The organism is Deltaproteobacteria bacterium HGW-Deltaproteobacteria-18, from assembly GCA_002841885.1.
GTDB lineage: Bacteria > Desulfobacterota > Desulfovibrionia > Desulfovibrionales > Desulfomicrobiaceae > Desulfomicrobium.
Genome location: PHBE01000007.1, coordinates 229,514 through 286,325, shown reverse-complemented (window position 1 = coordinate 286,325; position 56,812 = coordinate 229,514). Strand labels below are relative to the sequence as shown.

Genomic DNA, 56,812 nt, shown 5'->3' with positions numbered 1-56,812 from the left:
CCTAATAAGTATTCCTGCGTATTGTGACATATGGAAAACAACGAAAAAAAGAAGACAACTCACTCATGGCCGGCATGATTCGCATAGCGCTGCTACTCCTTTTCACCATGACCTCCGCTGCCCATGCGCTGACGCTGGCTGTCGAGGATGCCAGGGAGCCCTATGCCAATCCGGACGGAACCGGCATGTCCAACGATATCGTCCGGGCGGCCTTCAAATCAGTAGGCATCGAGGTGACCTTCGAGGTTGTTCCTTACGCCCGCCTGCTGCAGGAAGTTAAAACCGGAAAATATATCGGCGGATTCAACGTAGCCAGGGAGCCATCGCGCGAGGACGCGTTTCTCTGGGGCAAGGAAATGCTCTTCCTGGCCAGGGCACATTATTACCATTGCCGCCCAGGCTTGCTTGAAGCGTCAAGCGCGGAAGAACTCCATAACGGCGAGAAGGTGGGAGTTATACGTGGGTACGAATACGGAGAGTTTTTCCACCAGAATGACAGGATCTCCAAGGTCTGGGGAAAACGACATGACCAAATCATACGGATGCTGCAAGCCGGGCGCGTGGACACGGTCATTCTCTTCGAAAAGACCGCCAATTTGTTTCTCCATGAAATGAAACTGCAAAACGAAGTCTTTGCCGCCTTCCCCAGTGAGCCCAGCAGGGTTTACGTGGCTTTTTCCAAACAACATCCAAAGGCAAGGCATTATCAGGAAAAACTCGACGAAGGACTCGCACGCATCAAGGCAAACGGAGAGTATGAGGCGATTCTGGAAAAGTACTGATCACCCCCGGCGCGGCCATTTACGCGCGGCCTATCCCCAAAGGCACTGCCGTTGCCGCCCCTCCACGACCGCCATGTCCGCCACCAGCCAGAACAGTTCCGCCCCTTGAGTGAATACGGATTTTCCGGGAGCATGCCGGAAGAATCCCCGCCGCTGAAGGCCAGGGGAGCGCAGTCAAAAGCGTCTCCGAATCTTTTTTCGGGTCTGAAGCTGGACGCAAAAAAACCCGGAGCCGATCCACTTTCGTGAAAATCTGTTCCGGGCCGATGCAGGCCCCGGATTTGCGATCGGGGGGCCTGCCTGTTCGGGGATCGGCTAAAAAAGCGATATCAGCATTTTGGTGCCCACCAAAAAGAGAATCAGCGCGAACACTCTCTTCAATTTGTCCACAGGCAGGCTGTGGGCCAGACGCACGCCCAAAGGAGCGGTGATGACGCTCATGACCGCAATGGAGACCAAGGCTACCAGGGAGACGTAGCCCAGGGAATAGGGCGGCAAGGAGTCCACGCCCCAGCCGTTCAGGATGTAGCCCACTGTTCCAGCCACGGCGATGGGAAACCCGATGGCGGCGGAAGTGCCTATGGCCTTGTGGATGGGAATATTGTGCCAGACCATGAACGGCACGGAGAGTGTGCCTCCGCCAATGCCGACCAGGCTCGAAACCACCCCGATGACATTGCCCGCCCCGAACATCCCGGCCGCTCCCGGCATAACGCGCGACGGCTTGGGTTTCTTGCCGGAAAGCATCTGGTAACAGACGTAGTAAAGAAAAATGACGAAAAATATCTTGAGCGCACCGGTGCTCATCTGCGCAGCCACCCAGGCTCCGAGGAGCGTGCCGACCAGGATGCCCGCCACGATGCGCCTGACCACGCCCCACTCCACCGCCCCCCGGCGATGATGGGCCATGAAGCTCGAAACCGAGGTGAACATGATGCTGGCCATGGAGGTGCCCAGCGCCAGATGCATGATCAGTTCCTGAGGCAGATTCTGCAACTCCATGCAAAATACCAGCATGGGCACGATGACAAGTCCGCCCCCGATGCCCAGCAATCCGGCCAAAACCCCGGCCACCGCGCCCACGGCCAGATACAAAGCGATCACTTCAAACATGAGACTCTCCTGATGGAGGCCGCGCAGGACATGCCGCGAACGACCCTATGAAAATTGGTAGGACCAATATTTGAACCAGTCTGACGCGCTTGTCAACGGCACGCGGCACAAAAGAGTGGATTCAGGCTTGCAATTCAGGGGGCGTCGGGGGAATCATCGCTCATCAACCGCGCATCAACCGCGCAAACAGGGATCATCATGGGACACATCGCCAGCAAGGACATCTTCCGCAAACTCGGACACCGCCTCGACCAGGCCCCGGTGCGCACACCGTGGACAGAGGTTTTCGGCCAATTGGTCGAAGAGCTGTATTCCCGCCCCGAGGCCGAACTGGTCGCACGCATGCCCTACCGCCCCTCCACCCTGGCGCGCATCTCGGCCATGCTGGGCGAACCCGAAGACGCCCTGCGGCCCATGATCGAGGGACTCTGCGCCAAAGGTCTGGTCATCGATATCTGGGACGGTACGCGCTACCAGTACATGGTCAGCCCCATTGTCATCGGCTTCTTCGAATTCACCATGATGCGCACCGGCCCGGATCTGCCGCGCGCACGCTGGGCGGAACTTTTTCAGGCCTACATGTTTGGGGACAAGGAGTTCCTGCACGCCAATTTCGGGGACGGACAGGCCACCTCGGTCATGCGTGCACTGCCGTACGAGGAGGCGCTGGGTGAACATGTGGAGATCCTGGACTACGAGAAGGCCTCCGCGCTCATCGAGGAACACACGGAATTTTCACTGGGACTGTGTTCCTGCCGACATGAGAAGCACCATCTCGGACACGCGCCATGTCGCACGCCCATGGATACATGCACCTCAATGGGTACCGGCGCGCAATTCCTGATCCGCAACGGCTTCGCCAAACCCATCGACAGAATGCAGATGCGCGACATCCTGGCCCGCTCGCGCGACCAGGGCCTGACCCTGTCCGCCGACAACGTGCGCCGCGACGCCGGCTTCATCTGCCACTGCTGCGGCTGCTGCTGCAATCTGCTTCAGGGAGTTCGGGAGACCGGGTATACGGGCATCCTGGTCACGGCCAGCGTGGTAGCCGTGGTGGACGAAGCCCTGTGCACCGGCTGCGGCCTGTGCGCCAAGGCCTGTCCCGTAAACGCCGTGGGCGTGGAGAAGGTTTCCGGGCAGGACGGCCACAAGCCAAAGAAGCTGGCGAGCATGAAGGAGCATTGCCTGGGCTGCGGGGTATGCGCCCTGAAATGCCCCACAGGAGCGATCACGCTCCAGACCCGCCCGCAAAAAGTGTATCATCCCGAGGACAGCTTCGAGCGGGTCATGCTCCAGGCCCTGGAGCGAAACACCTTCCAGACCTTCATCTTCGACAACCCGGAGAGCCGCACCCAGGAGTTCATGCGCGCGCTCGTGGGAGGCTTCCTGAAGCTCCCGCCCGTGAAACGGGCCCTTCTGGGCGAAAAGCTGCGTTCACGGTTCCTGTCAGCCCTGCGCCGGATGGCGGGCTAGTATTAACCGAGTGTTGGAAAACATCCGGAATTTCCGAATTTCAGCCAAGATCCCAAATTGATGTCAGGAGCGGATCGGCTCTCCGAACTCACCCAGTCCTTATCTCAAAAGGGAATGAATGCGCCCTGCACCCAACGTGGACATTCTCATGGACCCTCGGCCTGGCTTACTTCAGGGGGCCAAAAAGCCCCCTTCGACTATTCCTCCGGTTCCGAACTGTAGGTACGGATGGAGGCGATCTCTTCCCATCCATAATATGTATTGACTGACAGTCCTTCATCCTTCTCGGTCACGCGCAGAAAATCGGAACCCAGGAAAAGAACGGCCTTTTCATAGACCCGCCCTTCATTGATCTGAATCTTGAGTCCCTTTCTGAGCTTGCGCGAGAGTGTCCCGTGCAGGGGCATGGATGCGTATTCCACGACTTTTTCCAGACAGCTTACGTTCACGATTCCTCCGTAGCGGTTTAGTTCATGCGGACTACCACTTGCCCGCGCCCATGGAACACATGGGAGACAACGCAGGCAGCGGCAGAAAAAAACGGGTCGCCGTAATTCCTTCGGCCTTGACCTTGATGAGCGGGGAATCCGCGAATGTGAAACTGACCTGCCCTGGGCTGAAATCCAGAGTTATGGAGCCCGCTTCCATGCGCTCGCCGTCGCAGGGGTGTCGGCGCAGGGGCGGGGTGAGGGTCCGCCTGCGCCCGTTCTCCATCTCGACCTCAAAAGCGTGAGCCGCCGTCGTCAGGCCAAGCAAGCCTCCATTTTCGCGGAAGCGCAGCGAGTTCTTATCCCCGCAGATGCCCACCGCATCCTGGTCAAAGGCCAGAAGCACGCCCACAGGCGTCGGCACGGCTACGGGCTCTGCCGGTTCCACGGAGCGCAAAACGCCGCTGTCAAAAAATGAGACACCGATCCGTACGCAGATGCTGCCGAGCGGAGTGGGCACATCAAGCACCGTGCCCGGCCATAGGGTCAGGCCGCGCAGATTGCCCTGGGGACCAAAATAGACACTCACCGGCTTGACCTCGACGCACCCGATGGGCGTGTCGAGGATCAGGGGCGTGGCCATGGCGGCCTCGTCCTCCTGGGTCCAGTAACCGCTCAGGGTTCCGTTCAACGGAAAAACGCGCTTGACGGCTCCGGTATCATAAAAAGTGACCTGTTCGGCGGGCAGTGTGCCAAGAGGAGTCGGGACCATGACCTGCTCTTCCAGCGGAAGATTGCGGATCATGCCATTTGGATGGAAGGAAATGGCCGGCAACTGGCGCTTGCGCAGGGTGCGGGCAGTGAACTGAGGGACAAGGAAACCGACAGGGGTGGACAGGGGACAGGCCTGGGCGGCGATGCAGGACTGCACGGTGCCGCCCGGAAAAAATTCTATATCGGGAAGGGTTTCAAGAACTCCGAATGGTGTCGTGATGACGGGCATGGCAGCCTCCTGTTAGGGAGGCTGAAGCAGCTCTCGTGCCAGTTGCAACTATCTGGTTTTTATGATCGATGTGAAAAAGAAGGTAACATTTTCGTAGGCTGTTACCCCACAAAAACGTGGGCAGCGTCTTTTGCTTCGGCGTCAAGCAGACTCCGTGCATGGCTGGCCGCGCCGCGCAGGCCCGTGTCTTGGGCAGTGATCAGGCGGACGGGAATCTGGGCCAGTAGATGCCCATAGGCCGGGCAATCGCAAAATTCACGCAAAAATTCATCGTGAGCGGCCAAAAAGGGATTCTTGGCCGCAATCCCGCCGCACAGATCAAGACCGCCCCAGGCCAGCACATGAAGCACATAGGCACGGCAGGCACGGCCTAAAAAGCGCGCGAACCACTCTGAAGTCTCGCTTTCAGGGTCGATTTCCCGCGCCACCTCCGCAGCGGGCAGGTCGCGTCCCGTCAGAAACAAGTGCATGGCGCTCAGGCCCCGGCCCGAGACCACGATATCGCCGAATGCATGGGAATGGCCGGTGCGGGCCTGCAGAAAACGCAGAAAATCGAACTCGCGTTCGGTCACGAAGGCCAGCGGAGCATGCCCGCCCTCCGAAGGCAGGGCCAGAAAACCAGGGCACCTCCCGGCCAGCGGAGCCAGGGCGCAAAGACCAAGTCCCGTCCCCGGACCCACCGCTGCCACCACTGCGGGACGAGGGACTCCCTTCTGTATCAGGATGGAGGACTCGGCCGCCTTGCGGGTCCGGCAGCCAAGGGCCTGAGCCACGAAATCGTTGATGAGGACGGTCCGTTCAATCGGCAATCCGGCCGCAGGCTCGCGCAGATCGATATCCCAGGAAGCGTTGGTCAGGCTGCAGCTCACCCCGTCCCGCACGGGTCCGGCCACTGCCAGGACGACCTGGTCCGCGTCCATGGGATCAAGGCTCAAGCCCTCGTCCCGCACCCGACGCAGCAACTGCGCAAAGGAAGAGACTGAGGCGGTCAGAACGCCAAAAGACTCCAGAAGCTCCGGATCCCGACCCGGCAAATGGTCGAAAAGACCGAAACGGCTGTTGGTCCCGCCGATGTCGGCGGCCAGAATATACGCCATGCGCTTCTCCCCCAAAAAAACGTGGTCCGCGTAGCGATCGCTCCGACCATCGGGAGTCAAAGCCTCTCCGGCCCGGAAGACCAACGGACTGGCTAACTCACCGCGCCAGCTCCGGCTTCGCGGATGCGTTCGACCACATAGGCCACGAGATCCTCGTCGGCTTCGTCGACATTGAAGCAACGGGCATCCTCGCCCATGAGACCAGCGGGAACCCAGTCCCCCTGCTCCTGTTCGTCGGTGACCAGATCGTCGTAAAAACAGACCGAAAGCCAGCGCTGTTCAGGATCGTCGTCGATGACATCGATCAGCGCGAAGAGATCCCGCCCCTGCTGGGCCGGATGCGCACCGCGCAAGGAATAGGTGATTCCCGGACGGGCCTTGAAATCAAGGATCACGCCATCCACGGCCTCAAGAGTCTGTCTGAAAACCAGAAATGCGTCCTTGGCGTCGCAAGAATCCCACGTTGCAACAAACGCCTCAAGTTCTTCCGTCACGTTCTCCATTCCTTCTCCCTAATCTTGTGAATGTTCTTGAATTTCCCTCGCCTGGGAAGTGAAGGAAATGCCCTGCCCCGACTGGGCGCCAATCATGACCGACTCCACCACCGGAATATTGATCGCGTCCGGGGCCTCCCAGCGCACCAGAAAATTGGCACCCGAACCGCCCTTTACGTCCTTTTCGGCCACCACGTATCGGATGGAGGCCAGCGGCTTCATTTCCACGGGTGCGTCCAGGTAGTGCCTGACCAGATGTCCGTCGGTGTCGTAATAGTCCACAGCCGTCAATTTCAGGATGCCGCGCGGATCGGTATTGCGGATGGACAGGGTCACGGCCAGATTGAACGGCCGTTCCTTGTCTCCGATGTAGATGTGCGAATATACGGGCACATAAAGCAGTTGACCCGACGACAGGGCCGGCCCGCCGCAAAGTCCGGGCAGAGGGATCAGAAGCAGGCACAGAACGATCCAGCGCATGAGTGTCTCCTTGGCAGGGCAAAGTCGCCCAAAAAAGAGCTACGACTCGATCTCGCCCATCTTGGGGAGAAGATCCTTGGGGGCCTCGGACTCGTAGCGAAAAGTGTGGCTGAACGGCGTCATGACGTCCAGGGCCTGCTCCAGACTCGCACCCTCTTGCATCAGCTTCTCGATCTTGGCGCGTTCCTTCCACATGTCACCCAGCGGATCGTGGTCCTTGTTCTTCACTGGCTCCACGATCTTTTCCCAGTCATAGGGATCGGCCTTTTCCTTGGTCACGATCTCCCAAAATTCGCCAGGCTTGCGGGCCTTTGACGGACGCGAGGCCGTGGCCTCGTCCAGGATCTCGGAGAAGCGCGGCAGATCCTCATCCCATAGGGCGATGACGGCCTCGGGCTTTTTGAGCACCTCTCCTTCCTTGCAGCGATAGACCAGATATGAGCGGGACATATTTTCCTCGTTGGCAAATGGTTGAACTTACGATTGTTTCAAAACACTTCTTGCAGGTTGCGCAGTAAAAATGGTGGCGATGCAATAGCTGAAATTCAATAGCATCACGATGCACGTAAAAATCCGTTTTTTCAAGACAACGCTAAGCAGTCCGGGCTGCGGGGCCAATCGTGCCTACAGGCCCATGCGGACCAGGGCCATGGACACCGCAGGACGGCTGTAATCCATGCGCGTGACCCGGCCGCCGCTCAGGATTCCGATAAGGCCCTGGGAATAGCCGATACGCTCGTTCTCGGTCAGCCCGACCCGGCGCACGGCCGGGTCCAGTTCCAGGCCCTCGACCACCACCAGGCGAGTCACCTCCGGGGGCAGTTCGAAGGCGGGACCCAGCCCCAGATACATTTCGCGGCCGTCGTAAATGGCGCAGGCCGTCAAATTCATGTAGCCGGTGTTGGACCCGGGCACTTCGATGAGTCCGGATTCCAGGGCCACGGACAGAGCGCAGTCGGCAAAGGCATTTCTGGCGCGATTCTTTGCTCCGCGCAGGGTCTCTTCAAGCCCGAGGGGTTGGTCCGGCACCTCGGAGGGTGCGGGCACGGGCTCGAACCGGGCCTGGGGAAAAGGCACGCACATGACATCGCGGATGGCACCCAGCTTGACCGGATTGAGCGAACCGACCCGAATGACCAGCGGCGCATCGCCGTACCGGCAATCCCCGATGTTCCGGGTCAAAACGTGATGACCTGCCATCCGGCTTCCATATGTGAGCGCATGGACGGATGGCCGCTCATGTCGCCGATGAGGGCGATACCCGAGGCCTCGACCTCGGCGGCAACGCCGAGCTTGACGGAACAGGCCTTGCATGCGCCATCAAGCAATCCGGACTCGCGGACCTTGGCGAACAGCTTGGCCAGAGGATGATCGGGCTTGACCAAGGCCGGGGCCAGCGCAACGGAAGCCCCTTCCATGACAATGCGGACTTCGTGACCGGCGGCGTGCATGTCGAGGGCGTTCAGGAGCACATGGATAAAGCACATGGGATCGCCGTTGAATACGAACAGCACTGTTTTCATAAGCAAGCTCCTTAAAATTTGCGGATCAGGACCACGCCGGTGAAAAGCAGGATTGCGCCCAGGATTCGCCACAGGGAGATGGGCTGGGCCGGAATTCCGAGCCACCCGAAATGATCCATGACGAGCGAGATGCCCATCTGCCCGGCGATGAGCAGCGCCATGACGCTCATGGCTCCCAGACGCGGCACCGCGACGATGGTCATGGTCACGAAGAAGGCCCCCATGGGCCCGGCCAGCCAGGCCCACCACGGCAGGCTCATCATGATTTTTCCGTCGGGCCAGGGCAGGCGCAGAGCCAGGCACAGCAGGCCCAAAACCAGCGTGCCGGTCAGAAAGGAAAAAAACGAGGCCAGGTACGGACTGCTCATCAGGTGCGCGGTCACGGCGTTAACGGCCGGCTGGACCGGCATGAGACACCCGGCCAGCGCTGTCAAGACGAGAATCAGTCCATCCATTGTTCCTCCGTGAAAAGCACCAGGATTCGGCGATTGCCGCCCAATGAGGGCTTTGATACGGTATGCGTCCGCACTGATCAAGGAGTGCGGTCAAAACCGCCATGGCCGATCCTTCAGGAACGGCCGGGGAGAAAAAAACATGCTCGAAATCCTGCGCAAGCGCCGCAGCATCCGCCATTACACTCCGCAAGCCATCGAGCCCGAAGTCATGGATCAGTTGAAGGAGGCCGTGCTGCGCTCGCCGTCATCCCGGGGGCTCAACCCCTGGGAGTTCATTTTCGTCACGGACAAGTCCCTCCTTGAGACCCTGTCCACAGCCAAACCGCACGGCGCGCATTTTCTGCGCGAGGCGGCCCTGGGCGTGGCCGTGCTCGGCAACGAAGACAAGGCCGACACCTGGATCGAAGACTGCGCCATCGCCTCCATCATTCTGCAATTGGCCTGTGAGAGCCTGGGCCTTTGCAGCTGCTGGGTGCAGATCCGCCTGCGACCCCACGACCAGGAAAGGTCGGCCGAGGACCGCGTGCGCGAGATTCTGCACATTCCACCCCATTTGCGGGTTGAATCCATCATCAGCATCGGGTATCCGGCCAAATCCCTCGCGGGCCACGCCCGCGAAACCCTCAAGGATCACACGATCAGGACCAACACCTACTCATGACCATAACCGCCGGTCCCATCCGTCACGACCGCTACCGTTTCTGCCCCGCCTGCGGATCGCCCCTGGAACTGCAACGCCTGCGCCCGGGCGAGCCCGCCCGCCTCGTCTGTTCGAAATGCGCGGGCGTGGTCTATCTCGACCCCAAGGTCGTGACCTGCGTCATCCTCGAGATTGGCGACAAAATCCTGCTCCTGCGCCGCAAACGCCCGGACGACAGCCACAAATGGCTCCTGCCCGGAGGCTACGTGGATGAAGGCGAGCCCGTCGAACTGGCCGCCATCCGCGAAATCCGCGAAGAGGTGAATCTCGACATCACCCTGGACGGTCTGGTCGGCGTCTTCTCCTACGCCGGGTGGCCGCCGGTCATCATCGTCTACAGTGCCCACCTGGATACGGCAGAGCCCAGCGCGGGCGAGGAGACCGAATACCTGAGTCTCTTCGAGCGCGACCAGATACCCTGGGACGACCTGGCCTTTCCGAGCACCCGCGACGCTCTTCTGGCCCATATCAACGGACAGGCCTGCAAGCCCATGCCCCTGACCGTAAGCGTTCAACACTCTTAACCCCAAAGACGCCTCGCAGCATTCAAGGATCACCATGGACACGCCATCCGCACCCTCAAATTTTTTGCGCGCCATCATCGAAGAAGATCTCAGGACCGGCAAGAACGACGGCCGGGTCTGTACCCGCTTCCCACCCGAACCGAACGGGTTCCTGCACATCGGTCACGCCAAGTCCATCTGCCTGAACTTCGGTCTGGCGCGCGACTACGGCGGACGCTGCCATCTGCGCTTCGACGACACCAACCCAGGCAAGGAAGATCCGGTCTACGTGAACTCCATCAAGGAGGACGTGCGCTGGCTCGGCTTTGACTGGGGCGAGCACCTCTACCACGCCTCGGACTACTTCGAGCGCCTCCACGATTTCGCGGTGGAGTTGATCCGCAAAGGCAAGGCCTACGTCTGCTCGCTCTCGGCCGAAGACACGCGCCTCTATCGCGGCACCCTGACCGAGCCCGGCAGGAACAGCCCGTACCGCGACCGCTCCGTGGAGGAAAACCTGGATCTCTTCTCCCGCATGCGCGCCGGTGAATTCCCCGAAGGAGCGCACATCCTGCGGGCCAGGATCGACATGGCCTCGCCGAACATGAACATGCGCGACCCGGCCCTGTACCGCATCCTGCACCAGGAGCACCAGAATACGGGAAATGCGTGGTGCATCTACCCCATGTACGACTTCGCCCACGGCCTGTCAGACTCGCTGGAGCGCATCACCCACTCCATCTGCACCCTCGAATTCGCGGACCACAAGCCCCTCTACGACTGGCTGCTGGACCAGCTCGACGTCCCCAGCCGGCCCGTGCAGTACGAATTCAACCGCCTGAACATCAATTACACCGTGACCAGCAAGCGCAAGCTCAAGAACCTGGTCGACAACGGCGTCGTTGCAGGCTGGGACGACCCGCGCATGCCCACCATCTCAGGACTGCGCCGCCGAGGCTTTCCGCCCGCGGCCATCCGCGACTTCTGCGAACGCATCGGGGTGAGTCGCTCGGACAGCTGCGTGGACATGGGCGTGCTCGAAAACTCCGTACGCGAGGATCTTGACACGGCCGCCCCCCGGGCCATGGCCGTGCTGCGTCCGATCAAGCTGATCATCGAGAACTACCCTGAAGACAAGGAGGAGTTCTTCGAACTGGCCAACCACCCCAAAAACCCGGAGATGGGCAGCCGGAAGGTGGGCTTTTCACGCGAAATCTTCATCGAGGCCGATGATTTCATGGAAAACCCTCCCGGCAAGTTTTTTCGCATCTCTCCCGGCCGCGAGGTGCGCCTGCGCGGCGCCTATCTGGTGACGTGCCAGGATGTGCTCAAGAAATCCGACGGAACCATCAAGGCCGTGATCTGCACCTACGACCCAGGCAGCCGGGGCGGGGACGCCCCGGACGGACGCAAGGTCAAGGGTACCCTGCACTGGGTCGGCGCCCGGCACTGCGCACAGGCCGAGGTGCGCCTCTACGACCGTCTCTTCACGGTGGAATCGCCGGGCAGGGATGCCGACTTCCTGACCCAGATCAACGCGGCCTCCCTGGAAATTCTGACCGACTGCAAAGTGGAAAAATCACTGCTCCAGGCTGCGCCCGAGGCGCGCTTCCAGTTTGAACGACAGGGCTTTTTCTGCGCGGACCGCCATGATCACGGTCCGGACCGCCCGGTTTTCAACAGGACCGTCACCTTGCGTGATTCCTGGTCCAAGATGGCAAAATAGGCTGGCCATGGACAGGCCGGACGGCTTCGGCCCGGAAGGAACCGAACTGCCGTCCGGCGCTTGCAAGGAGGTTTGGGCGCAGCCATGATTCTCTATTCCCGGCCCGAATTTTCGCCGCCCGCGCCCTGTCCCTATCTGCCGGACAGGACGCTGGTCTATTCCTTCTTCTTCGCCGACAGCCTGAATGGCGCCGAACTGTCCTGGTTCCTGTCCCGGGGCTGGCGCAAGTTCGGCCATTATTTCTTTCGTCCCGCCTGCCCCGATTGCCGGGCCTGCACCCCCCTGCGCGTGCCCGTAAGGCGATTCAAGCCCAGCCGCGGACAAAAGCGCGTGCTGCGCCGCTGCAGCCGGATCAGCGTCAGCTTCGGCCCGGTTCGCTACGAAAAAGAACTTTTTGACCTGTATCATACACATTCCAGGATCCGTTTCGGACAGGAGAGCACCTTCGACGAATTCATCGCCAATCTGCATTCCGCACCCTGTCCGAATCTGCTGGCCCGCTACGAGCATGACGGACGCCTGCTCGGAGCGGGATACCTGGACCTTGGCAGCGATGGCTTGAGTTCCGTCTATTTCGTCTTCGATCCTGCTGTCTCGCACCTCAGCCCCGGCATTTTCAGCGTTCTGCGCGAGATCGAGGAGACGAAACAACGGGGGCTTGCCCACTACTACCTGGGTTATGTTGTGCCGGGATGCGAACGCATGGCCTACAAGGCCGGGTTCAATCCGCACCAGCTCTTTTGCTGGGAGGACGGACTCTGGCACGAGGACGGTGAAGATCCTAAATCGCCGAGTCCGGGCATTCTTCATCCATTTTCGGGGTGGACAGGTCCGGATTAGGGATTAAGATTTCATCGTAATTTTGCGAAACAAGGAGCCTACATGGAAAACAGAACCGTTTATTTCGACAACAACGCCACCACCCCCCTGCATCCGGGTGTGAAAGAAGCCCTCATCGAGGGCCTTGAAATATTTGGGAACCCTTCCAGCATGCACGGTTTCGGCCGCGAAGCGAGGGAAAAAGTCGAGGAGGCGCGCGAAAAAGTCGCGTCTTTCATCGGGGCGGAAGCTGACGAAATCCTTTTTGTCGGCAGCGGTTCCGAAGCCAACAATACCGTGCTGTCCCTGCTGCATTGCGACAGTACTCGCTGCTCGTGCTCGCTCAGCGAACGCAGCGGCCTCGTGACCACGGTCATCGAGCACCCCTGCGTGCTGAACACTGCCCGCGACCTCGGGCGCAAGAACCACGACGTGACCTACCTGTCCGTGGACAAATACGGTCGCATTGATCTTGAGGAACTGCGCCGGGCCGTGACGGACAAGGTAGCAATGGTGTCCATCATGATGGCCAACAACGAGATCGGCACCATCCAGGACATCAAGGCCGCAGCCCGCATCGCCCATGAAGGCGGGGCCCTTTTCCACACCGACGCGGTGCAGGCAGTGGGCAAGATCCCCGTCGACGTGCGTGACCTCGATGTCGATTTTCTGACCATCTCCGCCCACAAGCTCTACGGCCCCAAGGGCATCGGAGCCCTGTACGTCAAGAAGGGCGCGCCCTACTGTCCGCTCATCCTGGGCGGACATCAGGAAGGCGGCCGCCGCGCGGGGACGGAAAACTCCCTGGGCATCATCGGCATGGGCAAGGCCATGGAACTGCGCGCCGTCGAGATGGAAGAAGAGGAAAAACGCCTGCTTGAGCTCAAGAACATCCTGAAGGCCGGCATCGCCGAAGCCATCCCGGACGCGCTCTTCATGGGCCACCCCGAGCACAGTCTTCCGGGCACGCTCAGCGTCTCCTTTGCCGGAGCCGAGGGCGAGGCCATCCTTCTTTACCTGGATCTGGCCGGCATTGCCGTGTCCACTGGTTCGGCCTGTGCGTCGGGCTCCCTGGACCCGTCCCATGTCATCATGGCCACGGGCGTGCCCGTTGAGAACGCCCACGGCTCCGTGCGCATCAGCCTGGGCCGCGAGAACACCCTGGAAGACGTAGAGTACATGCTCCACCACCTCCCCATTATCATCGACCGCATCCGGACCATGTCCACTGCGTACAGGAGAAAATAACATGGCAAAATGGACCTACTCGGACAAGGTGAAGGACCACTTCATGAACCCCCGCAACATCCTGCGCGAGGACAACGAGGCGGACTTTCACGGCATTGGACAGACGGGCAATATTAAATGCGGCGACGAGATGATCGTCTACATCAAGGTCGACCCCGCAAACCTGACCATCACCGACTGCAAGTGGCGGACGTACGGCTGCGCCAGCGCCATCGCGAGCACATCCATCCTCTCCGAGATGGTCATCGGGATGACCCTGGAGCAGGCCTACGACATCACCGCCAAGGATATCCTGCAGGAACTGGGCGGACTGCCCGACAACAAGGTGCACTGCTCAGTGCTCGGCGACAAGGCGCTCAGGGCCGCCATCGACGACTATTATCGCAAGAACGGCATGGAAGACCGCGTCAGGACGCAGAGCGCAAAGATAGTCTGCGAATGCATGCAGGTCACTGACGAAGACATCGAGCACGCTGTGCTTGAAGGCGTAAGGAGTTTTTCGGAACTGCAGGACATGACCAAGATCGGCACCGGCTGCGGGGAATGTCACGAAAACGCCCAGGCGGTCATGTCGGGCTACATTCAAAAACACTTCGGCCTCTAAAGGGCGGGAGGGACCCATGAAGATTCTGGCTTTCGGCGCAACCGGATTCGTGGGGGCGCATCTTGTGCCCCATCTCGTCGGACGCGGCCACGAAGTTACCGTGGCCGCCCGTTCCGGCAAGGCCAGATTCTCTTCTCCGGTGCGCGTCGCGCGGGCCGATCCGGTCACGCCGGGGCCCTGGCAGGATCTGATCGGCGAGCACGATGCAGTGGTGAACCTGACCGGAAGCCCGGTCATGACCCGCTGGAACAAGGCCGGCAAGGAAGGCATCCTGCAATCCAGGGTCATGAGCACGCGGCACATTGTGGACGCCCTGGCCCGCACCACGGGCAAGACCCTGCTCTGCGCCAACGCCATAGGCTTTTACGGCGATACCGGGGACAGCGTCTGCACCGAGGACACACCGCGAGGCAACGGCTTCCTGGCCGAGGTCTGCAAAGCCTGGCAGGCAGAGGCGCTGCATGCCCAGGAATTCGGACACAGGGTGGTCATCCCGCGCATCGCGGTCGTTCTTGGCCATGGCGGCGCGCTGGCCAAGATGATCACGCCCTTCTCGCTGGGCCTTGGCGGCAGGATAGGCCACGGGCGGCAGTGGTTCTCGTGGATTCACATAGACGACCTGACGCGGGTCATGAGCTTCCTGCTGGAAACCCCTGAAGCCTCGGGGTCATTCAACGCCTGCTCCCCGGAACCCGTGACCAACGCGGGCTTCACGCAGAGCCTGGCAAAGGGCCTCGGCCGCCCGGCCATACTGCCCGTGCCAGCCTTCGCGCTGCGTCTGGCCCTGGGCGAGGCGGCCGGGATGCTCCTGACCGGTCAGCGCTGCCATCCCGAGGCGCTCCAGCGCCTGGGATTCGGCTTCGCCTTTCCGAACCTCGACGCGGCCCTGGCCCACGTTCTCCCTGAGTTCAAGACCACCCGCTCCGCCTGAATTATTGCAACTCGCCACGCTTCTTGTTTTTTAGGCCACCCTGGCTTAACGAACAGGAAGCTTTTTTCATTTCAGTGCCCTTTTCAAGACCGCAACCTCATGGAGACGCAATGGGCAACGCGCCACGCCTCGACACTTCCGTCCCCACCCTTGGCCCATGCAAGGTCGACAATCCCTTGCCCTACTGCCACCATATAGACGATAAATCCAAGATGCCCCTCTATCTCTCCGGCGAGATCCTTGATGGCGCGACGTCCAATACAGTCTGCGAATTCGAGGAAGCGGGGCCCAGACAGAAAATCTATTTCGACCCGCCCAAGACCAAATGCGCCATCGTGACCTGCGGCGGCTTGTGCCCAGGCATCAACGACGTGATCAGGGCCATCGTCATGAGCGCCCACCACAACTATCACATCTCCGGAATCTACGGAATCCGCTACGGCCTGCAGGGCTTCATCCCCAAATACAAGCACGACATCATGGAGCTGACCCCGGACAGCGTCTGCGACATCCACGAATTCGGAGGCACCATCCTGTCCTCCTCGCGCGGGCCCCAGGCTCCGGAGGAGATCGTGGACGCGCTGGAGCGCATGAACATCTCGGCCCTGTTCATGATCGGCGGCGACGGCAGCATGAAAGCGGCCAGCTCCGTGACCCAGGAGGTGCTGCGGCGGGGGCTCAAGATCTCCATCATCGGCATCCCCAAAACCATCGACAACGACATCAACTTCGTGACCCGCTCCTTTGGCTTCGATACGGCTGTGGAAAAAGCCACCGAGGCCATCCGCTGCGCCCATATCGAGGCCCTGGGTGCGCCCGGCGGAATCGGCATGGTCAAGCTCATGGGCCGGGAGTCGGGCTTCATCGCCGCCCAGGCCAGCCTGGCTTTAAAAGAGGTCAATTTCGTGCTGGTCCCCGAAGCGCCTTTTGAACTGCATGGTCCGGACGGCTTTCTGGTTCAGCTCAAAACCCGCCTGGAGCAGCGGCAGCACGCGGTCATCGTCGTGGCCGAAGGGGCTGGTCAGGACCTGTGCCGGATCAACAACCAGGTCGATCTCTCTGGCAACCCCATCCTGGGCGACATCTGCGATGTGCTGCGCTCTGAGATCAAGAAATTCTTTGACGCCACGGATTTTCCCTACACACTCAAATACATCGACCCCAGCTACATCATCCGTTCCATCCCGGCCAACTCCAACGACCGCATCTACTGCGGCTTCCTCGGCCAGCATGCCGTGCACGCGGCCATGGCCGGCAAGACCGGGATGGTCGTGTCCAAGCTGCAGGAGCGCTACCTGTACCTGCCCCTGGATCTGGTCACCGCCAAACGGCGCAAGCTCAACATCTACTCCAACTACTGGAGATCTGTCATGGAATCCACCGGACAACCCCAATCCATGTTTAACTGCGCTACAAAGGCATAGACGCTCATGAAACGTATTCTCGCCATCGCTTTCATTCTGGCTCTGGCCGGCGGCTACTGGTTCATGCAGAACCGCGACCGTTTTTTCCCGAAACCGGTAGCCACGGAGGTGGCGCCGCAACGCTGGCAGGTCGGCACGGGTCAGCCGGCCCCCGTGCTTCCGGTGCAGGAAACGGTCAACGCGACCGTCGTCGCGCCTGAAGGCAACGCCACGGCCCAGGGCAACGCCACCGCCCCCGTCCTCCCGGCCGACGAAATAGTACGTCATGAGTTCATTGAGGACTTAAGCCACTACATGGTCGACTGCTATCTGCCGGGCGGAACCAAGAAGAATCCCGGATCCGAGCCAAGGTTCGTCCTCAACGTCAAGTCCGTGAACATACGCTACGGTGTCGATTTCAACGGATTGAACGTGGATCCGGCCGACACTCTCGGAGCGCGCAAGGTCATCTTCTCGCATGTGCTCAAGGAGCCCGTGCTCGATTTCCTGCACGCGGCGTACACGCCGCTCTTTCTGGACAGCCTGGAGCGTGCCCTGCAGTCGACCACCTACACCCTGCCCTCCGGACAGATGGCCGTCGTGAGCGAGGCCCAGCGAAAGGAGATGCTGAATCTGCTTGCCGCGCGGCTGAAGACCATCGGCAAGACGGTAAGCACCCTGGCCAGAACGGATTCGATCCGGCTTTTGGTCACGAAATATCTTGAGGACATGGAGAGTGTCAGCCAGGCGCATCTGGCATTCTGGAACATGCAGGGGCAGGAGGCGTCCATCTCGGCCAAGAACGAGGCCAGCGCCCGCATCAAGACCACCATCCAGACCCGCGAGATCTCGCGTCAGAGGCTCCTGCAAGCCATCGTCAGCGCTTCGAACCCGCAGGGCATGGACGCCTCGGAGCTGATCTATCTGGCACAATGGGTTCATCGGCGAAGCCTGGAAGACCCGAATGGGATGGGCAGCATAGCCAAGGCCGGAGAGCTTCTGGTCAGGACGGCGGAGGCTGTTCAGGAGCGCGCCCTTGAGCCTCAGCCGGAAGTGGAACAGGTGGTGACGGGCAACGAGACCCAAAACCAGGGGCAGTAATCAGGACAAAAAACTCTTGTCGAGGCGGCAGGACTGGATCACGTCCCCACCCGCCTCGTGCAGAACAAACTCTATCTCGCCCCGGCGGCCCATCCGGGGCGAACATTTTTCGTTGTTCCACAAGGTCATCCAGCCCGGCCCCCATTCCGAATAGGGAAAAGAAAGGGTTCCGATGCGGTACAGCTCGGCAACGCTCCAGCCCGCTGCCTCAAGCTCTTCCCGGTGCTGCCTGAACCAGGCCAGGGATCGTGCATGAGCGCGCGCCAAATCCTTGGAAATCTTCTCATTCTTCAACAATTCCCCGCTCGCCTCAAGCTCCTGATCAAATGCGGACATGCTTCTTCCTGTTTGTGTTCATCAGTGACACACAGGATGCGTATACTGCACCCCGATCCCGAAACGGGCTTGTTCCATACATCCCAAATCCTTGGTCCAGCGAACCCTGCCGTGGGATGTCCTGTGCGCGGCCAGTCCAGAAGTTTCCGGATTGATGTTCAGAAGCTGGACATAAATCTCAGTGCCGGTCCTGAGCGGCTTGCTGGCCTCCATGCAAAGCCCCCCCTCGCTCACGTCCACGAGTCGCGCATCGCTGTATTCTTCGCTGCCCAGCTGGCTATAGCGAACCCTGACCTCTTTTCGCATGCGAGTAAATTCTCGTCTGTCTGCCTTGTTTGTCATTGCCCCTCCGTTCATCCCGATGAATCAACTTAACTGTTAACTCATCCACGAAAAAAGAAAAGAGCCCCGGTCAGTCAAGTTCGTCCGGCACAAGCAGCAAAAACCCCTGCTCCCTGAGAGCCCCTGCCAGAGCGCCGTCACCCTCTATACGTCGGCCGGAGAACGTGCCATCGTAGATGATTCCCCGCCCGCAGCTCGGCGAGCGCGGCTGCAGCACTGCCGCCCGGGCCCCGGTCAGCCGGGCCACGAGTTCGACCTGCCGGACCCCGCGTTCAAAGGCCTCGGTCAAGTCAGCACCGTCCCGGGTCACGGCCCGGCCTTCGAGCAGTTCCACTGCCGAACGCGGCGTGGGCAAGCCGCCCAGTTGTTCCGGACAGACAGGGACCAGGACATGGTCTTTTGACAGGGCCATGACTCTCTCGTCCGTGTCGCAGCGCCCGTCATAGCGGCAATAAATCCCAAGCAGACAGGCACTGACCAAAATTGGCCCATGGTCCTTCAAATCGGCTCTTGTCATCGTTTTCTCCATCCTGTAGCCCTTTGAACGCGACAATACGCATCAAAATAACGTGAAATTCCGGAGGCTTCATACTCATGCTCCAGTCCACCATCGACCAGATCCGCACCCTTGACCGCGCGTACTTCCAAAAGGCCCAGACGCACCTGGATTCCCAGACAAAACCCAAAGGCAGCCTCGGCGTCCTGGAACAGGTCGCCTGCCGGCTGGTGGCCATAGCCGGCGGAGAAGCGCCCAAGGTCGACCCGGCCCGCATTTACACATGCGCCGGGGATCACGGGGTGGCGCTCCAGGGCGTGAGCCTCTTCCCACAGGAAGTGACGCGGCAGATGGTTGCCAATTTTGTCATGAACGGCGCGGCCATCAACGTCCTTACCCGCACAGCGGGAGTGGACCTCAAAGTCGTGGACGCCGGCTGCTTGGGCGACAGGTTTCCCGATCATCCGGCCCTTGTCCAGTGCAAGGTCGCGCCCGGCACCAAGGATCTGAGCACAGAGGCAGCCATGACCCGCGAAGACTGCCTGAAAGCCCTTGAAAACGGGATCGAACTGGCCAAGGCGGCGCACAGGGACGGAATCGTGACTCTGGGCACCGGGGAGATGGGCATCGCCAACACGACCCCGGCCACGGCCCTCTTCTGCGCCTATCTGGGCCTTGCCCCGGCCGACATTACCGGCCCTGGCACGGGACTTGGAGCCGAAGGGGTGCGCCACAAGATCACGGTCATCGAAAAAGCCCTGGCCCTGCATGCCCCCACCATCGACAAGGCCGATCCCATCGATATCCTGGCCTGCCTCGGCGGATTCGAAATAGCGACCCTGGCCGGCATGATCCTGGGCGGAGCGAGCCTTGGCAAGCCTCTGGTCATCGACGGCTTCATCTCTTCCAGCGCCTATGTCGCAGCCCGGGCCATCTGCCCGCTGGTGGCCGAATACGCATTCTTTTCCCACGCCTCGGCGGAACCCGGGTTCGCCGCCGTCATGAGGGGTCTGGATGCAAGCCCGCTCCTGCACCTGAACATGCGCCTTGGCGAAGGCACCGGCGCGGCCATGGCCATCTTCATCCTGCGCAGCGCGGCCAATCTCTACAACGACATGGCCACGTTCTCAGCGGCGGGCGTACACAGCGGAGAATAGCACCGTCCCGCAGTGGCTCAGGCCGAAATGTCAAAAGGGCGGACGGAATAACCGCCTGCCCTTTTGCATTGCATCCGAATCAGGATCAGCCTCAGACCGCTGCGCCGCTCCGGTAGACCTCGTCCAGAATATCCTTGCCGCCATCGGCCAGCACGGCCTTGGCCACGTTTGCGCCAAGCTCCACTGCCGCGTGGGACTGAGCCGTGGCCTGCCGGCGGATGACCCGCTCACCGCAGAGGTCGGCCACCAGGCCCGTGAGGGTGATCTCCGAGCCGCTTAGGGTCGCATAGCCGGCGATGGGCACCTGGCAGCCTCCGTCCAGGCCGAACAGAAAGGACCGCTCCGCCTCCACGCAGACCTTGGAAGGCGCATGGTCCAGAAAGGCCAGGAGCTCGTCCAGTTCCGGACGGTCGGCGCAGTATTCGATGCCAAGCGCACCCTGGGCCACTGCCGGATAAAACATGGGCGGTGCCAGCTCCTGCATGTGCGGGGCTGAGAGTTCAAGACGGTTCATGCCCGCCGTGGCCACGATGATGGCATCGAATTCGCCGGCCATGAGCTTGCCCACCCGCGTGTCAAGATTGCCGCGCAGGGAGAGAATGCACAGGTCCCGGCGCAGGCCCATGAGCTGGGTCTGACGACGCAGGCTGCTGGTCCCGACCCTGGCGCCGGCCGGAAGCGACGCGATGTCCGGGTAGTTGACGCTCAGAAAAGAGTCCGTAGGAACCTCGCGCTGCGGGATGATGCCGAGCTTGAGGCCCTCGGGCAGCTGGGCGGGCACGTCCTTCATGGAATGCACTGCAATGTCGGCCTCGCCGGCCAGGAGGGCTTCCTCGATTTCCTTCACGAAAAGGCCCTTGCCGCCGATCTTGGCCAGGGGCACATCCAGAATCTTGTCGCCCTTGGTCTTGATTATGTTGAGTTCGACGGTCATGCCCGGATACTGGGCGCGAAGCAGGCCGGAAATGTGATGCGCCTGCCACAAGGCCAGCTTGCTGCCCCGGGTAGCGATACGAATGGTGTTCATCAAGAGTGGATCCTTAGATTTTAGCCGCAGCTGGAACAATTGCCGCCGGAACAGGTACCGCAACCGCTCTTGCCTCTGGTGGTGATGGCGTTGGCAGAGGGAGAGCCCATGACGATGGGGCCTCCGGTCCGGAACACGCCACGCGAAATGAGCTTGGTCGTATCCGCGGCGCCGCAGGCCGGACAGACGGGTTGCTCCCCGCCGAGAACGATTTCCTCGAATTCCTTGTGGCAGGAATTGCAGACATATTCGAAGATGGGCATGCTTCCTCCTTATGGTTGTTCAGAGCCCAGAAAAGGCTCGAGCTCGGCAACCGCTTCAAACAGATAATAGTCCACCAGGCCGCACAAAAGATGGCCGATGGCCCCATGAATTTCCTGAACCAGCGGCGTCCGCGTGTCCGGCACGATGAGGGCGTGATGGCAGTGGGCGAGCATGGCTCCGCCCCCGCCTCCGCCAAGGCCCACCGTGACCAGCCCGTTCTCCAGGCCAACGCGCAGCGCCTCATTGACATTGGCGCTGCGGCCCGAAGTGGAGATGCCGATCAGCACATCCCCGGGACGCCCCAGGGCCTGGACCTGCTTGCTGAAAATCTGGTCAAACGAATAGTCGTTGCCGATGGCGGTCAGGGCCGAAGTATCCGTGGTCAGCGCGATGGCCGGCAACGGAGGCCGCTCCATCATGAAGCGGTTGACCAGTTCGGCCGCGAAATGCTGCGCATCGGCGGCGCTGCCGCCATTTCCGCAGAAAAGAATCTTTCCGCCGGCCGTAAGGCTCAGCGCCATGGCCCGCGCCACTTCGGCCACCTGCGCGGCGTTGTTGGCGAAAAAGGTCTTGCGCAGCTCGGCGCCTTCATGCGCATGGTCCGTAATGATCTTGTGCACCCGCTCCGTCATGGAAACCTCCCGTGCTCGTTGAACAGGCCCATGGTTTCTAAGTCCCCCCCTGCCCTTTGGCAAGGTTTTCTTCCTCGCATCAGGCCCATTAAATTCTACAAATCTGTCAACATATCGCGCAGGAGTTCTCTTTATTTTGACAATTTCGACATCGCATCATCGCTAAAGTATCCATCACCCTTTTTTCAAAAATACCAATCTTTCCGGATTGTCAAACCCTGGCGCCCTCCCATGGACGGTTTTCAAGCCCCGTGCAGTTCAGGCATAATGATTGCACAATCAATTCAGGCCTAAAGGTCCTGAATCACGGAGTTCTTTAGCGGAGCCCCCAATTTTGTCAAAAAGCGTGCACGCTCCTAAAATAACTTTCTTTTTTTGGTTTTTTCCATTAGAAAAACCATCACTTTGTAACACTTACTTCATGGAGGTTGTTTGTGAAGAAATCCGCCCGTGTTTTACTTGCCCTGGCATGCGTGCTCCTCTTTGCCGCGGCCGCTGGAGCCGAGACCCTCAAAATTGGCTTCAACATCCCGCTGACCGGCGACATCCCGAAAGTGGGTGAAGAATCAAAGTTTGCCGCCGAAATGCTCAAGGAAGACATCAACGCCGCAGGCGGCCTTGATGTCGGTGGCACGAAGTACCAGCTCGAATTCATTTACGAAGACAACGAATCCAAGGCTGAATCCGCCGTCTCCGCCGCCCTCAAGCTCATCGAGCGCGACAGCGTGCTGGCCATCGTCGGCCCCAACTCCAGCAAGCAGGCTGTCCCAGCCGGCCAGGTCTGCGACGACAACCAGACCCCGATGATCTCGCCCTGGTCCACCAACCCCGACACCACCAAGGACCGCCCCTGGGTTTTCCGCGCCGCCTTCCTTGACCCCTTCCAGGGTCCCGTGGCCGTGGACTTCGCCATGGAGCAGTTCGGCGCCAAGAAGGCCGCAGTCCTCTACGCCCTCGACAACGACTATTCCAAGGGCCTGGCCGAAATTTTCCGTGACGACTTCAACGCCAAGAACGGCGCTGGCGCAGTCGTGGGCTTCGAATCCTACTCCTCCAAGGATCAGGACTTCAGCGCCCAGCTGACCACCATCCTGGCCGCCAAGCCCGATTTCATCTTCCTGCCCAACAACTACAACGAAGTCGCGCTGATCATCAAACAGGCCCACGACCTCGGCTGGAAGAACCCCTTCATGGGCGCCGACGCCTGGGGCAACTCCGAGCTGATGGCGCTGTGCGGCGACAACTGCAAGGGCCAGTACTTCTCGACCCACTACGCGGCCGCTGGCGCCACCGGCGAGACCAAGGTCTTCATCGACCGCTACAAGGAAAAATACGGCTATGAGCCCGCCGACGTAGCCGCGCTGACCTGGGATGCCACCAACCTGGTCCTCAAGGCCATCCAGAACACCGGCGGACTGACCGGCAAGACCCGCGCCGACCGCAAGGCCGTTCGCGACGCCATGGCTGCCATCCCCGAGTTCCCGGGCATCACCGGCAACATGAAGTTCGACGCTGAAGGCGACCCCATCAAATGCGCGGTGGTCGTCAAGATCAGCGATCAGGGCGAATTCGTGTTCACCAAATCCGTCTGCCCGTAACAGATTGATCAAAGTGCGCGGGGTTTGAACTCCGCGCGCTTTTTTTGTTTCAAAGCCTTACCGGGCCTTTCATTGTCAACAGAAGTCACCGGGACACTGGACTCATAGGGGAAAACTCGTGCTCGCAAGTATTATCCAGAACCTCTTCAACGCGTTTCAGTGGGGCAGCTTCTACTCCCTGATCGCGCTTGGCTATACGCTGGTGTACGGCGTGTTGCGTTTGATCAATTTCGCGCACGGCGACATTTTCATGGTTGGCGCGTACATCGCGTTCTTCATCGCCACGGCCATCCTGGGCATGGCGGTCTCGCTCCCGGGCTGGATGGTTTTGGCCATGGTCATTCCCTTGACCATGATCCTCACCGCCCTCGTGGGCGTATCGCTGGAGCGCATCGCCTATCGGCCGCTGCGCCGCAAGGGCGCGCACCGCCTGTATGTCGTCATCACCGCACTCATGTGCGGCCTGGTCCTTGAAAACGGCAACCTCGCGCTGCTTGGCGCCAGTCGCAAGAGCTTTCCCGAACTCGTGGACAAGGTCGTCTACACCGTCGGCGACCTGAGCATGACAAACCTGAAAATAGGGGTCGTGTTCTCCGCAATCCTGGTCTTTATCTTTCTGCAGTTCATCGTCACCAAGACCAAGATCGGCATGGCCATGCGCGCCATCTCCTACGACAAGTTCGCGGTACCGCTCATGGGCATCCCCATCGATACGGTCATCGTCTTCACCTTCATTCTCGGTTCCTCTTTCGCCGGATTGGCGGGTCTGCTTTTCGCCCTCTCCTATCCCATCCTGGACCCCTACATGGGTGCAATGATCGGCTGGAAAGCCTTCATCGCAGCCGTGGTCGGAGGGATCGGCGACATTCGCGGGGCTTTCCTGGGCGGTTTTCTCCTCGGTTTCGTGGAAATTCTCGTCGTCGCGGTTTTCCCGTCAACCTACAGGGACCTGATCGCCTTCGCCATCCTGATGACCATCCTGTGCATCAAACCCACAGGCATGTTCGGCGTGGCAGGCACGACCAAGATCTGAAGACGGATACAAAATCGGATCGATCGTTCTCTTCTTTTTCACTTGGTACTCGAGGAATTCAATGCGAAAACTAACCGTCCCCACGCTCCTGCTGGCGATAACCGGTGTGATAGTGTTCATGTCCCATCAGGAATACATCGACCTGTACATTCAGTCCGTCATCATGTTCATGGGCGTGAACATCATCCTGTCCAGCAGTTTCAACATCGTGAACGGCTACATGGGCGAGTTCGCCTGCGGGCATGCCGGATTCATGGCCGTGGGCGCCTACGTGACCTCCGTCATCAACGTGATGCTCTTCACCGACGACAAGGTCTTCGGCGCAGCGCTGCTGCCTCCGGAAATGGCCGTCTATCTCTTTCCCTTCACCCTGCTGATCGGCGGAGCCGCAGCGGCGGTGACCGGCGTACTGGTGGCCATTCCCTCGTTCAAGACCCGCGACGACTATCTGGCGATCATCACCATCGCGGCCAACTTCATCATCATCAGCACCATCATCAACATCGACAAGATCGGCGGCGCCCGCGGGTTCATGGGCATGAAGAAGGTGCTCTTCGCCATGAGCGACAGCTACGACATCCCCTGGATCCTGCTGTGGGTCATGGTCTTCACCTTCGGCACGGTTTTCATCATCCGCCGTTACGTGACCTCGACCTACGGCAAGGGCATCATCGCCATCAAGCAGGACGAGGTGGCCGCGGAAATGATGAGCGTCAACACCAACAGGATGAAACTGGTGGCCTTCATGCTCTCCAGCGGCCTGGCCGGCATCGCGGGCGGCCTCTTCGCGCACATCCTGGGCTACATCAACCCGAACTCCTTCGGGATCCTGAAATCAACGGAATGCCTCGTCATGGTTTATCTCGGCGGCATGGGATCGCTCAGCGGTTCGGTCATCTCCGCGATCCTCTTCACCCTGCTCCTGGAATCGCTGCGATTCATCATTCCCTGGATGGATACCGCCATGCATTACGTGCACCTGCTCCCCGACGGTTATGAACTGAGCCAGGTCTGGAAATGGGTCATCATTCCCCTCATCCTCATCCTGCTCATGCAATTCAGGCCCGAAGGCATCATGGGTAACAGGGAACTGTCCGACATATTCCCGAAACTCAAGAAATTCTACTCGTTCAAGTAACGCGCTCGCAACAGCGAAAAGCGATCGTATTCATCATCCGGAGCTTCTATGTCCCTTTTGCAGATTCAAAACATGACAAAAACCTTCGGCGGCCTGTGCGCAGTGTCGGACTTCTCCATTTCCATCGAAGGAAACGAGCTCATGGCCCTCATCGGTCCCAACGGCGCGGGCAAGACCACGGTATTCAACCTGGTGTCCGGGTTCTATACGCCGACGGAAGGGTCTCTGGTCTTCAAGGGCAAGTCCCTGGCCGGTCTCAAGCCGCATCAGGTCACGGCCATGGGAATAGCGCGGACCTTCCAGAACATCCGCCTCTGGCACGACATGACCGTGCTCGAGAACATCCAGATCTCACAGCATTACAACCTCGGTTACAATCTCGTGGACGCCTTCCTGCGCACCCGCCGCTACATGGGCAACGAGAAGCGCATCGCCGACCGGGGCTATGAAATCCTGGAAGCCCTCGATCTCCGGCAATTCGCCGAAGAAATGCCCAAGAACCTCCCCTACGGCCTGCAGAGACGCGTCGAAATTGCGCGCGCCCTGTCCATCAACCCTGCGCTGCTGCTGCTCGACGAACCCGCGGCCGGGCTCAACTCATCCGACGTCAACGACCTGATCAAGCTCATTGGCTGGATCCACAAGGAGTTCAAGATTGCCATCTGGATGATCGAGCATCAGATGGACGTGGTCATGTCGCTGTGCTCCTGGATCAAGGTTGTCGATTTCGGCGTGACCATCGCGGAAGGAACTCCGGAGCAGATCCAGAACAATCCGGATGTCATCAAAGCTTATCTTGGAGACGAGAATATATAATGCTGCTCGAAGTCAAAAACCTCTATGTGAAGTACGGCAATATCGAAGCCCTGCACGGCATCTCCTTCAACGTGGCCAAGGGCGAGATCGTGACCCTGATCGGTGCCAACGGCGCTGGAAAAACGACCACCCTCCACACCATCACCCGCGTCCCGCCGCCGGAGGGACCGAAGATCACCCAGGGCGACATCCTCTACGAGGGCAAGAGCATCATCGGCACTGAAGCGCACAAGGTCGTTCAGGACCTCAAAATCGCGCTGTCCCCCGAGGGCAGGCACATCTTCGGCAACCTGACCGTTGAGGAAAATCTGCAACTGGCCACCTATGCGCGCAAGGACAACGATCAGATCCAGGTGGATTTCAAGAGAGTCTACGACCTCTTCCCCAGACTCTTCGAACGCCGCAAGCAGCGCAGCGAATCCCTGTCCGGCGGCGAACAGCAGATGCTCTCCGTGGGCCGTTCGCTCATGACAGGAGCCAACTTCATCATGCTCGACGAACCCTCCATGGGCCTTGCGCCGCTCCTCATGTACGACATGTTCAGGGCCTTGAAGGAACTCAATTCCCAGGGCATGACGCTCCTTCTGATCGAGCAGAACGCGCGCATCGCCCTACAGTTCGCGCACCGGGGCTATGTGCTCGATACCGGGGCCATCGTCGCCTCCGGCAATGCCCGGGAACTCATGAACAACCCCGACGTGAAAAAAGCGTATCTCGGAGGCTGAAGGCCTCGGCGCCTCCCGTGTTCCAACAAGCCCGGGCGTCATGCTTGGGCTTCATTTTTTTGGGCGGATTTTAAGCATGAATCACCAGAACATCATCCTCATCGGCATGGCAGCCACAGGCAAATCCACCCTTGGCAGACGTCTGGCCAAGCGCCTCGACTGGGCCTTCGTGGACACGGATCTGCTCATGGAAGCCTGGTGGGGCGCTCCCCTGCAGACAATCAGTGATTACCTTGGGCTTGAGGCCTTCGTGCAGGCCGAAGCACAGCAGATTCAGCGAATGCACCTGAGGCATTGCGTCATCGCCACGGGCGGCAGCGTGGTCTATTCCGAGGCCGCCATGGCACATCTGCAAGGCCAGGGGCATATCGTCTACATCGAGTCGTCCTTTGAGAGCATCTCCCGCAGGCTGACCAACCCGACCTCAAGAGGACTGGCCATCGGGCCCGGCCAGACCCTCAAAGACCTTTACGACGAACGCGCCCCCCTGTATGCACGCTTCGCCCAGCTAACGGTGAACACCGACGGAGCGACCCCCAGTCAAACCTGCTCCGCCATCACCCGGGAGCTTTCCCGAACCACACAGGATGAGTCGTGATCAAGAAAATACTTCCCGCCCAAGCTTTCCGGAAACTGGCTGCCCTCTACGCGGACATGCAGACGAGCTACTCCGCCCACGCGCAAACTCTAGGCCTGAGCTGCGACGGCTGCCCAGACAACTGTTGCACCAGCTTCTTCCAGCACCACACCCGCATCGAATGGGCCTACCTGTTGCAGGGCCTCCGCGAGTTGCCGGCCGACCGCCGGGCTGCCTACGAGGAGCGGGCGCGCGTCTATGTGCACGAAGCCACGGCCGCCCTGTCCCGGGGCGAACGGCCGTCGATCATGTGTCCGCTGAACGACGACGGACGCTGCGGTGTCTACGCCCACCGGCTGATGATCTGCAGGCTGCACGGCGTGCCCAACAGGCTGCGCTACCCCGACGGCCGCGCCATCGACTTCCCGGGATGTTTCCGCAGCCAGGAGCTTTGCGAAAACACGGACTCCTTTCCGGTTCTGGACCGCACGGCGCTGTACACGAGGCTCATGGAGCTCGAAGTGCAGTTCGTCGGGCCCAGGCAAATCCGCGCCCTGCCCCGGGTTGATCTGACCCTGGCCGAGATGATAGTGCAGGGCAGTCCCAAATTGTGATGGTCATGAAGAAATACAAGGAGACGAGCATGCGTCCACGGCTTTTGCTGCCGCTTGTGATTGCGGTTTTACTCATTGCGGGTTGCGCGCATTTGAGCGTCGTGCATCTGGACAAGAAACCCTGGACCCTGGGTCAGCAGGAGACCCTTGTCATGCGTTACTGGGAATTTTCCTACACGAGCCGCCTGGAGGACAACAGGCTGATCGTATCCGGCACGGCCACTCCCGTGGCTGGCGCGATCCCGGAATGGGCGACCTGGATTCAGGACCTCTGGATGCAGATCTACCTCAGCGACGACCAGAGCCGCGTCTTGGCCAAGGACCTGCGTCTCTACCTGCCCACCGGCCTTGACCACGAAAAGGGCGTACCCTTCGAATTCCACCTCACTCCCGAATCACTGGGCTCCTCCGGCCCGCTGTACATCTCTTTTGGCTACCGCATGGAGCTGACGGCGGAAAAAAACACGCTGGGTGCAGCCGGGACCTCACAGGTTTTCTTTGCCAGCCAGGGAGCGCTCTTCCAGTAAGCCTTCGTCGAGGTTCGACCAATACAAAAAGCCCCCGCAGGCATCACAACCTGCGGGGGCTTCTTTTTTTCATCCCCAAAAAAACCTCAAGCGATTCTTTGCGCCATTCACTCAACCGAACCCATGCAGGGATTCCCGCGGGCCGTGAAGCTAATGGCGACAACGGGTCACTTGCAGTGAATATCTTTACGCCCAAAACGCATCAGTTCATGGCGCCGTGCTCACCCTGCATCTGCAACTTGAGGGACTGAAGCAATTGCTGCGCCTTCTCGGTTGTCTTCCATTCACCGTAGGCGTGCATCCAGTAGTCGAATCCGAATATCTTCTGCATGAGTTGCTCTTCGTGCAGATCAACCCATGTATCGAACAGATACATCTCGACGGAAAAGTCCTTGCTGTCCAGAACCTTGAGAACGGTGTTGGCAGGATATTTCTTGCCTTCGAAGTTGACTTGGAGAAACTCGACCACGGATTGCTGAGACAGTTCAGGAGACAGGGGACGGCCTAGTACGCTCTCCGCCAACTCCCAGTACTCGGGGAATTTGGCCTGCATTTGCGTTTTCTGCTCTTCAGTCAATTTAATAAAAAGGGCGCCATCCTGCTCTTCGATAAAATAATAACGAAGCCAAAATTCAAAATGAAAAACCTGGGCCATGTCGTTCAGCGCATTATGCGGAATTGTCATTTTCTACTCCCTGTAACGTGATTATCGATTAATTTTCCTGAATGAAAAAATATCGTGTACTTATTTTTGATGTATCACCGTAAACATTTATAGCGTGTTGACAAATTTACAGAAGAAAACTAACACTGCCAATTACAAATACGCGATAGTTGGAGGTTACACATGGAAGATTATGTAAAACAAGCGCTCGAAATCGTCAAAGCACAAGCCAGTGTGCGCAACATGAACGAGGAAGAGCTGACGTCCATGATTCGTTCGTTGACCGAAGGAATCAAGAACGTCGCCGAAGGAAACCAGCCCGAACCCGAAGCAACCCTGTCCCTTGATGATGCCAAAAAAGCCATCCGCGAAAAAAGCATCATCTGCATGGAATGCTCGAAGTCGTTCAAGGTGCTGACCAAACGCCATCTGGCCACCCACGGTCTCACTCCCGAAGAATACCGGGAAAAGTGGGGCTACAAGAAAGGAACGTCCCTGGTGGCCAAATCCCTGGCTCGTGACCGCCGCAAGAAGATGCAGGACATGAAGCTCTGGGAAAAACGGGTCAAGAAGTAATCTTGCCTCTGCACAAACCGGAAAGGCGAAGCACATGCTTCGCCTTTTTCATTTTTAAGCTTCAGAAAAACTGTGCAGTCTTGATCAGTCGTCCCTGCAGCATCGTGAATTCAGGATCCACGGCCTGCAGCACAAAGATCGGACTGACATAGAGGGTCTGCCAGTCGAAATCGATGGCAAAGCCCTTTTCGTCCTCCGTGATGGACTTGACCATGGGCCGCACATCCACTTCTCCGGGCTCGCCCTTCTTGGTCCGCTTGAACACCTTCCACTCCGTGGCCTCCAGGAAAGCCGGAAGCCGGGCGGCAAAGCGCTGGCTGGCTTCCGCACGCACAAACCCCAAGGAAAAACGCTCGTGGTTCGATATGGGTGCCCGGCCCTGACACGGCAACTCGTCCACCTTGACCACGCGCATGCCCTGCGGGAGCTCGGCTTCGAGCAAAGCGGGCAGGTCCTCGACGCTTATGTGCTCGCGCACGAAGAAATCCATCCACTCGCAGACGCTGCCGACGCCAACGGGCAGAGCCCGGGCAAAGGACAGGAGCGGCGCGGGATGGAATCCGCTGCTGAAAGCCAAGGGCAAGCGCGCGCGGCGAAACGCGCGCTCGAAAATCCGTTGCAGCTCGAGCTGGCTGAGATACATGGCCGGGCCGGTCTTGGAGTACCACAGCCGAAAACGCTGCTCCTTGTTGTGCAGGTCAACGACGGGACCCGCGCTGTCCGTTGGCGGCTCATCCACCAGGTCGGCATCTTCCTGGTCGCGCGTAGTGCGGTTGATGACCGGCGCAATGTCGTGGTCTGCAGCCTGCTTCGTCAATTCGGATTCGCGGCCGTCCAGGTTGCAGACCCCGCAGGACCGGCACGCCTCGTAGCGGCAATCCGGCGTCGCGGCCTCTTCCAGGGCGCGACGGCGCTCGGTGAGCAGATATTTGCGACTCACCCCGGAGGCGAGATGGTCCCAGGGCAGAGGCTGCTCCGGATCCCGCTCGCGCAGGTAGGACTCCGCGTCGATGCCGGTTTCGGAAAAAGCCTCCAGCCACGGCTCAAGACGCAGATGGTCTGACCAGCTGGTGAAAAGCGCTCCCTTGGCATAGGCGACTTCCAGGGCCGGAGCCAGATGCCGGTCGCCACGGGAGAAGACCCCTTCGAGCCAGGTCATGTGCGAATGGTGCCACTTGAGCTTGAGCTTCTTGTAGGGGCGGAAAATGTTGCGCAGATAGGCCAGTCGCTCCTCGATCTCGGCCATGGAGATCTGCCGCTCCCACTGGAAAGGGGTGTGCGGCTTGGGCACGAACGGCGAAACCGCCGCCGTGACCTGAAGGCGCCTGACATTCTTTCCGGCACTGGCCGCGACCTTCAGGCAGAGATCGAGAATGCCGTGCAGGTCCTCGCGGGTCTCCGTGGGCAGGCCCATCATGAAATACAGCTTGACCTGCTGCCAGCCCAGGCGAAAAGCCTTGCCTGTATGGTCGAGCAACTCTTCCTCGGTCACGCCCTTGTTGATGACGTTCCGCAGCCGCTGGGTGCCGGCCTCGGGGGCCAGAGTCATGCCCGTGTGCCGGATCTTGCCCATGAGCCGCATCAGGTCTTCGGAGACCGAACCCACGCGCAGGGACGGCAGTGAAATGGAAACCTGCTCCTGCCTGCAGTGGCTGTAGGAGGACAGAAAAAGAGCCTCAAGAGCGCTGAAGTCGCCGGTGCTGAGTGACAGGAAGGACAACTCCTCGCTGCCCGTCTCGGCCAGGCCGCGATCGATGATGGAACCGAGCACGTCCACCTCGCGCTCGCGCACCGGACGGTAGATCATGCCCGCCTGACAGAAGCGGCAGCCGCGGGTGCAGCCGCGCGCGATCTCGACGGAATAACGGTCATGCACGGGCTTGCCGAAGGGCACGATCTGGCGCGTCGGGAAGGAGACCTTGTTCATGTCCATGACGATGCGCTTTTCAACCTGCGGCTGCGCGGCGTCCAGCGGACGCATGGCCCCGCTGCCGTCGTCCTCGAAAAACGCAGGCACATACACGCCGGGAATCTCTGCCAGGCGGCGGATCAGTTCACTGCGGGACCAGCCCTCGTCCTTGCCGCGCGCAATGAGTCCGAGCATTTCGGGCAGGACTTCCTCCCCGTCGCCAAGCACCATGGCATCGACAAAAGCGGCCAGCGGTTCGGCGTTGAAGGTGCAACCTCCTCCGGCGATGACCAGCGGATGCCCGTCGCTGCGCTGTGCGGCACGGAGTGGGATCCCCCCCAGGTCGAGCATGTAGAGCACGTTTGTGTAGCACAGCTCGTGCGTGATGCTGAAGAGCACGCCATCCAGATCCTTGAGCGGCGTGTCGCTTTCCAAGGTGGCCAGAAGGGCGTCGTGGGCTCTGAGCACCCCGGCCACGTCCTCGGTGGGCGCAAAGACCCGCTCTGCGAAGAAATGGTCAGTGGTGTTGACGATATCGTACAGGATCTTCTGTCCAAGATAGGACATGGCCACTTCGTAGAGATCCGGAAAGGCCAGGGCCACGTGGGCCCGGACCGTTTTCAGGTCCTTGTGGACGCTGTTGATCTCGGTGCCAAGGTAATGACTGGGGCGGGAAAAGAGGGGGAGCAGAGCCTTCATGAGTCCTTGCCGTGCGCAGGGCCGGGAAGAAAAAAAAAGGGTGGAAAGCCACCCTTTTCCCGGCAGCGCCTGCTGCGTTATTTTTTCAAGAATTTGCTGAAATCGGACACGCCGCCGCCCATGCCGCCCAAGTTGCCGAGGCCGCCGGGGGCAGACAGGGTCAGGTTGGTGGTCGCCTCAAGATACTTGGTCTTGAGCTCTTCGGGTACGGTCTTGTACTGATAGATGACGTGCTTGAGTTCGATCTCCCCTGTCATTTCCTGATCAAAGGGATAGCCGAAAGGAAGCAGCAGCATCTGCATGCCGCCCTGCTGCGTGGGGATGGTCTGCAGGATGGCCGGATCAGTGATGACCCCTTTCTCCTCGTTCCATTTGCCGAGCACCATGTCGCCGTTCACCAACTTCACCAATCTGATATCGTACATTGTCACCTCATCATGTTTCTTGACTCGTAACCCCGCCCGAAAAGTCCGGACGAGCCGAGGTTTCGTGTCTACGAGGTGCGCCCTGCACTGTCAAGGTCGTGCCCGGTGCGCCCTTTCCGATCACCATCCTTTGTGATAGCCGACCCTCACAATGACCGGGAGGTTAAGCATGAACACTCTGGATATCGTCTTCTGCGTGATTCTGGGATTTCTGGGCCTGCGCGGCATTTTCCGCGGACTTGTCAAGGAGATCGCCTCCATCCTGGGGCTGGTCCTGGGCTTCGTATTGGCCAACTCCTATCACGCGCAGCTTGCGGCTATGGTCGAAAACTTCCCGGGTGGCCCCGGCATGGCCAACCTCGCAGCCTATCTGGCCATCTTTCTGGGCGTCGTGGCGGTGGTCTTCCTGCTCGCCTCACTGATCAGAAAGCTCCTGCAGATGATCATGCTCGGCTGGGTGGACAGCATCGGCGGCGGCGCGCTCGGCTTCTTCAAGGGCGCGCTTTTGTGCAGCATCATCGTCATGGCGCTGACCGCCTTTCTGCCGTCCAGGTCTCCATTGCTGACCGAGTCGAAGATCATGCCCTACGTCAACACCTTCAACACCATTCTCTCCAACGCCCTGCCCAAGGAGATGCGCGACCAGTTCCTGATTCGCAGCCAGGAGCTGCAGCAGGAGTGGGAGAAGCGGGTCGTTGAAAAACTCAAGGAAATGAAAGGAACCCCTGGTGGAAAAGAATAATTTCGAACGCATAATAGAAGTCATCGACACCCTGACCGGACCGGACGGCTGCCCCTGGGACAAGGAGCAGACCCCCCAGTCCATGTGCGACTATCTGGTGGAGGAATGTTTCGAGCTGGTGGAAGCCATCCGGCAGGACGACAAGTCCGAGATCGCCGAAGAGCTTGGCGATGTACTCTTCCTGCTGCTCTTCATCGGCCGCTGCCACGACCGGGAGATCCCTGATTTCCTGGAGACCGCGCTGGCCGGAAACGTGGCCAAGATGATCCGCCGCCATCCCCACGTTTATGGCGAAAAAGCCGCCGACGTGGCCGAAGTGATCAAGAACTGGGAGCAGATCAAGAAGCAGGAGAAAGCCGAAAAAGACAAGGATCCCGGCGTGTTCGCATCCCTGCCTGCAAGCCTGCCGCCGCTGCTGCGCGCCTACCGCATCAACTCCAAGGCGGCCCGTACGGGCTTCACCTGGGCCACGGACGCGGACCAGGAAAAGAAGTTGGTCGAGGAATGGAAGGAGTTGCAGGCCGCGCTGGCTTCGGACGACGCGGCGGCAAAGGAAGAGGAATTCGGGGACTATCTGTTTTCGCTGGTGGAATACGGCAGACGGCGCGGAATCAAGGCCAACTCGGCCCTGGCCGTGGCCAACGCCAAGTTCCTGCAACGCTTCGAGTCCATGGAAAAACTTGCCCGCGAGCGCGGCCTGGAACTGGACAAGCTCTCTTTGGAGGAGATGGACAAACTTTGGGACGAAATCAAGGCCGGTCGCTGAAAATCCATCACGACAAGACGGAAATAAACAATACCGTAGGGGCGGCCCTATGTGGCCGCCCTCTCAAAATCAGGAAACAACGCGTTCCAAAACGAATTTTTCAATCGTCCAGAAGACCTTTCTGCCGAATATGCTCCACGATCTTCTCCAGCACCCGATCCGCGTCCAGCGCGCTGGTGTCGATAATCACGGCGTCCAGGGCGGGCTTTAAGGGAGCCACCACCCGGTTGCGGTCCTGGTCGTCACGGATGCGGATCTGGCCGCGGATGCGCTCCAGGTCCTCATCCATGCCCATGGCCGTAAGCTGCGCGTGTCGGCGCTTGGCACGCACGTCGATGGATGCGTCCATGAAGAACTTGTGCCGGGCGTTCGGAAAGATCACGCTGCCCATGTCCCGGCCCTCGGCCACAAGAGAGGTGGTCCGGCCGATGGCCTGCTGGTTGCGGCGCAGAAAATCGCGCACCACTGGAATGCGGCCCAAGTGCGAGGCCCACAGCCCCACTTCCTCCTTGCGGATATCCGGGTCCAGGGGCATCCCGTTCAGGAGCAATTCGGAATATTTTCCCGTCCCCTCCAGGTCGAAATCCAGACGATTGAGTTCGGGCACCAGCTGGTCAACGGGCTGCTCCCAGCCTCCGTCCCCGAAAAAAAGCGCCACGGAGCGAAACATGGCTCCGGTATCCAGATAGGCGATGCCCAGGCGGTCCGCCAGCTCACGGGCGATGGTCGTCTTGCCCACCCCGGCCGGTCCATCAAGAGTGACGATTGTGATCACGCAGCACCTCCGCTGTTTTGGCCAGAAATTCCAGATTCTCTTCCTCGTTGCCGATGCTGACACGCAGCTTCTCGGGCATGCCATAACTGCTCAGGGGGCGTATGATGACCCCTCTGGCCAATAATGCCTCAAAAAGGGTGCGCGCGTCCATGGGCGGCTCGAACATCAGAAAATTCGCCTGTGACGGCCAGACCTTGCAGCCCATGGCCGAAAGCTCGCGCTCCAGCAGGCGGCGGCCCTCACTCACGACGAGCAGGGTCTGGGACACGAAGATGTCGTCATCAAGAGCGGCCAGTCCGGCCTGCTCGGCCAGGATGTTCACGCTGAAGGGCAACTTGACCCGCAGCAGCAGGTCCGCCAGCCACTCGGGCATGAGCCCGTAGCCAAGGCGCAGGCCCGCCAGCCCGTACATCTTGGAAAAAGTGCGCAGGACGACCAGATTGGGGATCGTGCCCAGGTGCGGGAGCATGCTGTAGGCCTCAAGCGGCTCGGCGAAATCGACATAGGCCTCATCCACCACCAGGAGCGCACGCGCCGGCAGCATGGCCGCAAGCTCGATCAGGTCTGATGCCGGACAGGCATGGCCCGAGGGGTTGTCCGGATTGGTCACGAAAACCAGGGCGGTATTTTCGTCGGTCAGGGCAAGGAGCTTGTCGAACGGAAAGGAGAAGTCGGCGTTGAGCCTGGCCTGCCGAAACTCCACACCACACAGTCTGGACTGCACATCGTAGATGCTGAAGCAGGGCTTGAAGGCCACCACGTTGTCCACACCGGGCCGGGCCACCACGCGCAGCAGAAGATCGATGATCTCGTCCGAGCCGTTGCCCGCCACCACGCAGGAGGCGGGCACGCCCAGATGCGCGGCCAAGGCCTCGGTCAGGGCCGGAGAGCCGGCCTGGGCATAGCGAAAAGCCATGGGACTGACGTTCCTGAGCCGCTCCTGAACCACGGGGGACGTGCCCAGCGGGTTCTCGTTGCTGGCCATCTTGATGACCCGGGCCAGGCCGTAACGTTTCTTTATTTCATCGATGGACAGGCCAGGCGAATAGGGCTTGAAACCCTCCATCTCCGGCCGCACCAGAACCTTGGTCATTGACATTCTCCTTTGCTGCGCGCCCCTTGTGCCGGGGTGCGCGTCCCTTCGATTATCCGCATGTGCGGCTTGCAAAATTCGTTCAACAGGCATGCATCGGACGCACTGCCGGAATGCTCACGTCATCACTGCGCGAGGACAGCCTTTATGGCCCCCGCCACCACCGCGAACTCCGCATCCATGAGCGTGCGTGGATCGAGGCAGAACGCGCCGTCCTCCACCCGCCCTACGACCGGGGTATCCGTCGCCAGCAGGCCCTGGCGCAGGGAGTCCACATCCATGCCCGTCGGCGCAACGCTGACCAGCGTTGTCGGCAGATCCTGCTCTGGAAAAGAGCCGCCGCCCACGCGCGAAAAACCGGGCTTCACCGCCACCGAGGCCAGCCCCGCCAGATCCCGGACCAGCCTGCGCCGCAGACGTCCGGCCCGGGTCCGCAATTCATCCCGTCCGGCCGTGATCATGGCCAGGGTCGGCACCGTGCGCCGGGCCTGCTCAGGGTCGAGATACAGGCGCAGGGTCGCCTCCAGCGCGGCCAGCGTCATCTTGTCGATGCGCAGGGCCCGGTTGAGCTGGTTCTTCTTGATGCGCTCGATGAATTCCCGGCGACCGACGATCACGCCAGCCTGGGGACCGCCCAGCAGCTTGTCGCCGCTGAAGGTGACCACATCCACCCCGCTTTTGAGCACCTGCTGCACCGTAGGCTCGGGCATGAATCCGTAGGGGGAAAAATCGAAAAGATTGCCGCTGCCCAGGTCCTCGAAGGTGGACAGGCCCCGCTCGCGGCCCAGCGCCACCAGATCGGACAGGTCCACTTCCTTGTGGAATCCGATGATGCGGTAGTTGGAGGTGTGCACCTTCATGAGCATGGCGGTATCGGGACCGATGGCCTCCGCGTAGTCGCGCAGATGGGTGCGGTTGGTGGCCCCGACCTCGCGCAGCACGGCCCCGCTCTTCTTCATGACCTCGGGGATGCGGAACGAGCCGCCGATCTCGACCAGCTGCCCGCGCGAGACCACGACCTCGCGGCCCTTGGCCAGGGTGTCGAGGACCAGCAGCACGGCGGCGGCGTTGTTGTTGACCACAAGCCCCGCCTCGGCTCCGGTCAGGCGGCAGAGCAGCTTCTCGACGTGGGAATAGCGGCTCCCGCGCTGGCCGGTATCCAGATCCATCTCCAGATTTGAATAATGGCGGCACCCCTCGGCCACGGCCAGGACAGCCTCTTCGGCCAGGATGGAGCGGCCGAGATTAGTGTGGATGACCACGCCCGTGGCGTTGACGACCCGCCTGAAATGGGGCCGAGAACGCGTCCGTGCATAGGCCACGGCCCGTGCGGCCAGGGTCGCAAAAGCCAGCGCGCTCTCGTCCTTGATTACCCCGGCGCGGATCTCTTCGCGGCAGAGGTCCAGGAACTCGCCTACCAGGTCCTTGAGCATCTGGCGCGGCAGGCCGGTCAGGACCTGATCCTGCTCCAGATCCTGCAGAAAACGATCGACGGACGGAATATGTCTGAAAAGAGAAGACACCGGACCTCCCTACAAAAGCTGTTCCGGAAAAAGTTCGTAATAGGCCCCCACCAGATACAGGGAACCACAAAGCAGAATCGTGCCGTCCTGACGCAGAGCCTCTTCCAGGTCTTGCACCGCCCTGGCCCCGGGGCCGAAACGCATCGCCAGTTCATGGGCGTCAAAGGCGCGCTCCATGGGCAGGCCCGGGACGACGACAGTGTCCGCCAGGGCCCGCAGGCGCATGAGCACGGCAGGCTCCAGTGTCTTGTCGCGCATGGCCTGAAAAACAAGCACGTCGAAATGCTCCCCGGTCGCCTCCAGCGCCTCGCACAGGGCGGTCAAGCCCATGGGGTTGTGGGCGCCGTCGACCAGAATCCGTCCATGCCTGCAAAAACGTCCAAAAAAACGCGTCGTGCCAAGGACTTGTCTACACAGTGCCGCGTCAAATTGCCAGCCCCGGACCGACGCGAGATGGCTCCAGGCCAGAGCGGCCAGGGCGGCGTTACGCAACTGATACGGCGGATGGGCCGGCAGGGACGCCGGAGTCAGGGACAGGGAGGCCGCTCCCGACGGAACGAAAAATCCAGCGGACGTGCGGCAGTCCTCAAGGCCCAGGAGCGGATGCCCCTCTCCGACTTGCCGGAATATTTCCATCACGGACGCGTCCTGCGCGCCCGTCACGGCCGGACAGCGTCCCAGGGCCCCGCTCTTGTCACGGGCGATGTCCATGAGACCCGGACCCAGGATATGCTCATGGTCCAACCCCACCGGGGTCATGACCGCCAGGTCGGCCGGGATGGCGCAGGTGGCGTCGTGCGTGCCGCCGAGCCCTGATTCGAGGATGACGAGGTCAAGCCCTTCCCGCGCGAAAATGTACAGCGCCATGACCGTCAGCAGCTCGAAATAGGTCAGCCCCACGCCCGCGCACCTGTCCATGACCGCGTTGGCGGCAGCCAGCCAGCCTTCTTCGCTGACCATTGCCCCGCGCACGCGGATGCGCTCGCGCACGCAGGCCAGATGCGGCGAATTGTAAAGCCCCGTGGCCAAGCCATGCGCCCGCGCCAGCGCCTCCAGAAACCCGGAAGTGGAGCCCTTGCCGTTGGTCCCGACCACATGCACAACCGTCGCGGGCATGCGCCCGAGGCCCATCAGTCGAAGGGCCTCATGCATGCGCGACAGGCCAAGCTGCATGGAAAAAAGTCCCAGACTGTCAAGATGAGATTCAAATTCGGCAAAGGAGGCAAAGGTCATGTGTACTTGGGGAAAGAGATTGAAAAAAGGCCGACCCGAAAAAGAAAGATAAAACGCGGGCACAGCGCCATGCAAAGCCCCGAGGACCGGCAATCCGGAAAAAATCCATAGAAGTTTCCACCGCCTTGAGCAACAGAAAAAGCCAACACCTCCACTTGACTTTCAGCCCTGGAAAAAATAGGGAATGCTTCCATTTTGCGCGCCAGTAGCTCAGGCGGATAGAGCAATTGCCTTCTAAGCTAAATCAAGCACTTACGCTATACAACCGCCAAGCTTTCTATCCCACCAATATTCCTCACAATTCCGCTTTTTCCTCTCGCAACCACTTCTTATTCTTTACTCATCATTCATCACCATTACACACCATTGACGGGAATAAAAACGGGAACGCCAAGCCTACCCCGTCACCCCCATTATCGTTTAATATCAGCACGTTAGTCGCCTTAAGCCAATTTGACACTAACAAGCTGAAATCATTGATTATTTCACGAAGAACCCTACTCGCCCATCCAGCCTGGGGCGACCCTGCTCTGCCTTGACACACCTCACTACGCCCATATTTCCGACCAAACAGTAGTGAAATAGAGCCGCCTAAATCACCCTGTCTCCACACACCCCGCTAGTTCTGGTGCAAATTTGCGTGAGCGGTAAAGGATTCCTTACTACGGCATCCCCATCCCATTGGTCCCGTGCCACCATAGTCTTGAGTGAGAGCGCGGGTGCGTTTGCGTTAAACAATGCATCCTAACCGAAGAGGTCTTCATTATTCTGGAATCACCTAGAAATCGGCGATCTGATCAACTGGAAAATGGTTTCGTGTTGTCGTATTCATTCGTAAAAAGTCGAAAATCGGCAAATTATTATACGTGAAATCTCACAATATACAAAGTTTAGAATGCTTTATGCCTTAATTCCATGTATCATGAAAGTCTCCCTGCGTGCTCAATAAGCTTTTTATAATTATAAAATTGTTCAAACTCTTTAGATATTAGCGATCCTAAAATACTCTGTCTTAAATCAATGCCAGAATTAAAATTGTTATATTGATCTATTATTGCTGAATGTTTTAATTCAATGATTTGTAAATATAATGAAATGTAATCACCGACAGATATTTCATCTCTTACCGAATTATAAAAATCTTTAATCCTCATTGTTTTTATTTTTGGCAAAATCCTTCCAGAACTATTTATATCTCTAATTTTATTATTAATATTTTGATTAAAAGACGAATATTCATCGTTAAATAGCGACCTGTATATTAAATATATTGTAAGCAATCCTGTATGTAATTTTTTTGATCCAGAAGAAAGAGAAATTCCATCAATTATCGCACAATATTGATACATATCTCTTAATGAAACATTAAAATATTCACAAATGACATAAAATATTACACTATTAAGATCTTCTTCTTGATAGAAATCTTTATTGAGAAGTGAGACCAAATTCTCCCTGTTATTTAGACCAAATAAAAAAAACAGATATTCTGCGTAACTACCCCTTCCTGGAGCATTTAGTGTATAAGTTTGATCGAAAAAGCGCTTTAGATATGTTGGGCTATCAAAATTATGTCCATAAATCTTTCTTATTGATTCAGACAACTGTGAGGACGCAGTCCCAACAACAAAAATTACTCCTTCTACACCAAATAAATGTTTTATATTCTCAAGCAACTCTATCGAATAATTTGGCCTGCATCGATCAAGTTCATCTACAAAAACAAATATTGGAATTTTGAAATTATCTGATTCTTCAATGCAATCAACAACGCTTTTTAATTTTTCTTTGAACTCATTGATCGTCTCCTTTGCTGAACAGTGCGACTCTAAAGCATCAAGTGCTGCCTTGGATAATATAGACGATACAACTTCTTTAGCGTCTTTACGTGAAACACCATCATCTTCTTTATATTCTTCAGAACATGACTCATTGTATAAATCACATATTTGGCTAACAGTAAAACCTGCTATTTTTTTTGAAACAACATTAAATAATATTGGAGAAATTGATACGAGCAACTTTTTTCCTTTATTAAACCACTCTAATTGCTTATTTTTTATTTTTACATGATCTTCATTTTCTGAATTAGATTCAAAATATTGAGAAAGTTGCTGATTAATAGTTGATATAAATGCAACTAAAGGTTCATTTGAGAAATCATTTTCCCATGCATCAAAATAAACGACAGGATGTCCGTTTCTTGCCAAATCGTCAGCCCAGTTTTTTAATAAGTATGTCTTTCCAAATCCCCAGTCAGCATTAATATTCAATACAAATGTTTTTTTTATACCTATATTTTGAAAATTTTTATATTTATTAATTAGGTAATTGCTTAAAAAGCCAGACTCTTCCTTTCGTTCCATCTTGTCGATAGCCCAATTATCACCCAAATTTAAATATTCCATCATAACACCACAGTTGGCATAATACAAATTTTAGAAATTTCCTGACGCCTCATGGGCAGCTCTATTGTGCCTGTGTATTTCATAAAATGTCCTTACTTGCATTTTGCACAATTCTTATCAATTCGTCAGGCGTGATCACTCCCACCTCTCCCCGATGGACCATCCGATGGCAATTGGCACATAGAGGAACCAGGTCGGTCGCAGGATTTACCTCGCCCTCCTCCTCGGATTCGCCTAGTGGATTCAGGTGATGAACCTCTATGAATCCGCGCCCCAGGTCGCCGTAGGTCTTTTCAAAGTCGAAGCCGCAGACCGCACAGGCCGTTCCGTGAAACTCAATAGCCTTCTGCCTGTTGATCGCACTGCGAACCCGTCGGAGATATTCAACCCTGACAGCCTTGCCTTCAACTTGTGCCATGTACTCGTCAGGCACGGTTTCTTCCGCTACTACCCCTGCCCCGTAACACTCAACCTCAAAGAAGGAGGCCGCAAGTTTGCGGAAGTGCATGATGATCGCACCTCTGCCTTGTTCCTCGCCAGCCTTGAGCATCGCAGTTTCGGCAGGGAAGGTGTGGGCCATGTCTTCTGACAGCGCCTTGGGCCAGAACAACCGAACACGCTGGAATGGATCGGCGCTGACCCGTAGGTCTATCTCCTTGCCTCGATGGATCACACGAAGCGACTTTGGCGGATTGGCGTCGTCAATACCGAAAAACGGCAGCACCTGCTTGGGTACTCCCGTGCCGTGATACACAATAGCGGACTTATCCACGCGCTTGATGGCTTCACCGTCGCTAAGGATGGTCCAGGAGAAGACATCCTCCTTGTCGGGTGTCTGGCGGAGATCTAGGCCGTGGTCATGCACGTATCGGAGGACATGGCCCCTGAGAGCCTTCTGATAATTGCCCCTGGGCTTGTAGCCCATAACGAACCGCCACCCTTCCTCATGCAAGATAGCACTAATATTTTGGTACTTTAATTCGACTGCCCCCTTGGAACGCTCATTAAGTTTACCCATGAGTGCAGTCCAATGATGACTTTTTACATACTCTACCCCGTCCATTTCTTTAATTAGCATTGCGAAGTAGTCATCGACGGCGGATTGTATCTCCCCCTCGCTCCAATTACGCATATCCGCTCCTCCGTCCTCTGAGAAAATGGTGCCATCAGTGCCCGCCATTATCCTGCTGGCGGTGTATGACACAAGAGTTTCGTGACATGAGAATACAAATTTTATGGTTCGAAACTACGAGGATGGTAAAGATGTAACAATTTCTGTTTCCAAAACAGTTCTGCGAAGCATAATGCGTAAGGGTTGGGATAATAGGCGGCACGGGGCATGGGGTGGTGGTCCAGCATGCCCCTTCTAGAGTAGTGAGTCTGCCCATGCTAGCGGTTATTCTTGTGCGCGAATATGCTGACGGCGCGTCGTCATACCTCTTCGACCAAACATGTCTTGTCGATGGTGAGAACTTATAAGGATAGGCAGGAGAGGATTGGCGAGGCGTGCAGTGTATGACAGTAAAGATTCTTGATTAATGGGATAATGTGAGTTTATAGAAACTGGAAAATTATCTCTTTGAGAGAGGCTATCAATGAGCGACAAAGAACTCGTCGGAGTGAAAGGCTGGTTATTGTTTCTTGTTTTAAGTTTAAGCGTTCTTAGCATTATAGGAACTATTGCATCATTAGGCCAGTTTAGCATTGCAGAGCACCTATATCCTGGCTTAAAATCTTTCGATACATGGCAAAACTTTAAACAATGGGTTTATATTTTATCTTTAGCTTCTCTCAGTATAAGACTTTTAAGTGCTTATAGACTTTATTATAAACACGAAAAATCAAGTGTTGAATTAGCCATATTTACTCTGTGGACTACTGGACCTGTATTATCGATATTCATTATAATTTTAATGCACAGCTTATTTGATGATGGACTCCAGATTTTTGGTTTAAAAGAAACTATAATAAATTTTATTGGCGCTTTATGTTGGACATTGTATTTAAATAAATCTATAAGAGTTAAAAATACATATTATTATGAACAAATAATTAATAAAAATCAATATAATGACAAGATTTTATATAGTAATCCTGTAAATATATCACACAATATGCCAGAGAAACAGGTTGACATGCCTATCCAGATACACAAACAGGATTCAGTGGAACACAGCGAAATAATCATGAATAACAATAAGCACTCTGAAGTAATTAACGAAGACGAACTGTATTTACAAGCAACAAATGAAGTAGACGAAGACAATCAAGACAAGGCACTATGGGCTAAATGTATGGCATTGTGCGAGGGTGATGAGAATAAAGCTAAGTATAAGTATATCAAAGAAAGGGTGGGCAGGATAAAAGATGCAAAGACGAGAGATATTGAACAGAATAATAAACAACAATTATTAAAAAGAAAAATTGAGAATCCAGAAAAGGTGCGGAGAGATAAAATAAGTATTATTATTAAGGAATATGAAAAAATACAAGACATCCTCAAAAGTAACGGCTTTAATTTAATCAAAACACGGTATTGCTATTTTTTAACTGACGAAAAAGGTATAGAACGTATTTTTCATGATGACGAACAGCTTTGCAATTATCTTTTAACTGAATCAGAGAAACTAAAAATGCCATACGATGATATAAGTTTTTATGAATATTTGATGTTATAATAGGGGTGTAAAATATTTCGTGTAAACGCAAGATGCCGTGAATGGCACCCCTAATGAGGGTCAGTTACACAAGGATTACGTGCCTGAAAATACAAAGTGTCTGGAACGAAAAATGCGAGGACACAAAAGATACTATGGGTGGCACGGGTGGGGGCGGCATTGTCCCGCCATGGGGGTAGGTAGGCGTCGAGAGGGAGGCTCATAGCACACCATCATCGGCCAGGTCGGAACGCCATCGACCTAGCCACTACATACAGGCGAAGGCCGAGGCCCTGCTGGTGAAGATCGGCAGGGCTTCATCGTTTGGCGGACAGACACGACAAGCGCCCGCTGCTGGCTCTTTGACTACTAACAAACGAGCATATAGAAACGTAGTCAAGCACCACAGGAGGGCTATGAAGATGACCGCAAACACAGAGCACACGGGCCGTTTCGCTAGTTACTATCGAGTGTCCACACAGAAGCAGGGCCAGTCAGGACTTGGACTCCAGGCCCAGCAGGAAGCCGTTCGCCAGTACCTCAACGGCGGGGACTGGCAGCTCCTGGCCGAGTTCACCGAGGTGGAGACGGGCAAGGGTAGCAATGCGCTGGCCAAACGTCCCCAGCTCCAGCAAGCCATCGCCTACGCCAAACGACATAAGGCCACGCTGCTCATCGCCAAGCTGGACCGCCTTGCCCGTAACGTACACTTCGTCTCCAGCCTCATGGAGAGTAAGGTAGATTTCCTGTGCTGTGACATGCCGAGCGCCACACCACTCACGATCCATATCCTGGCGGCGGTGGCCGAGGACGAGGCCAAGCGGATCAGCCAGCGAACCAAGGCTGCACTGGCCGAGGCCAAGCGGAACGGCAAGAGGCTGGGCAACCCCCAACTGTCCAGCACGCTCAACGAACCGCGCATAGCCAAGGCTAACGAGTTTGCAGAGAGTATGCGGTTCTTCCTCTTGATGTTCAAAACATGCGGCATGACACAGCGCCAGATGGTAGCCGCCCTCAACGAGAAGGGAATCACGACTGCCCGTGGAGGCCAGTGGTCGCTTCTTCAACTACAGCGAGTCCTCAAGCGCCTGGAGCAGACCGAGCGATCAGCGTAACGCCGTCACCATTTGTCACCATCCGTTACGCTTCGTTACTGTAAACGCCGTCATCTAACGCAATCTAACGCAATATCACTACTGCAGACGAGTATCCAGCCGCAACACCTTCCTGGCAAGCAAAGCAAGCTATTCGTAACCATCATGATTGACTGCAAAATATATTATGCTTGACACAACTAAATTCAGTTAGTACAATACATCAATCTTATACTTGATTGCAAAATCAAGAGACATGTGTAGCGGGGCTACTGCACCGCTGCACGCACGAGCAAAGCGAAGTGCCTCTTCTGCCTTTCGTGTCTTTTCTTGCCTTCAATGGTGAGGTCTGTCATCAGTATGACCATATTCACGCCTTCCCCGACACATTCCGACACCGAATCTGACATTTCTGACCAATCTGACCGTTTCTGACATTAAGCCTTTCACCTAACTGAAGGCTTCAGTCACGTTCTTGTATCAAACAAACCTTCCCAGGCATCATTTCCGCATCGACTCGCGTTGCCAAAACTGCACGCCTCCGACTTCATTAGTGCCCCGCGTTAACAAACTAACAGCGCCCTCACCTCGTTGTGTTTTGCAATGAGGGTGGGTCGAAGCTTACACAGCCCTCACCGCCTTCCCCTGAATCGCAACACGCGAATAATCTTTAAAGCCCGCCCCACTGGCACGGCGACTCCTTGGGCGAGCTAACTCAAAAGTTCCGACCGCGATCCACTCATATTCGAGACACTAGTGGTCATAAGGTGGCGTAAGGTGACGCTCCTTTTACCACGTCCGTAGATTTCCCCTCAATGTTTGCAGCAATTCCGCTGCGACAAACATCAACGAGAGGGGTTTCACTATGGAAATCAGTTCAAACATCACCCAGACCATCTTTGCATTGGGCAACGTCGAGGTCGCACGCCTCTACACTATTAACCAAGTCGCAGCCATCTTGAGCGTGTCAACCAAGACAGTTCGTCGCTGGATCGACAGCGGCAAGCTAATCGCTGTTCGCCCAGGCCCCAGAAGCATGCGCATTCCTGGACACGTCGTCATTCAACTCCTTGAGCAGGATAACGGCGTCGAGGAGTCGCGCTGATGGAAGTGTTTACATGTGAACATCACGCGTTCGAAATACCTGCGAATATCGGCATATTTTCCAACGACACAACCAAGGATGACCTGAACCATGCCGAAGAGGCTAACGTTCAAAAATGTGCCGATTTATGCGGGGGGTTTGACCAGGAAGTGCCATCCTCGGAGTATCGGGCCATACGCCAGAAGTGCCTGTGGTGTTGTAACGGATCACCAAAGGAAGTCAGGCTGTGTCCCTCAACTCACTGTCCGCTTAATTCGCTACGCATGGGGAAACGATCCGAGCTTGCGCCGCGTCCCCTGCGTTCGATCAGGGCCAAGTGCAGAGAATGCAGTGAAAAGCTCAAGGACATAGTGGCTTGCGAGGTGGATGACTGTCCTATTTGGCCTTACCGCCTCGGCAAGCGCCCACGAGGTAGGCGCACCACTGGCGTTGCCAACTTCCTCGGATACGACAACGAGGCTCGCTGATGGCCGTTGGTGGAGTGAAAGGGCAGGACATCCACTTCTGTCCAGAGTTGGGCATCGACAGACAGCGCGTTTACCAGAAGAATAAACTTGAGATCGAGCGCCTCAGAGCAGAGAGGCCGATCTTGGCGGCGTTGAACAACAGTCCTGTCACAGACAAACAAGTTGATATCGTCATTAATAACATTCTCAGCATCCTTGAGAAGCATGGACTAAAGCGTCCTGAGCGCCCCTCAGACGTCGCTAAGCAGCGCGGAACCCTTGAGGCCATAATGGCAAACGGACTCATGGCTGCGGACTCGTGCGGATCGACGTCGCTTGAATACGCGCTGCACAATGGTGGATTCGAAAAATTCTATGAGAATAGGCCGTGGGTCTGCTACTTCAGAAAGTTCAACCGATACCCGCAACTCAAGGCCTACAGACTCCCCGTCTCCCATAAGTACCTGCTGGAGCTTATCGACCTTATGGCGAAGGCTGACCTAGTGGAGTCTGAACGGGCTGATGGAAGCAGCAGCGGGAAGGGATTGGCCTCAAGATATCGCCTCAGTCCAAACGTATTAGCTTGGCTCACATGGTCCAATGTCGATCATAGTGATCTCGCTGCCAGCAAGCCAGCCGTGATCATCAAGGATAGCAGTAAACGGATAGTTGCACCGCCTAGGTTCAGTGGCGAGTATGATCAGATTCTAGCGGCATCGCAAAAGATAACCGACTATGTCGCGAAGATCGATGTGTGGATCAAGGATGACAACGGCGACGACATCACGCTTTGCGCAATCGAGGAAGGACTGAGAAGGAGAGCGGATGCTGCCAGCCTGCTCAAGGAGTCAGAACTGGACGATCACACTGCAAACGTTATCGCGGCATGTTCAGAGGCATACGCGATAGCTGCACGGAATCGTGTGCGAACATACCGAGTCTTCAATAACGAATCACTCCAAGAAGGTGGACGGCGCTACGGTCACTGGCTCCAATGCATTCGCAAGAAATGGCGAAAGCGGGCAATAATGGGTGGGCACCCGACTGTCACGCTCGACTTCAAGGCTATTCACCTCCACATCTGCTACGCACTCCAGGGACTGATGCCTCCGACTGGCGACCTCTATGTGTTGGATGTTCAAGACTTTCGCCGCGAGATCGCAAAAACGATGGCTCTCATTGTCATCAACTGCAAGGACATGAAGAGCGCGAAGCTTGCGATGAGGAAACATAGCTCCAAGGAAGGATGGAATCTGACAACAAAAGACATCAACGCTTACATCGCAGCGTTCGTAGCAAAGCACAGCGCCATCAACCAGTATTTCTGCTCGGCGTTCGGCACAAAGGCGCAGTACTATGACTCTGAGATAGCAGAGAGCGTCCTACAAAAGCTGATGAGCCTGGATATACCATGCATCCCAATATTCGACGGCTTCGTAGTCAGAGAGCAGGACGCAGCCCTACTGGGCAAGGCAATGGATGAAGCTTCTGCGGAGGTGCTTGGTCGAGTCCTGCCGTGGGAGCGAGAGTAAAGATGATAGGCCGCCTACAGGTGGCCTTTCTTTTTGGCTGCTGGAGCGGACTGAGAGAATAGTTGCCCGCTTTGTCACCCACATAGCTGGTCAACGTCACATATGCCATCCTCCGACGTCGCAGGACAATTATTGCCCGCTACCAACGTTTATTGGCGCAGGAAAGCTAAGTATCCAACTATCTGATATTACGATCTTAGATAACATTGTTGCCCGCTTTTTGAGAGCGACGACTTAATCCTTGGCGACCACATCGAAGGTGAGCCCCGCAATATCGCAACACACTTATTTCATTGATATAATCACGATTATTGCCCCTAATGAGAGATGAAGAGAGAGGGTAGTGGGTAGCCCAACTGAAAGAGCACACAGACAGACAAGAATAAAGAGACCCAGAAACACACCTGCCTCAATCTTCTTTTTGTCTGTGAGGCGCAACGCTTGTGTAGAACTGAGCCTCTTGGCAGATCGCAGCGCATCTCAATCCCTCACAGCAAGACGGGCGCGCCTCGCTGCTCCACGAGAACAGACTCTGGCAACGCCCGTAGTGCTCTACGCCCAGTGCGAAGCCATCTCTCCGCAGAACACTTTGCATGAGACCGCAGACATGCATTGCAAGCCAATGATAATTTTTGACAAAACATAAGATTATGATATGGATGACAAGTTCAGTTCATTAGTACTGAAGGAAGATTCAGTATTTTATTTGATGACAAACACAATTATCCCTGAAGAGGACGGGTTAGGGCAATGAAATTTTTACTTCGGACCAATGAGAAATGTTTTGATGGAAGGAATGAAATTCAGCACCGCAGCAGAAGGTGCAAAACTCAATCACGGTGGCAGCGTACTAGGTGAGTGTAAATTAGTCGACGTTCCCACGGTTGCAGAATGGTTGCAGGTCTCCCCTCAGTGGGTGTATAGGCATTGGCGAAAGCTTGGCGGAAAGAAAGCTGGTGCCCATATTCGCTTCATTGAAAAAGAAATAGTGGAGCGATTTAAGGAAGGGCTAAACTAATGCCAAGACAACGTATCAACAAGAAGACTGGGAAGAAAGAATGGTTTGGACGAGCTGAAGTTCAAGGCAGATCACGAGAACGAAGGGCCGAACCAAACACCAAGAGAGAGGCTAAACTTCTCGACGAGGTTATCCGAAAGGAACTGCTCGACGAGATTGCCCGCAGTGCAAGCCCAGACAAGATCACGACGATACAGGAACTTCACGACGAATATCTACGTGACCTTGAAGCAAGAAACATGGTGAAGACCAGTTTGATCTCAAAGCGATTGGCCTTCCGCAGGCTCTTTGAGAGCATTCCCTCGAAGACGCATGTTGATGATTTAAGCCAGGTATCACTGAGACGGCACTTGCAGCGGGTTGCCCAGGATATCTCTGCGTTCTCATCAAACAGAGACCTCCGACACCTCAAGAGCGCTTGCTACTGGGCCATCGAAAACGAGATGCTCTCGTGTTCGAACCCATTCGTGAAGATTAAACCCTTCAGAGTAGACAAGAAAGAGCGCCATGTGCCAACTCTGGACGATTTCAGGAAGGCTCTGGATGCCTGCAGTGACCCTCAGGATCGCCTGATGTTGCTGACATACTTTGAGACGGGCGGACGCCTTCGTGAGATACTGAGCCTCAGATGGTCGGATGTCGACCTCGCCAATTCCTCACTGAGGCTTTGGACGGGAAAACGCAAAAGTGGCCGCGAAGCTGATTGGGTCTGCGTCAGCGCAAACCTTGTCGACCTACTACAGCAACAGCGATACGACACGGGCTTGAAGGAGTTTGTCTTTATCAGTCCTCGGACGGGAACCAAGTTCTACAACCGTCCGAAGTTCTTTACAGGCATTGCCAAGAAAGCAGAGATTGAGAGATTCACTGCCCATGAGATCAGGCACTTGACGGCAACCCTCATGCTGCATGGAGGCGAGTCGATCGCCACAATACAAAAGGTACTCAGACATACGAACCCGATGACGACGACTCTATACCTTCACAGCTTCAAAGGTGTCACTCAGTCGAACATCATTGCCAAGGCTTCGGCGAACCTGCTCGGCCTTTCCAAGCCAACCGAACAGGCCCGCGCGCAAGCACAGTAAACACCGCAGCATTTAACAGAGCCCAAGTCCCCAGACTAGGGGATTTGGGAAAAATTAATGGAGACGGGAACACGAGACGGGAATACCCCCGAGAAACGCAATTGACAAAAAGCTTGACGGCCCAGGAGTCCTTGAATAACAAGGCTTTCCTCATATGCGCGCCAGTAGCTCAGGCGGATAGAGCAATTGCCTTCTAAGCAATCGGTCGGGGGTTCGAGTCCTCCCTGGCGCGCCACAAGAAAATCAAGGGGTTGGATGTAAAAATCCAACCCCTTTTGTCATGTCGCTTATTAGCGCCCCACCACTCATAAAACGCTTCTTCGACACTATGCGGGCGCTCATGCCCCTACACGTGGACCAATCCCTTCTCCCGAGCCTGTCCAAACCCAAGCCGCACAAAAAGTTGGGTAACTTTCCCTGCATGCCTTATCGCAGATCAATTGCTACCGTGGAAGATGGGGATGATTGAGCTGTTACATTACTCCGTCAGAAACCTCCAGCCTGTCTTTTGCTGAGTTGGATTGTTTGCAGTGAGATCTTACTTGGAAAAATTTACACAAATCCGGAATCAGATTTTTATAAATGTGAAAATTATACAGCAATATTATTTTTTTTGCGCAAAGATATTTTTTTTTGTATTATATTATTTACAGAAGAAATGAGTTCATCTTGCCGTATAGGCTTTATGATATAATCAGCTGCATGCATTTTGAAACTCATGTCAATTGTCTCTACTGATGGATATGCAGTCATTATGATGACTTGCGTTTCAACTTCGTTACGGTCAACATTTCTCAATACGTCTAATCCACATCCATCACCAAGAATAATATCAACGATTATAACATCAAAAACATTTTCTTTTATTTTAGACAGTGATTCCATCAAATTTTTTGACGTGCAGACATGATTTCCTTTCTCGGCAAGAAATTTATAAAATGTGAATCGAATGGATTCTTCGTCATCGATGACAAGTATGTTTGCATTCATGGCTATTTTAAATGAAATTTCATGAAGATGATCTTTTGTAAGAGGTTATGCGGAAATACAAAGCTGGTATCCACATCCGAGCCAGCACTGCCTCGAAACCACCAAACAGATTTAATACAATATTCATACCAGCAACAAAATAATTCACATGTCTTCCACATTACTTCAAAATAATTGATTTTTTCGATAAAAACAGAATACGGGGCTGGAAAACTGCATGCAGAATACGTTGCATGCAACAAAATCGTTGCATGCAAAAGATGCATCAGAAACGCAACAGTTTCGTATCGGAAGATTCCCGGACGAGGCCATATCTCTTGATTTTACGGTACAGGGTCACCCTGTCTATCCCGAGCATCCGCGCAGCCTTCGCCTTGTTCCAGTCTGTACTGTTCAGAGCTTCAAGAACAACACTCGCATCGTCATTCCGGCTTCCTGAATGCGAGCTCCGTACTCCTGAAGACTTCAGAAAATCCAATGGCATGTCGTCAAACGTGATAATGCCCTTGGTACAAAGCACAAAGGCATGTTCCATAATATGCTCAAGTTCGCGCACATTGCCTGGCCATGGATGCTTGAGAAAGGCGTGAAATACATCGGAGGATACGGATTTGATGTTCTTTTTGAACTTTGCGTTGAACCTTTCGCGAAAATGATCGACGAGGAGCGGAATGTCCTCAGTCCGAGCGCGCAAAGGAGGCAGCTTGATCTCAACCACCTTGAGACGGTAGTAAAGATCCTCCCTCAATGTACCCTTGACGACCTGCTCCCGGAGGTTCTTGTTTGTCGCCGCGATAAGCCGAACATTGGCTTTCACGGTCGTGGCACTCCCAACCCGCTCAAACTCCCGTTCTTCCAGAACACGCAACAGCTTGAGCTGCACGATGGGCGAAAGGTCGCCAATCTCGTCAAAAAAAATCGTTCCGCCGCTGGCTTTCTGAAAGCGCCCCTCACTATCCCTGATCGCACCCGTAAACGCCCCCTTGACATGACCGAAGAGCTCACTTTCCAGCAGGCTCTCGGGCAAGGCAGAACAGTTTACCTTCACCAGAGGCTTGTCGCTGACGTCTCCGGCCGCATGCAGGGCATCGGCAACCAACTCCTTGCCCGTACCGCTTTCACCGGTGATCAGGGTCGTTGTCTGCACACTGGCGAGCGTTCTTATCAGGGCATAGACCTTCTGCATCGGCTCGCTCTTTCCGATGAGACGATAAAACTGTCCGTAATCCTTGAGCTTCATCTCCAAATTTGACACATGCGTATCGTCACGCAGCATCATTACCACGCCGGTGGATTGGCCCTGGGCGTTGAGCAGCGGATAGATTCGCGCACTGACCACTTTGCGGACCCCATTTCCAGTCTGGCACTCGACGCGATCCTCCTCATGCGGCTTCCCGCTCAGCAGCCCTTCCGCGAGAATCGTCTCGAATCTCCTGTTGACCGTCTGCGGCAGCAAGCCGACGGGCTTGCCAACGTCGGACTGAGAAAACCCGCACATTTCTCTGGCAGCTTCATTGAATTCGATCAGCACGGAATCGTTGTTGACAGAAATGATGGCCTCTCTGACGCTTCTGAAAATCGCCTCAAGATTCGACCGGTATCTCTCCTTTTCATCGTTGGCGAGTTTGTACGACAAGGCCAGCCGGGTGGCGTTCAACAATGCATCCTGTTTGACTGGCTTGGGAATGTAGTCGAAGGCGCCCAGATGAATGGCTTCGGTCACGCTCTCGACACCGGGATCACCGGTGATCATGATGACCGGACAACTCAGCCCTCTCGCCTTGATCTCGCGCAGAATGTCGATTCCCGTGCCGTCTTCGAGGAATATGTCCACAAATACGACATCGAACCCTTCGCCGGAAATTTTGGACAAGGCCTCGCTGCAACTCGAGGTAGTCACGACCGCATGACCCGCGACACGCAAAAATCGTGAAAGAGTGAACCTGATCGATTCTTCGTCATCGACAATCAGAATTCTGCCGCTCATTGTCATTTCCCCACATCTTTCCGATGAACCGGTAAATCGATCATCACGCGGGTAAACAAACCCTCCTCACTCTCAAAGCGCAGATACCCCCCGTGATCCTCAATGATCTTCTGCGTGATACTGAGCCCAAGACCAGTCCCCTTGCCAAAAGGCTTGGTGGAGAAAAAAGGCTTGGTCAAAAATGAAATCTTTTCCGCCGATATCCCGCCCCCCTGATCCAGAAATGCTACCCGCACATGAGGGCATTCCTCGATCATGACGACCTCGCCAGAGATCACAAGACTCTTGTCCCTGTGCCACCCCGGGTACTTTTCATTCAGCGCATAGCGCGCGTTGCTGATGATATTGATGAACGCCTGCTGAACTTGCTGCAGATTTGACGTGACTTCGGGCAGTGTATCCGGAAAATTGAGTACAAGATGGATGCCGTCCTTGCGGATTTGCGCCTGGGTCAAGGCCATTGTTTCTTCGACAATCGTCGAAACCGACGTAGCCCTTTTCTCTTTTCGCCTTTCATGCGCATAGGAAAGGAGGGATTTGACGAGGCGACCGATGCGCTCCCCCTCTTTGAGGATCCGCGCCCCAAGGTCATGCTCCATGCTCTCGGCGCCGCACTCGTTGACCAATATTTGCCCGTAGTTGATGATGCCGTTAACCGGATTGTTTATTTCATGCGCAACACTTGCCGCCAACTCCCCAAGCGACAAAAGATGACATGCATACTGCGCATCCTCCTGAATCGCCATTCTTCCCGTAACATCACATACCAGCAAAAGCACATTAGCGACACTTCCATTTTCTTTAACAGGAAAAGCCCTTATATCAAGCACAGACTCTCCATGCGTAATAATGCAAGACCTTTTCTCTCCTGTCTTAAAACATTCGAATACAATTCCATTTTCGTAAAATTTTGAAAAATTACTAACAAATTCAAAACAGTAATTCATAACGCTATCAGGTATATTTGAATTTATCCCAAAATCATTAACTATGTTCGACCATTGAACTCTCATTTCCGGAGAAACAATTATTACTGTCCCATTAATATCACTTAATATTGCGTGAAATTGTTGCAATAATATCTGAAATCTATTTTCAATTTCTAATTGATGCATTGACTTGGAACATAACTCTTCATCAAGGCAAGAACAAGAATCAAAATTTTTAAATACCGTACCACTCATATCTGGGCTGGATCTCAAAACAGAGATGCATAATTCGGAGCACCCACCATTTAAAGACCTGCCTGTCTCGATTTGAACCCGGAACTCCTGCAGATTCTTCCGTTTGAGCATCAGCTCGCAAGTCTGCCGCACCCCTGTTTCGAAGACTAGGCCAAGATGTTCCCTGAATTTTTGCACATCTTGAGAGACAACGTGGTGCTCGAAAGGCAAATTGAGCAGTGCGCAGCTTTCCACACCTAACTGATCGATCATCCAGGAATTTGCCTCCCGCAGTCGTCCCTGGACGTCCATGCAGATGAAACCGTGGGCCGGAAAATCGCAAAAATCCCGATACATCGACATTTTTTCTTCAAGACAGCCCAAAACCCTGGAAAGGCCTTCGTCCTGCGCCATCAACACGCCCAACTGCTCTTTCAACTCGCTAACCACCCGAAACCCATCAAAGTCTTCGGGCCCACGAATTTTACGGCCGAACCGCTCCCTCCCGGCGCCCGACTTTTCGCTGCTCAACTCGAACAGACGATCTTTATTAGCACAACATTTTGCCATACAAAACCCATTTAATAACTATTTTAATTTATATAAAATTATCACTATATTAATAATTTCAAATATATTATTTACTCTATAAATATTAAATACTGTATTTAATAAAATTAAAAGATCAGAAAAATTAAATAAAAATATACAAATATCTCAGAATTTAAATTAATTATATTAAAAAAATGAACATAAATTAAAAATGTAAAAGATGAATACATTGCCAACATGAATCTGCATAGAACTGAACCCAAAAAAAATACGCCCTTTACCTGCTAATTTTCGATCTCGTGCTTCTTCAAAAGATCATACATGGTCGGCCGACTGATCCCAAGTGCGTCAGAAGCCTTGACTATGTTGCCCTCATGCTTGGCCAAGGCAGCCAGAACCATCTTCTTTTCGAGCATGGCTCTGGCTTCCTTCAGAGTCTTGTCCTTCAGACCCAACCCATTCAGGGCATCGACACCCTCCCCGAAACCCAGTTCCTCGGCCGTGAGCAGGGTCGAGTCCGCAAGCAGCACTGCTCGCCGCAACTTGTTTTCAAGTTCACGGATATTGCCAGGCCAGCCATAAGTATTGAGGCAGGCCAGGGCATCAGGCGCGAACCCGCATCGGGGTTTACCCAGATCGCGGGTGATGCGATCCAGAAAATATTCGGCCAGAATACGCACGTCGCCTTCCCGTTCCCGCAGCGGAGGAAGATGGATATTGACCACGCCGATGCGGTAATACAGATCTTCCCGAAAACGCCCCTGGGCTATGGCTGCGGCGATGTCGATATTCGTGGCCGCGATGATGCGCACATTCACGGAGATGTCCTTTCTCCCCCCCACACGTTGAATGACCATCTCCTGCAGAAATCTGAGCAACTTGACCTGGAGATTGACGGGCAGTTCCCCTATCTCGTCCAAAAAGAGGGTTCCGTCGCTGGCGTATTCGACCTTGCCCCTTACCGTGGAGGCCGCACCTGTGAAGGCTCCCTTTTCATGACCAAACAACTCGGACTCGATCAGGTTCTCGGGGATGGCTCCACAGTTGATACAGATCAAGGGACCATGCTTGCGCAAACTCTTGGCATGAATGGCTCTGGCCACCAGTTCCTTGCCTGTGCCGCTCTCGCCGGAAACAAGAATCGGCACGTCCGAAGCCGCGACCTTGTCGATAAGACCCAGCACCCCGCGCATGGCCGC

At 56.2% G+C, this 56,812-nt stretch carries 60 protein-coding genes and 1 tRNA gene (1 of these 61 only partly in view); 32 read left to right on the top strand and 29 right to left on the bottom strand.

Features of this window, described 5'->3' with window-relative positions:
• Positions 1-65: 65 nt before the first annotated feature.
• Positions 66-782, top strand: a complete 717-nt coding sequence (locus tag CVU60_08345; GenBank protein ID PKN42218.1) for a hypothetical protein — start codon at positions 66-68, stop codon at positions 780-782.
• A 51-nt stretch (positions 783-833) separates the two neighbouring features.
• The gene (locus CVU60_08340; protein ID PKN42217.1) at positions 834-1,031 is read left to right on the top strand and encodes a hypothetical protein; all 198 of its coding nucleotides are present in this window, start codon (positions 834-836) and stop codon (positions 1,029-1,031) included.
• Between the two features lie 66 nt (positions 1,032-1,097).
• On the opposite strand, the gene CVU60_08335 is transcribed toward CVU60_08340, so the two are convergent.
• Positions 1,098-1,895, bottom strand: a complete 798-nt coding sequence (locus CVU60_08335) for a hypothetical protein (protein ID PKN42216.1) — start codon at positions 1,893-1,895, stop codon at positions 1,098-1,100.
• 198 nt (positions 1,896-2,093) lie between these two features.
• On the opposite strand from CVU60_08335, the gene CVU60_08330 reads away from it, so the two are divergent.
• On the top strand, positions 2,094-3,371 hold the full coding sequence (locus CVU60_08330) for a 4Fe-4S ferredoxin (GenBank protein ID PKN42215.1): 1,278 nt from the start codon (positions 2,094-2,096) through the stop codon (positions 3,369-3,371).
• Positions 3,372-3,568: 197 nt separating this feature from the next.
• Here CVU60_08330 and CVU60_08325 read toward each other — a convergent pair whose 3' ends face one another.
• The 9 genes from CVU60_08325 to CVU60_08285 all read right to left on the bottom strand — a co-directional run bounded on the left by CVU60_08325 (position 3,569) and on the right by CVU60_08285 (position 8,851).
• Positions 3,569-3,820, bottom strand: a complete 252-nt coding sequence (locus tag CVU60_08325; GenBank protein ID PKN42214.1) for a hypothetical protein — start codon at positions 3,818-3,820, stop codon at positions 3,569-3,571.
• A 31-nt stretch (positions 3,821-3,851) separates the two neighbouring features.
• Positions 3,852-4,802: a hypothetical protein gene (locus CVU60_08320; protein PKN42213.1), complete on the bottom strand. Its 951-nt coding sequence runs from the start codon at positions 4,800-4,802 to the stop codon at positions 3,852-3,854.
• Positions 4,803-4,903: 101 nt separating this feature from the next.
• The gene (locus tag CVU60_08315) at positions 4,904-5,959 is read right to left on the bottom strand and encodes a glucokinase (GenBank protein PKN42212.1); all 1,056 of its coding nucleotides are present in this window, start codon (positions 5,957-5,959) and stop codon (positions 4,904-4,906) included.
• Between the two features lie 32 nt (positions 5,960-5,991).
• Positions 5,992-6,402 carry a hypothetical protein gene (locus tag CVU60_08310; protein PKN42211.1) on the bottom strand — a complete coding sequence of 137 codons (411 nt, stop codon included), beginning with the start codon at positions 6,400-6,402 and terminating at the stop codon, positions 5,992-5,994.
• A 9-nt stretch (positions 6,403-6,411) separates the two neighbouring features.
• Positions 6,412-6,873: a hypothetical protein gene (locus tag CVU60_08305; GenBank protein PKN42210.1), complete on the bottom strand. Its 462-nt coding sequence runs from the start codon at positions 6,871-6,873 to the stop codon at positions 6,412-6,414.
• Between the two features lie 39 nt (positions 6,874-6,912).
• Complete coding sequence (locus tag CVU60_08300; protein PKN42209.1) at positions 6,913-7,323, bottom strand: hypothetical protein; 411 nt, start codon at positions 7,321-7,323, stop codon at positions 6,913-6,915.
• 174 nt (positions 7,324-7,497) lie between these two features.
• Positions 7,498-8,073, bottom strand: a complete 576-nt coding sequence (locus tag CVU60_08295) for an inosine/xanthosine triphosphatase (GenBank protein ID PKN42208.1) — start codon at positions 8,071-8,073, stop codon at positions 7,498-7,500.
• Entirely contained in the window at positions 8,052-8,396 is a 345-nt protein-coding gene (locus tag CVU60_08290; protein ID PKN42207.1) for a cytoplasmic protein, read from the bottom strand. Before CVU60_08290 ends, CVU60_08295 begins: the two co-directional genes overlap by 22 nt.
• Positions 8,397-8,407: 11 nt before the next feature.
• On the bottom strand, positions 8,408-8,851 hold the full coding sequence (locus CVU60_08285; protein ID PKN42206.1) for a hypothetical protein: 444 nt from the start codon (positions 8,849-8,851) through the stop codon (positions 8,408-8,410).
• Between the two features lie 139 nt (positions 8,852-8,990).
• Between CVU60_08285 and CVU60_08280 the strand changes: the two genes are divergently transcribed.
• The 9 genes from CVU60_08280 to CVU60_08240 all read left to right on the top strand — a co-directional run bounded on the left by CVU60_08280 (position 8,991) and on the right by CVU60_08240 (position 17,886).
• A complete protein-coding gene (locus CVU60_08280; GenBank protein ID PKN42205.1) occupies positions 8,991-9,512 on the top strand; it encodes an NAD(P)H-dependent dehydrogenase/reductase in 522 nt (173 codons plus the stop codon).
• Positions 9,509-10,075, top strand: a complete 567-nt coding sequence (locus tag CVU60_08275; protein PKN42204.1) for an NUDIX hydrolase — start codon at positions 9,509-9,511, stop codon at positions 10,073-10,075. Before CVU60_08280 ends, CVU60_08275 begins: the two co-directional genes overlap by 4 nt.
• Positions 10,076-10,109: 34 nt before the next feature.
• Entirely contained in the window at positions 10,110-11,780 is a 1,671-nt protein-coding gene (locus CVU60_08270; GenBank protein PKN42203.1) for a glutamine--tRNA ligase, read from the top strand.
• A gap of 84 nt (positions 11,781-11,864) precedes the next feature.
• Positions 11,865-12,620, top strand: a complete 756-nt coding sequence (locus tag CVU60_08265) for an arginyltransferase (GenBank protein ID PKN42202.1) — start codon at positions 11,865-11,867, stop codon at positions 12,618-12,620.
• Between the two features lie 42 nt (positions 12,621-12,662).
• A complete protein-coding gene (locus CVU60_08260; GenBank protein ID PKN42201.1) occupies positions 12,663-13,847 on the top strand; it encodes a cysteine desulfurase NifS in 1,185 nt (394 codons plus the stop codon).
• 1 nt (position 13,848) lies between these two features.
• Positions 13,849-14,451 carry an iron-sulfur cluster assembly scaffold protein gene (locus tag CVU60_08255; GenBank protein ID PKN42200.1) on the top strand — a complete coding sequence of 201 codons (603 nt, stop codon included), beginning with the start codon at positions 13,849-13,851 and terminating at the stop codon, positions 14,449-14,451.
• Positions 14,452-14,467: 16 nt separating this feature from the next.
• On the top strand, positions 14,468-15,382 hold the full coding sequence (locus CVU60_08250) for a TIGR01777 family protein (GenBank protein ID PKN42199.1): 915 nt from the start codon (positions 14,468-14,470) through the stop codon (positions 15,380-15,382).
• A 110-nt stretch (positions 15,383-15,492) separates the two neighbouring features.
• Entirely contained in the window at positions 15,493-16,806 is a 1,314-nt protein-coding gene (locus tag CVU60_08245) for a diphosphate--fructose-6-phosphate 1-phosphotransferase (protein ID PKN42198.1), read from the top strand.
• Between the two features lie 6 nt (positions 16,807-16,812).
• Positions 16,813-17,886 carry a hypothetical protein gene (locus tag CVU60_08240; GenBank protein PKN42197.1) on the top strand — a complete coding sequence of 358 codons (1,074 nt, stop codon included), beginning with the start codon at positions 16,813-16,815 and terminating at the stop codon, positions 17,884-17,886.
• Here the strand turns inward: CVU60_08240 and CVU60_08235 are convergent, their stop codons facing one another.
• The 3 genes from CVU60_08235 to CVU60_08225 are packed head-to-tail and all read right to left on the bottom strand — an operon-like array spanning position 17,887 to position 19,081.
• On the bottom strand, positions 17,887-18,222 hold the full coding sequence (locus CVU60_08235; GenBank protein ID PKN42196.1) for a hypothetical protein: 336 nt from the start codon (positions 18,220-18,222) through the stop codon (positions 17,887-17,889).
• 21 nt (positions 18,223-18,243) lie between these two features.
• Entirely contained in the window at positions 18,244-18,579 is a 336-nt protein-coding gene (locus tag CVU60_08230) for a hypothetical protein (protein ID PKN42195.1), read from the bottom strand.
• A 55-nt stretch (positions 18,580-18,634) separates the two neighbouring features.
• Positions 18,635-19,081 carry a DUF523 domain-containing protein gene (locus CVU60_08225; protein PKN42194.1) on the bottom strand — a complete coding sequence of 149 codons (447 nt, stop codon included), beginning with the start codon at positions 19,079-19,081 and terminating at the stop codon, positions 18,635-18,637.
• Positions 19,082-19,158: 77 nt separating this feature from the next.
• Between CVU60_08225 and cobT the strand changes: the two genes are divergently transcribed.
• Positions 19,159-20,217, top strand: coding sequence for a nicotinate-nucleotide--dimethylbenzimidazole phosphoribosyltransferase (cobT, locus tag CVU60_08220; GenBank protein PKN42193.1), 1,059 nt, complete (start codon positions 19,159-19,161; stop codon positions 20,215-20,217).
• A gap of 91 nt (positions 20,218-20,308) precedes the next feature.
• Here the strand turns inward: cobT and CVU60_08215 are convergent, their stop codons facing one another.
• Genes CVU60_08215 through CVU60_08205 form a run of 3 tightly spaced genes read right to left on the bottom strand, consistent with a single transcriptional unit; the run spans position 20,309 to position 22,140 of the window.
• Complete coding sequence (locus tag CVU60_08215) at positions 20,309-21,244, bottom strand: hydroxymethylbilane synthase (GenBank protein PKN42192.1); 936 nt, start codon at positions 21,242-21,244, stop codon at positions 20,309-20,311.
• 20 nt (positions 21,245-21,264) lie between these two features.
• Positions 21,265-21,507, bottom strand: a complete 243-nt coding sequence (locus CVU60_08210) for an FmdB family transcriptional regulator (GenBank protein ID PKN42191.1) — start codon at positions 21,505-21,507, stop codon at positions 21,265-21,267.
• 9 nt (positions 21,508-21,516) lie between these two features.
• On the bottom strand, positions 21,517-22,140 hold the full coding sequence (locus CVU60_08205; protein PKN42190.1) for a phosphoheptose isomerase: 624 nt from the start codon (positions 22,138-22,140) through the stop codon (positions 21,517-21,519).
• 434 nt (positions 22,141-22,574) lie between these two features.
• Between CVU60_08205 and CVU60_08200 the strand changes: the two genes are divergently transcribed.
• From CVU60_08200 to CVU60_08165, 8 genes are all read left to right on the top strand, one after another.
• Entirely contained in the window at positions 22,575-23,738 is a 1,164-nt protein-coding gene (locus tag CVU60_08200) for a branched-chain amino acid ABC transporter substrate-binding protein (GenBank protein ID PKN42189.1), read from the top strand.
• Positions 23,739-23,856: 118 nt separating this feature from the next.
• A complete protein-coding gene (locus CVU60_08195) occupies positions 23,857-24,771 on the top strand; it encodes a branched-chain amino acid ABC transporter permease (GenBank protein PKN42188.1) in 915 nt (304 codons plus the stop codon).
• A gap of 61 nt (positions 24,772-24,832) precedes the next feature.
• Complete coding sequence (locus tag CVU60_08190) at positions 24,833-25,909, top strand: branched-chain amino acid ABC transporter permease (protein PKN42187.1); 1,077 nt, start codon at positions 24,833-24,835, stop codon at positions 25,907-25,909.
• 48 nt (positions 25,910-25,957) lie between these two features.
• Positions 25,958-26,725 carry a high-affinity branched-chain amino acid ABC transporter ATP-binding protein LivG gene (gene livG, locus CVU60_08185; GenBank protein PKN42186.1) on the top strand — a complete coding sequence of 256 codons (768 nt, stop codon included), beginning with the start codon at positions 25,958-25,960 and terminating at the stop codon, positions 26,723-26,725.
• Positions 26,725-27,450, top strand: coding sequence for an ABC transporter ATP-binding protein (locus CVU60_08180; protein ID PKN42185.1), 726 nt, complete (start codon positions 26,725-26,727; stop codon positions 27,448-27,450). Before livG ends, CVU60_08180 begins: the two co-directional genes overlap by 1 nt.
• 76 nt (positions 27,451-27,526) lie before the next feature.
• On the top strand, positions 27,527-28,048 hold the full coding sequence (locus CVU60_08175) for a shikimate kinase (GenBank protein PKN42184.1): 522 nt from the start codon (positions 27,527-27,529) through the stop codon (positions 28,046-28,048).
• Positions 28,045-28,641 (top strand): hypothetical protein, encoded by a 597-nt coding sequence (locus CVU60_08170; protein ID PKN42183.1) that lies wholly within the window; start codon positions 28,045-28,047, stop codon positions 28,639-28,641. The genes CVU60_08175 and CVU60_08170 overlap by 4 nt, the downstream gene beginning before the upstream one ends.
• A gap of 29 nt (positions 28,642-28,670) precedes the next feature.
• Positions 28,671-29,168 (top strand): hypothetical protein, encoded by a 498-nt coding sequence (locus tag CVU60_08165; GenBank protein ID PKN42182.1) that lies wholly within the window; start codon positions 28,671-28,673, stop codon positions 29,166-29,168.
• Positions 29,169-29,370: 202 nt separating this feature from the next.
• Here the strand turns inward: CVU60_08165 and CVU60_08160 are convergent, their stop codons facing one another.
• Positions 29,371-29,853, bottom strand: a complete 483-nt coding sequence (locus CVU60_08160; GenBank protein PKN42181.1) for a hypothetical protein — start codon at positions 29,851-29,853, stop codon at positions 29,371-29,373.
• Positions 29,854-30,015: 162 nt separating this feature from the next.
• On the opposite strand from CVU60_08160, the gene CVU60_08155 reads away from it, so the two are divergent.
• Positions 30,016-30,408 (top strand): transcriptional regulator, encoded by a 393-nt coding sequence (locus CVU60_08155; GenBank protein PKN42180.1) that lies wholly within the window; start codon positions 30,016-30,018, stop codon positions 30,406-30,408.
• A gap of 61 nt (positions 30,409-30,469) precedes the next feature.
• On the opposite strand, the gene CVU60_08150 is transcribed toward CVU60_08155, so the two are convergent.
• Both CVU60_08150 and CVU60_08145 read right to left on the bottom strand, forming a co-directional pair.
• Entirely contained in the window at positions 30,470-33,016 is a 2,547-nt protein-coding gene (locus tag CVU60_08150) for a B12-binding domain-containing radical SAM protein (protein PKN42179.1), read from the bottom strand.
• 77 nt (positions 33,017-33,093) lie between these two features.
• The gene (locus CVU60_08145) at positions 33,094-33,441 is read right to left on the bottom strand and encodes a hypothetical protein (GenBank protein ID PKN42178.1); all 348 of its coding nucleotides are present in this window, start codon (positions 33,439-33,441) and stop codon (positions 33,094-33,096) included.
• 151 nt (positions 33,442-33,592) lie between these two features.
• Here CVU60_08145 and CVU60_08140 point away from each other — a divergent pair, with 151 nt between their 5' ends.
• Both CVU60_08140 and CVU60_08135 read left to right on the top strand, forming a co-directional pair.
• Positions 33,593-34,183, top strand: coding sequence for a colicin V production protein (locus CVU60_08140; protein ID PKN42177.1), 591 nt, complete (start codon positions 33,593-33,595; stop codon positions 34,181-34,183).
• Entirely contained in the window at positions 34,170-34,949 is a 780-nt protein-coding gene (locus tag CVU60_08135; protein ID PKN42176.1) for a nucleoside triphosphate pyrophosphohydrolase, read from the top strand. Before CVU60_08140 ends, CVU60_08135 begins: the two co-directional genes overlap by 14 nt.
• Before the next feature lie 100 nt (positions 34,950-35,049).
• Here the strand turns inward: CVU60_08135 and CVU60_08130 are convergent, their stop codons facing one another.
• The 6 genes from CVU60_08130 to CVU60_08105 form a co-directional block, all read right to left on the bottom strand.
• Positions 35,050-35,724: a cytidylate kinase gene (locus tag CVU60_08130; protein PKN42175.1), complete on the bottom strand. Its 675-nt coding sequence runs from the start codon at positions 35,722-35,724 to the stop codon at positions 35,050-35,052.
• On the bottom strand, positions 35,702-36,817 hold the full coding sequence (gene hisC, locus CVU60_08125) for a histidinol-phosphate transaminase (protein PKN42174.1): 1,116 nt from the start codon (positions 36,815-36,817) through the stop codon (positions 35,702-35,704). The genes CVU60_08130 and hisC overlap by 23 nt, the downstream gene beginning before the upstream one ends.
• A gap of 125 nt (positions 36,818-36,942) precedes the next feature.
• A complete protein-coding gene (locus CVU60_08120) occupies positions 36,943-38,340 on the bottom strand; it encodes an L-seryl-tRNA(Sec) selenium transferase (protein PKN42173.1) in 1,398 nt (465 codons plus the stop codon).
• A 9-nt stretch (positions 38,341-38,349) separates the two neighbouring features.
• Positions 38,350-39,666 (bottom strand): bifunctional folylpolyglutamate synthase/ dihydrofolate synthase, encoded by a 1,317-nt coding sequence (locus tag CVU60_08115; GenBank protein ID PKN42172.1) that lies wholly within the window; start codon positions 39,664-39,666, stop codon positions 38,350-38,352.
• Positions 39,667-40,493: 827 nt separating this feature from the next.
• Positions 40,494-42,008: a hypothetical protein gene (locus tag CVU60_08110; GenBank protein ID PKN42171.1), complete on the bottom strand. Its 1,515-nt coding sequence runs from the start codon at positions 42,006-42,008 to the stop codon at positions 40,494-40,496.
• Positions 42,009-42,060: 52 nt separating this feature from the next.
• The gene (locus CVU60_08105) at positions 42,061-42,561 is read right to left on the bottom strand and encodes a hypothetical protein (GenBank protein PKN42284.1); all 501 of its coding nucleotides are present in this window, start codon (positions 42,559-42,561) and stop codon (positions 42,061-42,063) included.
• 1,015 nt (positions 42,562-43,576) lie between these two features.
• On the opposite strand from CVU60_08105, the gene CVU60_08100 reads away from it, so the two are divergent.
• The 8 genes from CVU60_08100 to CVU60_08065 all read left to right on the top strand — a co-directional run bounded on the left by CVU60_08100 (position 43,577) and on the right by CVU60_08065 (position 51,156).
• Positions 43,577-44,659 (top strand): hypothetical protein, encoded by a 1,083-nt coding sequence (locus tag CVU60_08100; GenBank protein PKN42170.1) that lies wholly within the window; start codon positions 43,577-43,579, stop codon positions 44,657-44,659.
• Between the two features lie 401 nt (positions 44,660-45,060).
• The gene (locus tag CVU60_08095; protein PKN42283.1) at positions 45,061-45,753 is read left to right on the top strand and encodes a resolvase; all 693 of its coding nucleotides are present in this window, start codon (positions 45,061-45,063) and stop codon (positions 45,751-45,753) included.
• 844 nt (positions 45,754-46,597) lie between these two features.
• Entirely contained in the window at positions 46,598-46,837 is a 240-nt protein-coding gene (locus CVU60_08090; GenBank protein ID PKN42169.1) for a hypothetical protein, read from the top strand.
• Positions 46,837-47,304: a hypothetical protein gene (locus tag CVU60_08085; protein ID PKN42168.1), complete on the top strand. Its 468-nt coding sequence runs from the start codon at positions 46,837-46,839 to the stop codon at positions 47,302-47,304. The genes CVU60_08090 and CVU60_08085 overlap by 1 nt, the downstream gene beginning before the upstream one ends.
• Positions 47,304-48,815 carry a hypothetical protein gene (locus CVU60_08080; protein PKN42167.1) on the top strand — a complete coding sequence of 504 codons (1,512 nt, stop codon included), beginning with the start codon at positions 47,304-47,306 and terminating at the stop codon, positions 48,813-48,815. The genes CVU60_08085 and CVU60_08080 overlap by 1 nt, the downstream gene beginning before the upstream one ends.
• A 787-nt stretch (positions 48,816-49,602) precedes the next feature.
• Positions 49,603-49,833: a hypothetical protein gene (locus CVU60_08075; protein ID PKN42166.1), complete on the top strand. Its 231-nt coding sequence runs from the start codon at positions 49,603-49,605 to the stop codon at positions 49,831-49,833.
• Positions 49,833-50,921 carry a hypothetical protein gene (locus tag CVU60_08070; GenBank protein PKN42165.1) on the top strand — a complete coding sequence of 363 codons (1,089 nt, stop codon included), beginning with the start codon at positions 49,833-49,835 and terminating at the stop codon, positions 50,919-50,921. The genes CVU60_08075 and CVU60_08070 overlap by 1 nt, the downstream gene beginning before the upstream one ends.
• A gap of 158 nt (positions 50,922-51,079) precedes the next feature.
• Positions 51,080-51,156 (top strand) — tRNA-Arg (locus tag CVU60_08065).
• Between the two features lie 356 nt (positions 51,157-51,512).
• Here CVU60_08065 and CVU60_08060 read toward each other — a convergent pair.
• The 4 genes from CVU60_08060 to prsR all read right to left on the bottom strand — a co-directional run.
• On the bottom strand, positions 51,513-51,911 hold the full coding sequence (locus tag CVU60_08060) for a hypothetical protein (protein PKN42164.1): 399 nt from the start codon (positions 51,909-51,911) through the stop codon (positions 51,513-51,515).
• 265 nt (positions 51,912-52,176) lie between these two features.
• Positions 52,177-53,898 carry a sigma-54-dependent Fis family transcriptional regulator gene (locus CVU60_08055; protein PKN42163.1) on the bottom strand — a complete coding sequence of 574 codons (1,722 nt, stop codon included), beginning with the start codon at positions 53,896-53,898 and terminating at the stop codon, positions 52,177-52,179.
• A gap of 2 nt (positions 53,899-53,900) precedes the next feature.
• Positions 53,901-55,631 (bottom strand): hypothetical protein, encoded by a 1,731-nt coding sequence (locus CVU60_08050; GenBank protein PKN42162.1) that lies wholly within the window; start codon positions 55,629-55,631, stop codon positions 53,901-53,903.
• Positions 55,632-55,897: 266 nt separating this feature from the next.
• Positions 55,898-56,812 carry the 3' portion of a PEP-CTERM-box response regulator transcription factor gene (gene prsR / locus CVU60_08045; GenBank protein PKN42161.1) on the bottom strand. 456 nt of this gene lie beyond the right edge of the window, so only the last 915 of its 1,371 coding nucleotides appear in the window; the start codon falls outside the window, past its right edge — the gene reads right to left on this strand; it ends in the stop codon at positions 55,898-55,900.

Bases quoted from the DNA above. Each gene is read 5' to 3' on its own strand.
- CVU60_08345 (PKN42218.1), top strand. From the start codon at position 66: ATGGCCGGCATGATTCGCATAGCGCTGCTACTCCTTTTCACCATGACC.
- CVU60_08335 (PKN42216.1), bottom strand. From the start codon at position 1,895: ATGTTTGAAGTGATCGCTTTGTATCTGGCCGTGGGCGCGGTGGCCGGG.
- CVU60_08330 (PKN42215.1), top strand. From the start codon at position 2,094: ATGGGACACATCGCCAGCAAGGACATCTTCCGCAAACTCGGACACCGC.
- CVU60_08320 (PKN42213.1), bottom strand. From the start codon at position 4,802: ATGCCCGTCATCACGACACCATTCGGAGTTCTTGAAACCCTTCCCGAT.
- CVU60_08310 (PKN42211.1), bottom strand. From the start codon at position 6,402: ATGGAGAACGTGACGGAAGAACTTGAGGCGTTTGTTGCAACGTGGGAT.
- CVU60_08305 (PKN42210.1), bottom strand. From the start codon at position 6,873: ATGCGCTGGATCGTTCTGTGCCTGCTTCTGATCCCTCTGCCCGGACTT.
- CVU60_08300 (PKN42209.1), bottom strand. From the start codon at position 7,323: ATGTCCCGCTCATATCTGGTCTATCGCTGCAAGGAAGGAGAGGTGCTC.
- CVU60_08295 (PKN42208.1), bottom strand. From the start codon at position 8,073: ATGGCAGGTCATCACGTTTTGACCCGGAACATCGGGGATTGCCGGTAC.
- CVU60_08290 (PKN42207.1), bottom strand. From the start codon at position 8,396: ATGAAAACAGTGCTGTTCGTATTCAACGGCGATCCCATGTGCTTTATC.
- CVU60_08285 (PKN42206.1), bottom strand. From the start codon at position 8,851: ATGGATGGACTGATTCTCGTCTTGACAGCGCTGGCCGGGTGTCTCATG.
- CVU60_08280 (PKN42205.1), top strand. From the start codon at position 8,991: ATGCTCGAAATCCTGCGCAAGCGCCGCAGCATCCGCCATTACACTCCG.
- CVU60_08275 (PKN42204.1), top strand. From the start codon at position 9,509: ATGACCATAACCGCCGGTCCCATCCGTCACGACCGCTACCGTTTCTGC.
- CVU60_08270 (PKN42203.1), top strand. From the start codon at position 10,110: ATGGACACGCCATCCGCACCCTCAAATTTTTTGCGCGCCATCATCGAA.
- CVU60_08265 (PKN42202.1), top strand. From the start codon at position 11,865: ATGATTCTCTATTCCCGGCCCGAATTTTCGCCGCCCGCGCCCTGTCCC.
- CVU60_08260 (PKN42201.1), top strand. From the start codon at position 12,663: ATGGAAAACAGAACCGTTTATTTCGACAACAACGCCACCACCCCCCTG.
- CVU60_08255 (PKN42200.1), top strand. From the start codon at position 13,849: ATGGCAAAATGGACCTACTCGGACAAGGTGAAGGACCACTTCATGAAC.
- CVU60_08250 (PKN42199.1), top strand. From the start codon at position 14,468: ATGAAGATTCTGGCTTTCGGCGCAACCGGATTCGTGGGGGCGCATCTT.
- CVU60_08245 (PKN42198.1), top strand. From the start codon at position 15,493: ATGGGCAACGCGCCACGCCTCGACACTTCCGTCCCCACCCTTGGCCCA.
- CVU60_08240 (PKN42197.1), top strand. From the start codon at position 16,813: ATGAAACGTATTCTCGCCATCGCTTTCATTCTGGCTCTGGCCGGCGGC.
- CVU60_08235 (PKN42196.1), bottom strand. From the start codon at position 18,222: ATGTCCGCATTTGATCAGGAGCTTGAGGCGAGCGGGGAATTGTTGAAG.
- CVU60_08230 (PKN42195.1), bottom strand. From the start codon at position 18,579: ATGAACGGAGGGGCAATGACAAACAAGGCAGACAGACGAGAATTTACT.
- CVU60_08225 (PKN42194.1), bottom strand. From the start codon at position 19,081: ATGACAAGAGCCGATTTGAAGGACCATGGGCCAATTTTGGTCAGTGCC.
- cobT (PKN42193.1), top strand. From the start codon at position 19,159: ATGCTCCAGTCCACCATCGACCAGATCCGCACCCTTGACCGCGCGTAC.
- CVU60_08215 (PKN42192.1), bottom strand. From the start codon at position 21,244: ATGAACACCATTCGTATCGCTACCCGGGGCAGCAAGCTGGCCTTGTGG.
- CVU60_08210 (PKN42191.1), bottom strand. From the start codon at position 21,507: ATGCCCATCTTCGAATATGTCTGCAATTCCTGCCACAAGGAATTCGAG.
- CVU60_08205 (PKN42190.1), bottom strand. From the start codon at position 22,140: ATGACGGAGCGGGTGCACAAGATCATTACGGACCATGCGCATGAAGGC.
- CVU60_08190 (PKN42187.1), top strand. From the start codon at position 24,833: ATGCGAAAACTAACCGTCCCCACGCTCCTGCTGGCGATAACCGGTGTG.
- livG (PKN42186.1), top strand. From the start codon at position 25,958: ATGTCCCTTTTGCAGATTCAAAACATGACAAAAACCTTCGGCGGCCTG.
- CVU60_08180 (PKN42185.1), top strand. From the start codon at position 26,725: ATGCTGCTCGAAGTCAAAAACCTCTATGTGAAGTACGGCAATATCGAA.
- CVU60_08175 (PKN42184.1), top strand. From the start codon at position 27,527: ATGAATCACCAGAACATCATCCTCATCGGCATGGCAGCCACAGGCAAA.
- CVU60_08165 (PKN42182.1), top strand. From the start codon at position 28,671: ATGCGTCCACGGCTTTTGCTGCCGCTTGTGATTGCGGTTTTACTCATT.
- CVU60_08160 (PKN42181.1), bottom strand. From the start codon at position 29,853: ATGACAATTCCGCATAATGCGCTGAACGACATGGCCCAGGTTTTTCAT.
- CVU60_08155 (PKN42180.1), top strand. From the start codon at position 30,016: ATGGAAGATTATGTAAAACAAGCGCTCGAAATCGTCAAAGCACAAGCC.
- CVU60_08150 (PKN42179.1), bottom strand. From the start codon at position 33,016: ATGAAGGCTCTGCTCCCCCTCTTTTCCCGCCCCAGTCATTACCTTGGC.
- CVU60_08145 (PKN42178.1), bottom strand. From the start codon at position 33,441: ATGTACGATATCAGATTGGTGAAGTTGGTGAACGGCGACATGGTGCTC.
- CVU60_08140 (PKN42177.1), top strand. From the start codon at position 33,593: ATGACCGGGAGGTTAAGCATGAACACTCTGGATATCGTCTTCTGCGTG.
- hisC (PKN42174.1), bottom strand. From the start codon at position 36,817: ATGACCAAGGTTCTGGTGCGGCCGGAGATGGAGGGTTTCAAGCCCTAT.
- CVU60_08105 (PKN42284.1), bottom strand. From the start codon at position 42,561: ATGGCCCACACCTTCCCTGCCGAAACTGCGATGCTCAAGGCTGGCGAG.
- CVU60_08100 (PKN42170.1), top strand. From the start codon at position 43,577: ATGAGCGACAAAGAACTCGTCGGAGTGAAAGGCTGGTTATTGTTTCTT.
- CVU60_08095 (PKN42283.1), top strand. From the start codon at position 45,061: ATGACCGCAAACACAGAGCACACGGGCCGTTTCGCTAGTTACTATCGA.
- CVU60_08090 (PKN42169.1), top strand. From the start codon at position 46,598: ATGGAAATCAGTTCAAACATCACCCAGACCATCTTTGCATTGGGCAAC.
- CVU60_08085 (PKN42168.1), top strand. From the start codon at position 46,837: ATGGAAGTGTTTACATGTGAACATCACGCGTTCGAAATACCTGCGAAT.
- CVU60_08080 (PKN42167.1), top strand. From the start codon at position 47,304: ATGGCCGTTGGTGGAGTGAAAGGGCAGGACATCCACTTCTGTCCAGAG.
- CVU60_08075 (PKN42166.1), top strand. From the start codon at position 49,603: ATGGAAGGAATGAAATTCAGCACCGCAGCAGAAGGTGCAAAACTCAAT.
- CVU60_08070 (PKN42165.1), top strand. From the start codon at position 49,833: ATGCCAAGACAACGTATCAACAAGAAGACTGGGAAGAAAGAATGGTTT.
- CVU60_08060 (PKN42164.1), bottom strand. From the start codon at position 51,911: ATGAATGCAAACATACTTGTCATCGATGACGAAGAATCCATTCGATTC.
- CVU60_08055 (PKN42163.1), bottom strand. From the start codon at position 53,898: ATGAGCGGCAGAATTCTGATTGTCGATGACGAAGAATCGATCAGGTTC.
- CVU60_08050 (PKN42162.1), bottom strand. From the start codon at position 55,631: ATGGCAAAATGTTGTGCTAATAAAGATCGTCTGTTCGAGTTGAGCAGC.